This is a genomic window from Enterococcus saigonensis (assembly GCF_011397115.1).
In the GTDB taxonomy this organism is placed as follows: domain Bacteria; phylum Bacillota; class Bacilli; order Lactobacillales; family Enterococcaceae; genus Enterococcus_C; species Enterococcus_C saigonensis.
In genome coordinates this window covers 2068508-2126178 of sequence record NZ_AP022822.1, presented here as the reverse complement: position 1 = coordinate 2126178, position 57671 = coordinate 2068508, and the positions used below count along the sequence as shown (strand labels likewise).

Annotated in this window: 55 protein-coding genes (2 of these 55 running past the window's edge); 40 read left to right on the top strand and 15 right to left on the bottom strand. The window is 35.6% G+C overall.

Features of this window, described 5'->3' with window-relative positions:
* The 5 genes from fdrA to EsVE80_RS10055 form a co-directional block, all read left to right on the top strand.
* Positions 1 to 880: the 3' portion of a bifunctional FdrA/YlbE family protein gene (gene fdrA, locus EsVE80_RS10075; RefSeq protein WP_173103595.1), read on the top strand. The gene continues 2129 nt to the left of window position 1, outside the view; only the last 880 of its 3009 coding nucleotides appear in the window; its start codon lies beyond the left edge, outside the window; its stop codon occupies positions 878 to 880.
* A complete protein-coding gene (locus tag EsVE80_RS10070; RefSeq protein WP_173103594.1) occupies positions 870 to 1685 on the top strand; it encodes a DUF2877 domain-containing protein in 816 nt (271 codons plus the stop codon). Before fdrA ends, EsVE80_RS10070 begins: the two co-directional genes overlap by 11 nt.
* 21 nt (positions 1686 to 1706) lie before the next feature.
* Positions 1707 to 2945 carry an MFS transporter gene (locus EsVE80_RS10065; protein ID WP_173103593.1) on the top strand — a complete coding sequence of 413 codons (1239 nt, stop codon included), beginning with the start codon at positions 1707 to 1709 and terminating at the stop codon, positions 2943 to 2945.
* A 173-nt stretch (positions 2946 to 3118) separates the two neighbouring features.
* Complete coding sequence (locus EsVE80_RS10060) at positions 3119 to 4342, top strand: dicarboxylate/amino acid:cation symporter (RefSeq protein ID WP_173103592.1); 1224 nt, start codon at positions 3119 to 3121, stop codon at positions 4340 to 4342.
* A gap of 163 nt (positions 4343 to 4505) precedes the next feature.
* A complete protein-coding gene (locus EsVE80_RS10055) occupies positions 4506 to 5327 on the top strand; it encodes a protein phosphatase 2C domain-containing protein (RefSeq protein ID WP_173103591.1) in 822 nt (273 codons plus the stop codon).
* A gap of 91 nt (positions 5328 to 5418) precedes the next feature.
* On the opposite strand, the gene EsVE80_RS10050 is transcribed toward EsVE80_RS10055, so the two are convergent.
* On the bottom strand, positions 5419 to 5751 hold the full coding sequence (locus tag EsVE80_RS10050; RefSeq protein ID WP_173103590.1) for a hypothetical protein: 333 nt from the start codon (positions 5749 to 5751) through the stop codon (positions 5419 to 5421).
* Between the two features lie 168 nt (positions 5752 to 5919).
* On the opposite strand from EsVE80_RS10050, the gene EsVE80_RS10045 reads away from it, so the two are divergent.
* A complete protein-coding gene (locus EsVE80_RS10045) occupies positions 5920 to 7320 on the top strand; it encodes a C69 family dipeptidase (RefSeq protein WP_408639860.1) in 1401 nt (466 codons plus the stop codon).
* A gap of 95 nt (positions 7321 to 7415) precedes the next feature.
* Here EsVE80_RS10045 and EsVE80_RS10040 read toward each other — a convergent pair whose 3' ends face one another.
* The 4 genes from EsVE80_RS10040 to EsVE80_RS10025 all read right to left on the bottom strand — a co-directional run bounded on the left by EsVE80_RS10040 (position 7416) and on the right by EsVE80_RS10025 (position 11958).
* Positions 7416 to 7775, bottom strand: coding sequence for a YxeA family protein (locus EsVE80_RS10040; RefSeq protein WP_173103588.1), 360 nt, complete (start codon positions 7773 to 7775; stop codon positions 7416 to 7418).
* 509 nt (positions 7776 to 8284) lie between these two features.
* Complete coding sequence (locus EsVE80_RS10035; RefSeq protein WP_173103587.1) at positions 8285 to 9157, bottom strand: sugar ABC transporter permease; 873 nt, start codon at positions 9155 to 9157, stop codon at positions 8285 to 8287.
* Between the two features lie 3 nt (positions 9158 to 9160).
* Complete coding sequence (locus EsVE80_RS10030; RefSeq protein WP_173103586.1) at positions 9161 to 10510, bottom strand: carbohydrate ABC transporter permease; 1350 nt, start codon at positions 10508 to 10510, stop codon at positions 9161 to 9163.
* 191 nt (positions 10511 to 10701) lie between these two features.
* Entirely contained in the window at positions 10702 to 11958 is a 1257-nt protein-coding gene (locus EsVE80_RS10025; protein WP_173103585.1) for an extracellular solute-binding protein, read from the bottom strand.
* Between the two features lie 358 nt (positions 11959 to 12316).
* On the opposite strand from EsVE80_RS10025, the gene EsVE80_RS10020 reads away from it, so the two are divergent.
* From EsVE80_RS10020 to EsVE80_RS10005, 4 genes are all read left to right on the top strand, one after another.
* A complete protein-coding gene (locus EsVE80_RS10020; protein ID WP_173103584.1) occupies positions 12317 to 14074 on the top strand; it encodes a glycoside hydrolase family 13 protein in 1758 nt (585 codons plus the stop codon).
* 14 nt (positions 14075 to 14088) lie between these two features.
* Positions 14089 to 15714 (top strand): glycoside hydrolase family 13 protein, encoded by a 1626-nt coding sequence (locus EsVE80_RS10015; RefSeq protein WP_173103583.1) that lies wholly within the window; start codon positions 14089 to 14091, stop codon positions 15712 to 15714.
* Positions 15711 to 17336 (top strand): glycoside hydrolase family 13 protein, encoded by a 1626-nt coding sequence (locus EsVE80_RS10010; protein WP_173103582.1) that lies wholly within the window; start codon positions 15711 to 15713, stop codon positions 17334 to 17336. The genes EsVE80_RS10015 and EsVE80_RS10010 overlap by 4 nt, the downstream gene beginning before the upstream one ends.
* A 108-nt stretch (positions 17337 to 17444) precedes the next feature.
* A complete protein-coding gene (locus EsVE80_RS10005) occupies positions 17445 to 18161 on the top strand; it encodes a CPBP family intramembrane glutamic endopeptidase (protein ID WP_173103581.1) in 717 nt (238 codons plus the stop codon).
* 87 nt (positions 18162 to 18248) lie between these two features.
* On the opposite strand, the gene EsVE80_RS10000 is transcribed toward EsVE80_RS10005, so the two are convergent.
* Positions 18249 to 19448, bottom strand: coding sequence for a DUF2075 domain-containing protein (locus EsVE80_RS10000; protein ID WP_408639879.1), 1200 nt, complete (start codon positions 19446 to 19448; stop codon positions 18249 to 18251).
* A gap of 138 nt (positions 19449 to 19586) precedes the next feature.
* Between EsVE80_RS10000 and EsVE80_RS09995 the strand changes: the two genes are divergently transcribed.
* The 4 genes from EsVE80_RS09995 to crcB all read left to right on the top strand — a co-directional run bounded on the left by EsVE80_RS09995 (position 19587) and on the right by crcB (position 22008).
* The gene (locus tag EsVE80_RS09995) at positions 19587 to 20522 is read left to right on the top strand and encodes a cation diffusion facilitator family transporter (RefSeq protein ID WP_173103579.1); all 936 of its coding nucleotides are present in this window, start codon (positions 19587 to 19589) and stop codon (positions 20520 to 20522) included.
* Between the two features lie 97 nt (positions 20523 to 20619).
* Entirely contained in the window at positions 20620 to 21180 is a 561-nt protein-coding gene (gene efp, locus EsVE80_RS09990) for an elongation factor P (protein WP_173103578.1), read from the top strand.
* Positions 21181 to 21274: 94 nt separating this feature from the next.
* The gene (locus tag EsVE80_RS09985; RefSeq protein ID WP_173103577.1) at positions 21275 to 21658 is read left to right on the top strand and encodes a fluoride efflux transporter FluC; all 384 of its coding nucleotides are present in this window, start codon (positions 21275 to 21277) and stop codon (positions 21656 to 21658) included.
* The gene (crcB, locus tag EsVE80_RS09980) at positions 21655 to 22008 is read left to right on the top strand and encodes a fluoride efflux transporter CrcB (RefSeq protein ID WP_173103576.1); all 354 of its coding nucleotides are present in this window, start codon (positions 21655 to 21657) and stop codon (positions 22006 to 22008) included. Before EsVE80_RS09985 ends, crcB begins: the two co-directional genes overlap by 4 nt.
* Before the next feature lie 270 nt (positions 22009 to 22278).
* On the opposite strand, the gene EsVE80_RS09975 is transcribed toward crcB, so the two are convergent.
* Both EsVE80_RS09975 and EsVE80_RS09970 read right to left on the bottom strand, forming a co-directional pair.
* A complete protein-coding gene (locus tag EsVE80_RS09975) occupies positions 22279 to 22569 on the bottom strand; it encodes a GIY-YIG nuclease family protein (protein ID WP_173103575.1) in 291 nt (96 codons plus the stop codon).
* Positions 22559 to 23293, bottom strand: coding sequence for a tRNA1(Val) (adenine(37)-N6)-methyltransferase (locus tag EsVE80_RS09970; protein ID WP_173104188.1), 735 nt, complete (start codon positions 23291 to 23293; stop codon positions 22559 to 22561). Before EsVE80_RS09970 ends, EsVE80_RS09975 begins: the two co-directional genes overlap by 11 nt.
* Before the next feature lie 229 nt (positions 23294 to 23522).
* Between EsVE80_RS09970 and EsVE80_RS09965 the strand changes: the two genes are divergently transcribed.
* The 4 genes from EsVE80_RS09965 to EsVE80_RS09950 all read left to right on the top strand — a co-directional run bounded on the left by EsVE80_RS09965 (position 23523) and on the right by EsVE80_RS09950 (position 31846).
* Positions 23523 to 24140, top strand: a complete 618-nt coding sequence (locus EsVE80_RS09965) for a lysophospholipid acyltransferase family protein (protein ID WP_173103574.1) — start codon at positions 23523 to 23525, stop codon at positions 24138 to 24140.
* A gap of 189 nt (positions 24141 to 24329) precedes the next feature.
* Positions 24330 to 25460 (top strand): exonuclease SbcCD subunit D, encoded by a 1131-nt coding sequence (locus EsVE80_RS09960; RefSeq protein ID WP_173103573.1) that lies wholly within the window; start codon positions 24330 to 24332, stop codon positions 25458 to 25460.
* A 51-nt stretch (positions 25461 to 25511) separates the two neighbouring features.
* The gene (locus tag EsVE80_RS09955) at positions 25512 to 28628 is read left to right on the top strand and encodes an AAA family ATPase (RefSeq protein WP_173103572.1); all 3117 of its coding nucleotides are present in this window, start codon (positions 25512 to 25514) and stop codon (positions 28626 to 28628) included.
* Positions 28629 to 28675: 47 nt separating this feature from the next.
* On the top strand, positions 28676 to 31846 hold the full coding sequence (locus EsVE80_RS09950) for a DEAD/DEAH box helicase (RefSeq protein WP_173103571.1): 3171 nt from the start codon (positions 28676 to 28678) through the stop codon (positions 31844 to 31846).
* A 78-nt stretch (positions 31847 to 31924) separates the two neighbouring features.
* Here the strand turns inward: EsVE80_RS09950 and EsVE80_RS09945 are convergent, their stop codons facing one another.
* The gene (locus EsVE80_RS09945; protein WP_173103570.1) at positions 31925 to 32641 is read right to left on the bottom strand and encodes an HAD family hydrolase; all 717 of its coding nucleotides are present in this window, start codon (positions 32639 to 32641) and stop codon (positions 31925 to 31927) included.
* 866 nt (positions 32642 to 33507) lie between these two features.
* Here EsVE80_RS09945 and spxA point away from each other — a divergent pair.
* From spxA to pepF, 4 genes are all read left to right on the top strand, one after another.
* Positions 33508 to 33906, top strand: coding sequence for a transcriptional regulator SpxA (gene spxA / locus EsVE80_RS09940; protein WP_173103569.1), 399 nt, complete (start codon positions 33508 to 33510; stop codon positions 33904 to 33906).
* Between the two features lie 198 nt (positions 33907 to 34104).
* On the top strand, positions 34105 to 34758 hold the full coding sequence (locus tag EsVE80_RS09935; protein ID WP_173103568.1) for an adaptor protein MecA: 654 nt from the start codon (positions 34105 to 34107) through the stop codon (positions 34756 to 34758).
* Positions 34759 to 34834: 76 nt separating this feature from the next.
* Complete coding sequence (locus EsVE80_RS09930) at positions 34835 to 35782, top strand: competence protein CoiA (protein WP_173103567.1); 948 nt, start codon at positions 34835 to 34837, stop codon at positions 35780 to 35782.
* A 113-nt stretch (positions 35783 to 35895) separates the two neighbouring features.
* On the top strand, positions 35896 to 37704 hold the full coding sequence (gene pepF, locus EsVE80_RS09925; RefSeq protein ID WP_173103566.1) for an oligoendopeptidase F: 1809 nt from the start codon (positions 35896 to 35898) through the stop codon (positions 37702 to 37704).
* 50 nt (positions 37705 to 37754) lie between these two features.
* Here the strand turns inward: pepF and EsVE80_RS09920 are convergent, their stop codons facing one another.
* Both EsVE80_RS09920 and EsVE80_RS09915 read right to left on the bottom strand, forming a co-directional pair.
* Positions 37755 to 38411: a DsbA family protein gene (locus tag EsVE80_RS09920; protein WP_173103565.1), complete on the bottom strand. Its 657-nt coding sequence runs from the start codon at positions 38409 to 38411 to the stop codon at positions 37755 to 37757.
* 81 nt (positions 38412 to 38492) lie between these two features.
* Positions 38493 to 39074 (bottom strand): CYTH domain-containing protein, encoded by a 582-nt coding sequence (locus EsVE80_RS09915; protein WP_173103564.1) that lies wholly within the window; start codon positions 39072 to 39074, stop codon positions 38493 to 38495.
* Positions 39075 to 39439: 365 nt separating this feature from the next.
* Between EsVE80_RS09915 and EsVE80_RS09910 the strand changes: the two genes are divergently transcribed.
* The 4 genes from EsVE80_RS09910 to mgtE are packed head-to-tail and all read left to right on the top strand — an operon-like array spanning position 39440 to position 43196.
* The gene (locus tag EsVE80_RS09910) at positions 39440 to 40108 is read left to right on the top strand and encodes a GTP pyrophosphokinase (RefSeq protein ID WP_173103563.1); all 669 of its coding nucleotides are present in this window, start codon (positions 39440 to 39442) and stop codon (positions 40106 to 40108) included.
* A 6-nt stretch (positions 40109 to 40114) separates the two neighbouring features.
* Positions 40115 to 40912, top strand: a complete 798-nt coding sequence (locus EsVE80_RS09905) for an NAD kinase (protein ID WP_173104187.1) — start codon at positions 40115 to 40117, stop codon at positions 40910 to 40912.
* Between the two features lie 6 nt (positions 40913 to 40918).
* Complete coding sequence (locus tag EsVE80_RS09900; RefSeq protein WP_173103562.1) at positions 40919 to 41812, top strand: RluA family pseudouridine synthase; 894 nt, start codon at positions 40919 to 40921, stop codon at positions 41810 to 41812.
* Positions 41813 to 41831: 19 nt separating this feature from the next.
* Positions 41832 to 43196, top strand: coding sequence for a magnesium transporter (gene mgtE / locus EsVE80_RS09895; protein WP_173103561.1), 1365 nt, complete (start codon positions 41832 to 41834; stop codon positions 43194 to 43196).
* A gap of 92 nt (positions 43197 to 43288) precedes the next feature.
* On the opposite strand, the gene EsVE80_RS09890 is transcribed toward mgtE, so the two are convergent.
* Entirely contained in the window at positions 43289 to 43990 is a 702-nt protein-coding gene (locus EsVE80_RS09890) for an SHOCT domain-containing protein (protein WP_173103560.1), read from the bottom strand.
* A gap of 12 nt (positions 43991 to 44002) precedes the next feature.
* Complete coding sequence (locus tag EsVE80_RS09885; RefSeq protein WP_173103559.1) at positions 44003 to 44644, bottom strand: copper homeostasis protein CutC; 642 nt, start codon at positions 44642 to 44644, stop codon at positions 44003 to 44005.
* Between the two features lie 140 nt (positions 44645 to 44784).
* On the opposite strand from EsVE80_RS09885, the gene EsVE80_RS09880 reads away from it, so the two are divergent.
* From EsVE80_RS09880 to recD2, 4 genes are all read left to right on the top strand, one after another.
* The gene (locus tag EsVE80_RS09880) at positions 44785 to 45627 is read left to right on the top strand and encodes a methyltransferase domain-containing protein (protein WP_173103558.1); all 843 of its coding nucleotides are present in this window, start codon (positions 44785 to 44787) and stop codon (positions 45625 to 45627) included.
* A gap of 284 nt (positions 45628 to 45911) precedes the next feature.
* Positions 45912 to 46421 (top strand): tRNA (uridine(34)/cytosine(34)/5-carboxymethylaminomethyluridine(34)-2'-O)-methyltransferase TrmL, encoded by a 510-nt coding sequence (gene trmL / locus EsVE80_RS09875; RefSeq protein WP_173103557.1) that lies wholly within the window; start codon positions 45912 to 45914, stop codon positions 46419 to 46421.
* A gap of 35 nt (positions 46422 to 46456) precedes the next feature.
* Positions 46457 to 47113, top strand: coding sequence for a histidine phosphatase family protein (locus tag EsVE80_RS09870; protein WP_173103556.1), 657 nt, complete (start codon positions 46457 to 46459; stop codon positions 47111 to 47113).
* Between the two features lie 18 nt (positions 47114 to 47131).
* The gene (gene recD2 / locus EsVE80_RS09865; protein WP_173103555.1) at positions 47132 to 49642 is read left to right on the top strand and encodes an SF1B family DNA helicase RecD2; all 2511 of its coding nucleotides are present in this window, start codon (positions 47132 to 47134) and stop codon (positions 49640 to 49642) included.
* A gap of 71 nt (positions 49643 to 49713) precedes the next feature.
* Here the strand turns inward: recD2 and EsVE80_RS09860 are convergent, their stop codons facing one another.
* The gene (locus tag EsVE80_RS09860) at positions 49714 to 50694 is read right to left on the bottom strand and encodes a diacylglycerol/lipid kinase family protein (RefSeq protein ID WP_173103554.1); all 981 of its coding nucleotides are present in this window, start codon (positions 50692 to 50694) and stop codon (positions 49714 to 49716) included.
* Between the two features lie 745 nt (positions 50695 to 51439).
* Here EsVE80_RS09860 and EsVE80_RS09855 point away from each other — a divergent pair.
* A complete protein-coding gene (locus EsVE80_RS09855) occupies positions 51440 to 51934 on the top strand; it encodes a QueT transporter family protein (protein ID WP_173103553.1) in 495 nt (164 codons plus the stop codon).
* Positions 51935 to 52095: 161 nt separating this feature from the next.
* On the opposite strand, the gene cbpA is transcribed toward EsVE80_RS09855, so the two are convergent.
* A complete protein-coding gene (gene cbpA / locus EsVE80_RS09850) occupies positions 52096 to 52737 on the bottom strand; it encodes a cyclic di-AMP binding protein CbpA (protein WP_173103552.1) in 642 nt (213 codons plus the stop codon).
* Positions 52738 to 52923: 186 nt separating this feature from the next.
* Between cbpA and rpmG the strand changes: the two genes are divergently transcribed.
* The 9 genes from rpmG to EsVE80_RS09805 form a co-directional block, all read left to right on the top strand.
* Entirely contained in the window at positions 52924 to 53076 is a 153-nt protein-coding gene (rpmG, locus tag EsVE80_RS09845; protein ID WP_016171295.1) for a 50S ribosomal protein L33, read from the top strand.
* A 12-nt stretch (positions 53077 to 53088) separates the two neighbouring features.
* A complete protein-coding gene (gene secE / locus EsVE80_RS09840; RefSeq protein WP_173103551.1) occupies positions 53089 to 53259 on the top strand; it encodes a preprotein translocase subunit SecE in 171 nt (56 codons plus the stop codon).
* Between the two features lie 98 nt (positions 53260 to 53357).
* Entirely contained in the window at positions 53358 to 53900 is a 543-nt protein-coding gene (gene nusG / locus EsVE80_RS09835) for a transcription termination/antitermination protein NusG (protein WP_173103550.1), read from the top strand.
* A gap of 423 nt (positions 53901 to 54323) precedes the next feature.
* Positions 54324 to 54758: a PTS sugar transporter subunit IIA gene (locus EsVE80_RS09830; RefSeq protein WP_173103549.1), complete on the top strand. Its 435-nt coding sequence runs from the start codon at positions 54324 to 54326 to the stop codon at positions 54756 to 54758.
* Positions 54759 to 54760: 2 nt separating this feature from the next.
* Positions 54761 to 55048, top strand: a complete 288-nt coding sequence (gene yajC / locus EsVE80_RS09825; protein WP_173103548.1) for a preprotein translocase subunit YajC — start codon at positions 54761 to 54763, stop codon at positions 55046 to 55048.
* A 27-nt stretch (positions 55049 to 55075) separates the two neighbouring features.
* The gene (agaV, locus tag EsVE80_RS09820) at positions 55076 to 55558 is read left to right on the top strand and encodes a PTS N-acetylgalactosamine transporter subunit IIB (RefSeq protein ID WP_173103547.1); all 483 of its coding nucleotides are present in this window, start codon (positions 55076 to 55078) and stop codon (positions 55556 to 55558) included.
* A gap of 27 nt (positions 55559 to 55585) precedes the next feature.
* Positions 55586 to 56392 carry a PTS mannose/fructose/sorbose/N-acetylgalactosamine transporter subunit IIC gene (locus EsVE80_RS09815; RefSeq protein WP_173103546.1) on the top strand — a complete coding sequence of 269 codons (807 nt, stop codon included), beginning with the start codon at positions 55586 to 55588 and terminating at the stop codon, positions 56390 to 56392.
* Positions 56382 to 57422, top strand: a complete 1041-nt coding sequence (locus EsVE80_RS09810) for a PTS system mannose/fructose/sorbose family transporter subunit IID (RefSeq protein WP_173103545.1) — start codon at positions 56382 to 56384, stop codon at positions 57420 to 57422. Before EsVE80_RS09815 ends, EsVE80_RS09810 begins: the two co-directional genes overlap by 11 nt.
* Before the next feature lie 170 nt (positions 57423 to 57592).
* Positions 57593 to 57671, top strand: partial view of a GntR family transcriptional regulator gene (locus tag EsVE80_RS09805; protein WP_173103544.1) — the 5' portion only. It continues 650 nt past the right edge of the window; the window shows 79 of its 729 coding nt (coding positions 1–79); the start codon lies at positions 57593 to 57595; its stop codon lies off the right edge, out of view.

The window sequence follows — 57671 nt, the reverse complement described above, 5'->3', positions numbered from 1 at the left end:
AGGTATCGGAAAAGTGTTGCGGTTTGGCGCTTACTCACAAGAAGTAGTTGATCGCTTACTTTGGATGAAAGATGTTTTGGCACCAACAATTGCTAAGGCTTTAAAACAAACCCAAGAAGGAATTAACCTAAACGTTTTAATTGCGCGTTCCATCACAATGGGGGATGAATTTCATCAACGAAATATTGCAGCATCTGCCAATTTTCTAAAAGAAGTAGCACCGTTAATTGTCAAATTACAAATGAATGAAAAAGAAAAATATGATGTTATCAAATTTTTAGCCGATACAGATCAATTTTTCCTGAATATCATGATGGCTACAGGAAAAGCAATCGTGGATACTGCCCGTAAAGATACTAAAGGAACCATTGTCACAACCATGACACGAAATGGTGTTGATTTTGGTATTCGAATTGCTCAAACCGGTGATGCTTGGTACACAGCGCCAGTGAATACGCCAAAAGGATTATACTTCACAGGCTTTACAGAAGATGATGGTAACCCCGATATCGGCGATAGCGCCATTACTGAAACAGTTGGTGTTGGTGCGATGGCAATGGTGGCTGCACCAGGTGTTACCCGATTTGTTGGCGCCGGTGGTTTCCAAGATGCTTTGGATATTTCTGATGAAATGGAACAAATTTGTCAAACTCATAATCCAACTTGGACCATTCCAACCTGGGACTTTAAAGGGACTTGTTTGGGAATTGATATTCGCAAAGTTGTTGAAACGGGAATTACGCCGATTATTAATACCGGTATTGCGCATAAAAAAGCCGGGGTTGGACAAGTGGGTGCCGGCACAGTTAGAGCGCCTCTAGGTTGTTTTGAAAAAGCTTTAGAGGCTTATGCAAAAGTGTGGGATATTCATGTTGACTAAAATTGTTATTAGTGACTATCTTTTGCCTTTGAAAAAATTTGGCGTAATTGGTTCGGTGCATAGCGTTTTTGAACATTCTTTTAATCTCAAAGTTGGGGAAGAATTAATTAATGTGGCCAACTATTACGAATATCTCTCATGCTTTGGTTTGTTTGTTCCAACGGAAATGTTTGCGGCATTAAAACCTTATGTCAAACAAGGAGATCGCATCAAAATAACTAATGACCGCATTGTTTTTTATAATCAAATGCAAGTTAAAACCTTACCTCTTATAGATTACACAAGTGTTTCTTTAAAAGTGTCTGCTACGCATCTGGAAAAAGAGCCGCTGCAATTTTTGCAGCAGCTCTTAGTGGCAGCCGACTTAGAAGAAAAAATTGGCATCAATAAAGATATGGAATTTACCGCAGTTAAAAAGCAATTATTAAAACCACAACAAGCAAATTGGGCGAGGGTAACTAAATTTCTAGTTGGGCGTGGGCAGGGGCTAACGCCAAGTGGAGATGATATCTTAGTTGCCTATACATTTGTTGCCGGCGCCTTTAAAAAAGATTACGCCACTGGTCTAGTATCAGAATTGGCCAAACAAAAAGGACGCACGACAGATATTAGTTTTGCTTATATTAAGAGTTGTGAGAAAGGTTACGTTAACTCGTTGATTTATCAATTGTATCAAGACTTAAAAAAAAATCGCAAAGAAAATTTAGCTCAAGATATTCAAAATATTATGGCAATTGGACACACCTCAGGAAAAGATATGTGCTATGGCATTTATCTGGGAATCTCCGCAATTTTGAATACTTAAATTTAGAAAAGGAGCAAAACTATGGACTCTTCTAAACAAGCAGTAAAAGTAAGTAATAATTATTGGATTAAAGTTGTTGCCTTATTTTTTGTTGGCTGGATCTTAATGTATGCTACACGAACAATTTTTAATCCAATTATGGGAATCATTGGTGAAAATTTTGGTCTAAGTAATACTCAACTAGGTTTAGCCAATTCTATTTTCTTTTTAACATATGCGATTGCGCAAGTACCATTTGGTGTTATTGGCGATAAAATTGGACGTAAATTAGTGATTACGATTGGCTTTGTAATTATGGGTGTCATGACGTATTTTAGCGGTCTAGCAACGACGTTTGTCATGTTTTTACTTATTCGTGCAATGGCTGGTATTGGTCAAGGTGCTTATTATGGTCCACAGTATGCTTTATCAACAGAATCTATTCCTAAAAATAAATTAACATTGGGCACTGCTATTATTAATAGTGGGATGGCATTTGGTACTTCAGGTGGGTATTTACTTTCAAGTAAATTGGTTTTGGAAAATGGGGAACATTGGAGTAAGCCTTTCTTCATTATGGCAATACCAACAATTATTGTTGCCATTTTATTTTACACATTATTAAAAGAGAAGGTTATTCGTCCAGAAGATGAAGCAAAAGTTGTGGAAGTAAACGCTACTGAAAATAAAGTTTCTTTTAAATCAATTATTTCGAACAAAAATTTACTGGCTGCATTCATTTTATGTTTTACGAGTATTTATGCCAATTTTGTTATTATTACCTGGTTGCCATCTTTTCTAATTGCTGAACGAGGTTTCGCGGGTACGAGTGTTGGTTTTATTTCTTCATTAGTTCCGTGGGCATCTATTCCGGGAGCGTTGATTTTTGCGCGCTTTGCTGATAAATCTGGCAGTACTAAAAAATTAGTATATTTATTGGTACCATTAGCCATTTTGTCTGTTTTTTCCATTGCGTTTGTAACCAATCGGATGCTACTAATTGCTGTACTTATTTTATACGGATTGACCGGTAAATTAGCTCTTGATCCAATCGTTGTAGCCTATGTAACAAAAAATGCGCCGAAAGGTTCATTATCGACAACATTAAGTGCGTATAACTTTATTGGAATGTCTGGTTCCATTTTAGCACCTTATATCACAGGTTTTTTAGCAGACACAGTTGGTTCTATGAAAATTGGCTTTTATCTTGCTTGTATTTTACAAGTGCTTGGCTTACTTGTTTTCGCAGTTTTAGCAAAAGACACGAAAGAAAAAGTATAGTTTTTTTTATAGCTGTAGTCTGGGGAATTTACGATAAGCTTATTATATAAAAAAGTTGTCAAACTATTTCAGCTACCACAGCTAGTTCTTCAATCGCAACGCTATCTGCCTCATGTTAGAAGATTGAAACCAAAGATGGCAAGCGATCATTACACATAATCGAGGTGAGGAAAATGACAAAAAAATTCTCCATGATCACCCAAATATTGATGGCTGTCATTTTAGGTTTGGTATTTGGCTTATTTGTACCAGAAGGAGCTCATTACTTAAAGATTATTGGGGATATATTCTTAAAGTTGATGCAAATGGCAATACCAGTTTTGGTTTTAGGACAAATTATTCAAGCAGTTGGCAGTATTAAGCCCAAAGAGTTAACGAGTTTAGGCATTCGTACGATTGTAGTTTTTAGTGTTTCGTCACTTCTAGCAGCCTGTTGGGGTATTTTCATGGCAGTTTTATTTAACCCGGGTCAAGGGGTTCATATGTCTACCTCCTTGAACCAAGGAATTAAACCGCAAGAGATTTCTTTAAATCAAACAATTAGTGATTTTTTCTCGAAAAATATTTTTACTTCTCTTGCAGAAGGTTCGATTATTCAAATTATTGTATTTGCCCTTTTTTTTGGCTTAGCTCTCAGTAAATTTATGCAAAAAAAGCCAACATCCTTTTTATTTCAAATTATTGTAGATTTTAATGAAGTCATTATTAATATTATTTATTATGTGATGATTTTTGCTCCAATTGGGATTTTTGCACTAATTGCTTCTACAATTAGTGAGTTGGGTATCAAGATTGTCTTACCACTAATGAAGTATTTGCTAGTTTACGGCTTAAGTACATTGCTGTTTTTAAGCTTATGGGCAATTGTAATTGCTCTTTATGGCAAGTTAAATCCTTGGCGATTGATTTTAAATATGAAAAATATGTCGATTATGGCGTTAGCCACCACTTCTTCTGCGATTACATTACCTATTGCAATGGAAGAATCCCGTCATAAATTAGGATTAAGTGACCGCATTACCAATTTAGTTTTACCGCTAGGGATGTCCCTTAACAGTAATGGCTCAGCCATGCACATGGCAATTACGGTTATGACAATTGCGCAAATGTATCAAGTAGATTTTTCAATTGAGAAGATGTTCTACCTAGCGATAACAGCAACTTTTGTTTCTTTAGCCAATGCGGTGGTGCCAGGAGCAGGTCTTGTTTCGCTGGCGATTATTGTACCACAAATGGGTTTACCAATTGAAAGTATTGCAATATTTGCTGGTGTAGAGTGGTTTGTCGGAATGCTTCGAACGATTTTAAATGTAAATTCAGATGTTTATTCGGCTATTGTAGTAGCTAAATCTGTTAATGAAATTGATTATAGTGTTTTCAATCAAACAAAAAAATAAGTTAAGTTGTCTGTCTGTATAAGGATAGACAGCTTTTTTTATATACAGGGATAAACATAATGTCTGAAGCATTTTTAGATCACTGATTTTTTAATCTGCGTATGATACTATAGAAAAATACGTAAAGTAGTTTTTTACTACCATATTGAAGGGAAGAAAAGAAATGACTGTTTTCTTTTATACGGACCGTGGCAACCAACAAAATGAAGACTTTGTCTATGGCAATGATACATTTGGCTTTATTTTAGATGGGGCTAGTGGATTAGGAGCTAATTATTTAGCTGGCATGAGCGATGCACAAGTTTTTAGTCATTTTATTGGCAGTCAACTGGTAACGCTTTTAGCCAATGACAAAATGGCGACAAGTCGTGCTTTGATGCAAGCTGTCACCAGCTTTGCACAAAAATATCGTCAAGAATTAGGAAAATTAACTCCTGATTTGTGGCCGAGTGCTACGTTTAGTTGTTATCGTAAAATTGGTACGGAAATGGAGTTTAGTTGGTTGGGGGATTCACCAATCACCGCATTTTTAAGCCAACAAATGCGTACTTTTTATGATCGAACTGTTCCACAAAATGACCAACGCATTGTTTCAACTTTTCATCAACTTTTAAAAAAAGGAGAAACAATGGAAGCTGCAAAATTGGCTGTTAGAAAAGAATTAGTAAAGAACCGGCAAACAAAAAATACACCAGACGGGTATGCAATTTTAGATCCGTCACCTATTGGTATTGCTCGCCTGTCACAAAAAAGAGTACTTGAAAACCAAGTGGAAAAAATTGTTATAACTAGTGATGGCTTTTACCGTTTAGTAGATACCTTTAATGAATATACTCCCCATCAATTAGGCCAATTTAAAGATTATGGAACTTTGGTGTCAGCCTGCGATCATCTTCGCAAATTAGAAGTTGAAGATGCGCAGCTATTAACTTATCCACGTTTTAAACAAAGTGACGACGCAAGTATTCTTGTTTGGCAAAAATAAAAAGACAGGCCACCTTTAACCAATAGGTATAAGCGTGGTCTGTCTTTTTATATGCATGAGATTATAGGGAAATAACTGCTTAAACTTTAAATTAGGCATTATTTACAATTCTTTTAATGTGATCGTCTAAACTACGAATGACATTGGCAGGATTGGTTTTAAAATCTTCACTAAATCTGTCGCCACTTGGTGTGACAGTACCAACTTCTTTATTCATTATATCGAAGATAATCAAAGATTTATCTTCTTTTAACCATTTTACTTTCCAATAGGGTCCTTCTAATGCGCCATTTAAGATATCTTGCGCGTTGTCTAAAACGGCCTGCAAAATAATGGCCTGTTGCGTAGTTACAATCCCCCGATTTTTTTCATCGGCTAATTTTTCGGTTACTTCTGACATATTCGTGGGTACAAGTAGTGACATGAAAATTCCTCCTTTTTGTTCATTATAGCTTTTTTTAGAAAATGCGGGTAAAAATTACCTTTTCCTCTTTTCAAGGCTTTTATTTCACAAAAATAAAGAGAAGGTCTACACTTTAGTTAACAAATAAGTTACGCGCCCAATCAATTAATTAATGGAAGGATGAAAAAAATGAATAATCATAGTCAATGTACGACAATTTTAGTAGGGAAAAAGGCTTCAATTGATGGTTCTACCATGATTGCTCGAAATGAAGATGGAGAAGCGCCCTTAAATCCTAAGAACTTTATTGTGGTAAAACCAGAAGAACAAGTAAGGGATTATAAAGCAGTTATTAGTGGCGTTGAAATAAAATTGCCTGATAATCCACTGCGTTACACAGCAACGCCTGATGTCTCTTCGAAAATTGGAATTTGGGGAGAATCCGGCATTAACAGTGCAAATGTGGCCATGTCTGCCACTGAAACAATCACGAGCAATTCCCGGATTTTAGGTGTTGATCCTTATGTGACAGGCGGAATTGGCGAAGAAGATATGCTTAGCATTGTATTACCATATATAAAGAGTGCCAAAGAAGGTGTAATTCGTTTGGGAGCATTATTAGAAGAATTTGGAACGTATGAACCAAATGGTATTGCTTTTTCTGATAACGACGAAATTTGGTGGTTGGAAACAATTGGTGGACATCACTGGGCAGCTGTGCGCATTCCAGATGATGCTTATGTGGTCGCACCTAATCGAATGAATATTACCGACTTTGATTTTGATTCACCAGATACTTTATGCTCTAAAGATTTAAAAGAATTGATTCATACTTATCATTTAAATCCAGATTACACAAATTATAATTTACGTCATATTTTTGGTAGTGCAACGGTAAAAGATAATCAATACAATAATCCCCGAGCTTGGTATGTCCAACGCTTTTTCACACCAGAAGTGGAACAATCACCATTCAATCAAGACTTACCTTTTATTTGCAAAGCCAATCGATTAATTAGTGTAGAAGATGTCAAATGGGCATTAAGCTCTCATTATGAAGAAACAATTTACGATTGTTATGGAGATGGTACAGAAGCTCAAAAACGCCAATTGCGTCCCATTGGTATTAACCGTAATCAAGAAGTACACATTTTACAATTACGCAATAACGTACCCAAAGAAATTGCCGGCATCCATTGGCTAGCTTTTGGTCCAAACACTTTTAATACGGTTGTGCCTTTTTATACCAATGTAGTAGATACGCCAGCTTTTTATAAAGAAGTAAAAGAAGAATTTGGTTTGGATAATATGTATTGGCTAAGTGGATTAATCGCAGTGCTAGGGGATACAAATTATAAATTGTATTCAGACGTGCGGGATGATTACGTTCAAGACAGCGTGGCAGCTTTTCGGCATATCCAACATCGTGCCGATCAAAATGTAGTAAACGAGGCGGATATTTCAAATTATCTTGCTTCGATAAATGAAGAATATGCGAAGATTGCTAAGGATTTAACAATAAAGTTATTGGGCCAGATGGTTATGCTAGGAGCGCCTCAAATGAAATTGCGCTTTAATCTAGGCGACTGATAATTTATTTTATGGTCTAGTTTTAATAATATAAAAGAGCCTGAGGTAGACGTTTCACTCCTCAGACTCTTTTTGTATTTTAGTAGAAAATTTGTTTAATTTAGCTTTGTTAAGGCTTTTTGAGGGACATCTTTTTCAGCAACTTCTTCCCATTGGGTTACGTCTTCTTTTTTTGAATTATAAGTGACCTTCAAGTAAGCATTTTTTCGCAGTGGACGTTCCTTATTCGCTCTAAAGCTTAATTCCTTGTTCTTGCCATTTTTATCATAACCTGTCAATTGATATTCATAATCTAGAAATTCTTGACCATTGTCATCTTTTAAAGTAACTTGCTTTCCATCAGTCGTAACCTGAACATAATAAGCATCGCCACCCATTTCTGTAGTTTCAATAAATTTAAACAATCCAAAAGCCGCAGCAATAACTACTACGAAACCGATTAATAGTTTTTTCATGTGTTTCACCATCCAGTTTCTTATATACTTCCATCTTAAACTTTTTTTGGAAAAGTACCATAGCTTTTGCTTGCGAAGGACTTACAGTTTTGCAATAAGATAAAAAAAGCCTTTTAAAAGGCTTTTTTTATCTTATTGCAAAAGTTCACATATGTATCTCGGCTAAAGGTGTCGTCAAGTCGTGCAGCAGAAACTTGGGGAAAACAGTTTCCACCGATTAAAAAAGGTTATTGGGGAATAATCTTGTTCTAATATTTATTTTAAACAGTTTTGCTTAAAATGCATCAATGATTATTCTAATTAGAAAAATTATGTCATTTAAGTTTATCGTTTTCTTTGTTCAAAAGGCGGTACTATCATCTTTTATTGCTAAGTTTTGATTTATTTCTTTTTTTTTGAAATTGAGGAATTTTTTGATAAAAAAGTTATAAAAAATTCCTGCTATGAAGTGCGTTCATGAAAACAAACTTTATAGCAGGAGCTTTTATAAATTTATTTTGGACAATCGACTAACCTTTGACAGAGCCAGAGGTAATTCCTTCTACATAATATTTTTGCATAAAGATAAATAAAATTGTAATTGGAATTGCAATCAGTACACAGCCGGCTGTAAAGGACATAAATAAGGAATTGGCGGTGGTTTTGTTCATCATAGAGAAAAGACCAATGGCAACAGTATAGTTTTTAACATCATCGCCCATGATGATTTTTGCAAAGATAAAGTCCATCCACGGCGCCATAAAAGCCATTAAAGCAGTGTAGACGATAATTGGTTTTGAAAGGGGTAAAGTAATTTGAGTGAAAATCTGCCATTTATTTGCGCCATCAATCATTGCCGATTCATCTAACGCCATTGGAATGGTATCAAAGAATCCTTTGGCGATATAAAAACCTAGTGCTGCCCCAGAAGAATAAATCAAAATTAAAGCGACTAAACTTTGGGTCAAATCCATTGCTTTTAAAATATAGTAGACTGCAATCATGCTCATGAATCCTGGAAACATGTTCAAAACCAAAGCTACTTTTAAAAATGGTTTCCGTAATTTAAAACGTAATCGCGATAACGCGTATGCCATAGCAATCGTGATGAAAGTAGAAAGTAGACAACTGATAACGGCGACAAAAAGTGTATTTAAAAACCAGCGGATAAACGGATAATTCCCCGATGCATCTGTTAATAGGGTTGCGTAATTATCTATAGTAAATTCTTTGGGAATAATATAAGGAACAAAAGCGCCCCCTTCCAAACGAAAACTTGTAAGAACAATCCAAAAAATAGGGAAAAGCCAAAAGACCGCCATAATTGTTAAAATGGCGTATATTAACGTGCGAGAGGCTCTTTGTTTTTTATGATAACTTTTGCTATTTTGTTGTACCGCCATTTTTTACGCCTCCTTAAATGAATTCGTGCGAGTATAAGCCAGTAGACTAAAGACTGCGGATAAAATAAAAATTAAAATACCAATGACAGAAGCCAAATTGTAGTCCAATGTATTTACAGTCAAGTTATAAAGCCAAGTGACTAAAAGGTCAGTGGAACCAGCACCATAAAAGTCAGAGTTTGTCGGACCACCTTGCGTTAAGAGGTAGATAACATTGAAATTATTGATGTTGCCGATAAATTGTTGAATCAAAGCTGGTGTCATTACAAATAAAATTTGTGGGAAAGTGATGTTACGAAATATCTGGAATTTATTAGCACCGTCAATTTCGGCTGCTTCGATTTGATCGGTGGGTAAATTTTGGATAATTCCTGTTGAAACTAACATCGTTACAGGAATCCCAATCCACATATTGACGACAATAACAGTAATTTTTGCTAGAAGTGGGTCTGTCAAAAATGGAATAGAACTTGATATCCAGCCTAAGTTTTGTAAAATTGCATTGATTGGTCCAGCATCATTTAATAAGTTACGCATGACGAGTAAAGAGACAAATTGCGGAACTGCCATTGTAATAACAAAAAGTGTCCGCCACATTTTTTTGTATTTAATTCCTTTGGCATTAATTAATAATGCCAAAATGATACCAAAAAAGAAGTTAGTTACAGTGGCAAAAATCGCCCAAACTAAAGTCCAGCCTAAGACAGGGAAAAAAGTGCCTGCCATGTTACCACTAATAACATTTCCAAAATTTTGTAGCCCCACCCAACTAAAAAGACTCTTTGGTGGTAAATGATTGTGATCATAATTAGTAAAGGCGATAGAAATCATATATAAAAGTGGCAAAACAGTAAAGAACAATACCCCAAGCAAAGGAATCGTCATTAAGGTAACATGAAAGCGTTCGTTTAGTAAGCTGCGCAAATCCTGCATGGTGGAAGGAACTTTAGCATCAGTCTGATTTAATTCAAACAAGTGACGGGCACTTTTCAAATTGATAACGTATAAAATAATTAATAAAACACAGACTAGAATAGCTGCAATTCCGAAAAGTAAAATTAACATGGAATTATCACCTTTTTGTAAAAGTTCAATTCCCAAATCTTCGTTGTAAACCAAGCCTTGTTTTTTTGTTCCTAAAGTTTGAAGCATTGCTAAGGCGTGAGCGCCATTGGTTACAAGCCAATAAATAAAACCAATTTGACTGATTAAAAACAAAAGACCTTTTGGTATTTGCTTATTTGCTAAGTTAGCGGCACCCATGATAAAAAAAGAGAGTTTTGTTGGTAAATCACCTTTTTTGAAAAGTTCGCTAAAGGTGATAGTGGTTTTATAGTTTTTATTTTTGAACATATGGTCTTCACCTAACTTTCGTTTTTCCCACTTTTAAAAAGAGGATTTTGAATGACTAAGAAAAATGGAGTAAGATTTCCATTTATGACAAAAAAACTGTCTGTTTTGCTTAACTAAAAAGGCCGAGCGAAAAATCAGCAAGGATTTTTGATCGGCCTTAAATTTTAAACTTGCCTTAAGTTAATAGGAGATTATTCTGCTGTTTTTGCTGTATCTGCGACGAATTTATCTAATTTAGCTTGATAATCATTAGCTGAAATTTTGCCTTTATAAGTATCATTAATCAAAGCATCCATCGGTGGCCAGAATGAAACCATTTCCGGTAATTTAGGCATAACAACAGAATGGTCAGGATCAGCCATTTCCATTACTGCTTTGGCAACTGCGTCTTCTTTTACTTTACTATCTTCTTGTAATTCTTTATTAGATGGGATAACACCATTGACTTCAAATTCTTTTTGTTGTGTTTCTTTCCCACTTAGATAGTTTGCAAGTGCCATTGCTGCTAATGGTGCCTTTGTTTGTTGGTTGACACCATATACTTTAACCCCTAAGAAAGCTTTCATTTGTTTTGGACCATTGCCAAAGTCGATAGTAGGGTAAGCTGCAACGGCCATGTTATCACCTAATGCTTTTTTTACATCATTTTTAGACCAAGGACCAGAAAGAAAGGCGTCTGTTTTACCAGATTGTAAATTTGATAAAGCAGAAGCGTTGGCTTGAACCACGCCAGCATTATTTTTTTGTTTTGCAATCCAATCTAAAACTTGTACTCCTTGTTCATTATTGAAGTTTGTTCCCTTTAAATCTTCTCCATTTTCACCATATAAAACATTTCCATTACTCATAAATAGTGGACCAAAAATATAGTTAGCGCCTGCTTCGGCAAAGTTCGTACCGATTTTGCCTTTTTCAGTTAATGTTGTCCAGGTTTTTACATCATCTTCAGACAATTTTGCTTTGTTATAGTAGAGAACTTGGGATTCAACACCATAGGGATAACCGTAAATTTTATCTTTCCAAGTAACACCGTTAATGGCTGCTTCTGTATTATTTTCTTTAATTTCTTCTGCTTGTTTTTTACCAACTGGATATAAAAGCCCAGCTTCTGCCATTTGACCAATTTGATCATGGGGCATCATGAAGACATCGGCTGCTTTTTCGGGATCTTTGGAAACATCAGCTTTCGCATCAGCAGATTGACCTGCTTTAATCGTTACTTTTACATCAGGATATTCTTTTTGGAAATCAGCAACAGCTTCTTTAATAGCTGGGATATGTTCTGTATCAATCCAAACTTTTAAATCACCTTTTACTTCTTCGGATTTTGCAGATGAATTAGTTGCGGTATCATCTTTTGAATCATTAGATCCACAAGCGGATAGGGCCATAGCGGATAAGCTTAAGACTACGCCGCCCATCAATAACTTTTTCCAATTTGCTTTCATTTCTTGTTCCTCCCAAAAATTTTTTAAATGATTTCGCTTACAAAATGTATTATGCAACCGATTGCGGAAATAGTCAAGCGGTTTATTCGAAATATTTTCATTTATTTACTTCAAATGAAAAATAAGAAAATAGAATGCTATAAAAAATCTATTTATATAATGAAAAAATCGACTGTTAAGACTAATTGTATTAAAATAAATATAAGAATATAGCTAGATTAATAATAGAAAAAAATAAATGCAATCGTTTGCGGTAATTTCGTTGAAATTCAAATTTTAATATGTCATAATGAAGCCAAAATAAATTTTTTTCTCATGAAATATCGTGAGTAGCTAAAAAAGAGAAGGGTGCGATTTGATGAATACTGCAGCAATTAATCACCGTCCAGATAGTGAATTTGCCTATCTTTATCAAAAAAATCTTATGCATATCCGTTTAAAAACAGCAAAAAATGATGTAAAAAAAGTAGAACTTCTTCATGGCGATACGTATACCTTGGGCGATGAAAAATGGTATCAAACGCCATTGGTAATGGAAAAATATTTAACAACAGAACAGCATGATTATTGGGTGGTAGCAACAAGTGAACCTTATAAGCGCATGGCTTACGGTTTTAAAGTTACCGGTTTAGATGATAGTGAAGTTTTTTATGGCGATCACGGTTGTTTTCCAGCCGATAAACAATATTTAGAGATGCCAAATAACTATTTTAGAATGCCGTATTTCCATGAAGCCGATCGCTTTAAAGCCCCAACATGGGTAAAAAATACAGTGTGGTATCAAATTTTTCCAGAACGATTTGCCAATGGTGATCAAAGTAACGATCCAAAAGGGACATTACCATGGGGTTCAAAAAATCCCGATCGTCAAGATTTTTTTGGAGGCGATTTACAAGGTGTTTTGAATCACTTAGATCATTTAACAGAACTGGGAATTAATGGTTTGTATTTTTGTCCAATTTTTAAAGCGCATTCCAATCATAAATATGACACAATCGATTACTTTGAAATTGATCCAGATTTTGGTGACAAAGTTTTATTCAAGAAGCTAGTGGAAGAATGTCATCAACGAGGGATTAAAGTAATGTTGGATGCTGTATTTAATCATATGGGAGATACCTCGCCTCAATGGCAAGATGTGTTACAAAAAGGTGCAGCATCAAAATTCGCGGATTGGTTTCATATTAACGAGTTTCCAGTTAGCTATAAAGAGGGAGCTAATTTCGAAGATGCTTACGATATTACCTATGATGTTTTCGCCTTTACTCCGCATATGCCCAAACTAAATACAGCAAATCCGGAGGTGAAAAAATATCTATTGGAAATTGCAGAATATTGGATTAAAGAGTTTGATATTGATGCTTGGCGTTTAGACGTCGCCAATGAAGTTGATCACGCATTTTGGCGGGAGTTTCGCCAAGTGTGTGACGCAGCCAAAGATGACTTTTATATTCTAGGTGAAATTTGGCATTCTTCGCAAAGCTGGCTTAACGGAGACGAATTTACTGCAGTCATGAATTACGCATATACAGATGCAATTTCTGGTGCATTTGTCAAAAAAGAAATTACGTTGGCAAAGATGGTATCTGAAATTAATCGACAATTAATGCTTTATCGCGATCAAACTAATCAAGTGCAGTTTAATGTTTTAGATTCTCACGACACACCACGAATTTTGACAGAAGCAAAAAACGACAAAGATTTAATGAAACAGGTAGAAGCGTTTACTTATCTACAACCGGGAGTGCCTTGTATTTATTATGGTGATGAATTTGCTATGACTGGAAAAATGGACCCGGATTGTCGTAAGTGTATGGTATGGGAGAAAAGTGAACAAGATTTAGACATGTTTGATTTTTTCAAAAAATTGGTTAAATTTCGACGTGACTTTGCTGAAATCTTATCAGCAGGGCAAATGGTTTGGGAAAGTGTTGATTTAGCTAAGCAACAAATTGTGCTCGTACGTAAATTGGCTGATAAACAAATTTTTGGCTATTTTAATTTGGCTGAAAATGAGACGACGGTAAACATTAAAGGCGAGATTATCTTGTCAAATGGCTTTAGAGCAGATAAGAAATTAGGCCCTAAAGGTTTTGTTATTACAAAAGAGAACTAGAAAGAGTGAAAAAAATGGAAAAGCACTGGTGGCAAGAAGTAGTTGTTTATCAAATCTATCCGCGCAGTTTTAAAGATAGTAATGGCGATGGAATTGGTGATATTGGCGGTATTATTGAAAAGTTAGATTATTTGAAGACGCTGGGAATTGGAGCGATTTGGTTATCGCCTGTTTATGCTTCTCCCAATGATGATAATGGTTATGATATTTCCGATTATGAAGCAATTATGTCAGAATTTGGCACGATGGAAGAGATGGAGCATTTAATTGCCGAAGCGAAAAAACGGTCAATCAAAATTGTGATGGATTTAGTAGTGAATCATACATCTGATGAGCATCATTGGTTTGTAGAAGCGAAAAAAAGTAAAAAAAATGCTTATCGTGACTATTATATTTGGTCAGACCCAAAAGCAGATGGTAGTGCACCTAATGGATTGGAATCAACATTTTCTGGGAGTGCTTGGGAATTTGATGAAAGTAGTGGTCAGTACTACCTTCATTTATTCTCCAAAAAACAACCAGATTTGAATTGGAGCAATGAAAAAGTGCGGCAATCTGTCTACGACATGATGAATTTTTGGATTGAAAAAGGAATTGGCGGTTTTCGCATGGATGTTATTGACTTGATTGGAAAAGTACCAGAAGAATTGATTACCGGTAATGGTCCGAAACTACATGATTATTTAAAAGAAATGAATCAAGCTACATTTGGCCAACATGATTTGTTAACAGTCGGTGAGACATGGGGTGCAACACCAGAAATTGCAAAACTGTACTCTAATCCTAATCGGAAAGAACTAAGCATGGTTTTTCAATTTGAGCACGTTAGTCTAGATGAACAACCGCAAAAAAGTAAATGGGATTTACGCCCGCTAGAAGTTGAACAGCTAAAGAAAGTATTTGCTAAATGGCAGACAGAGTTAGGCAATGAAGGATGGAATTCGTTGTTTTGGAACAATCATGATCTGCCGCGGATTATTTCTCGTTGGGGAGATGAAAAAAATTATCGCGTCAAAAGCGGTAAACTTTTGGCCATTTTATTGCATTTATTAAAAGGAACTCCTTATATTTATCAAGGTGAAGAAATTGGCATGACGAATCGAGCGGTTTCTACAATTGAGGAAGTTGATGACATTGAAAGTATTAATATGTATCAAGAACGCCTGAATATAGGCTATGAGCCCGCTGAAATCATTCAGGCAATTAATGTCAAAGGCCGGGATAATGCACGAACGCCGATGCAATGGGAGGATAGTGAAAATGCTGGTTTTACCAAGGGGAAACCATGGCTATTTGTAAATGAAAATTATCCGGAAATAAATGTTGCTAAAGCGCTAATGAACAAAGATTCACTTTTTTATACCTACCAAAAACTTATTCAGTTACGAAAAGATAATCCTTTAGTAGTGTGGGGAGATTTTCACTTGTTAAAAACAGCTCCTGAAGTTTTTGCGTATGAACGTCATTATGAAGGGAAAACTTGGTTAGTAGTTGCAAACTTTACGAGTGAAGTGAACATATTTCACTATAATGGGACCATTAAGGAAATGATTATTACAAACGGCCCTGAGCCAGCACAGTTAAAAGAAGTCTCTCTTATGCCGTGGGATGCTTTTGTTGTAGAAGTGGTGAAGTCATGAACAATTGGTGGCAAAATGCAGTAGGTTACCAAATTTATCCACGCAGTTTTTACGATAGCAATGGTGATGGAATTGGAGATATTAAAGGCATTATTACAAAAATCCCGTATTTAAAAAAATTAGGAATTGATTTCATTTGGTTGAATCCCATATATAAATCTCCCAATGTAGATAACGGGTATGATATTTCTGATTACAAAGATATTGCAGCAGAATATGGCAACATGGCGGAATTTCAAGAGCTTTTGGCCACTTGTCATAAAGAAAATCTAAAAGTTATTTTGGATTTGGTAGTGAATCATACAAGTGATCAACATCCATGGTTTGTACAAGCAAGAAAAGGTAAAGATAACCCGTATCGCAATTACTACCATTGGCAAGATGCAACGGAGCAAAATTTGCCCAATAATTGGCAAAGCTTTTTTGGGGGTTCAACTTGGTCACTAGACGAAGCCAGTGGTCAAGCCTATTTTCATGTTTTTGCACCAGAACAGCCAGATTTAAACTGGAAAAATGAGGCTGTACGTAATGAAATTTATCAAATGATTCGTTGGTGGTTAGACTTGGGAATTGATGGATTTCGACTGGATGCTATTAGCCATATTCAAAAGGAACCTTGGAATTTTAAAATTAAAGATAATCCTTGGGCACCATTTATGAATGTAGCAGGAATTGATAGCTATATGAAAGACTTGCAACAAATTTTTAAGGAATACAAGGTGATGACAGTCGGAGAAGCCAGTGGTGTTTCGAGTAAAAAAGCGGTAAATTGGACAGATTCAGATGGTTATTTGGATATGATTTTTGAGTTGGAACATAATGTTCGAAAAGGAATCCCTGGGGAGGAACGTATTGATTTATTAGGTTTCAAAAAAGTAATCGCTCGCTGGCAAAAAGATTTAGGTGAAAAAGGCTGGAATGCGCTTTATATTGAAAATCACGATAATCCGCGTTTCAATAGTATTTTAGGAAATGAAACAAAAAAATCAGCTAAAGCGGTAGCAATGATGTATCTTTTGTTAAGAGGAACACCATTTATTTATCAAGGGCAAGAATTAGGAATGACAAATTATCCTTTTCAAACAATTGCTGAAGTGGACGCCAAAGATACTCTTTCTTTTTATCGGCGTCTTTTGGCGGAGAAAAAAAGCAAGAAAGAAGCATTAAAGCTCGCAACAGCGTGGAGCCGCGATCATGCCCGGACTCCAATGCAATGGGATGATAGTGAACATGCTGGTTTTACTACAGGAAGACCTTGGCTTGAAGTTAATCCCAATTATAAGAAAATAAATGTCATTGCAGAAACTGAAGATACTGACTCTGTCTGGAATTTTTACCGAAAATTGATTCGAATTCGCAAACAGGAGAAAACTTTTGCAACGGGTGCTTTTGAATTAATCGCTCAAAATGATCCTGATATTTTTGCCTACCTTAGAAAAGGAGAAAAGCAATTTTTAATCCTTACTAATATCAGTGAAAAAAAACGAACACTGACCTTGCCTAAAAAAATATGGCAAAGAAATTGGCGGTTATGCCTTGCAAATAATGAAGCCTCCCAACAAGCATTAGACAAAAAAATTTCATTAGCTCCCTACGATGCTTTTCTATTTGTATTGGAATAAAACGTGATAATTACGAGGAAAGATTTTAATTCAGATTTCTTTTTTGGCTAATTGAAATGCTTTTGTTACACTGAATTTACTAAAATCATTAGGAAAAGAGTGAAATAAATGAAAGCAAAGTGGGAAAGAAGAGATTGGTTGGGTTTGATTATTTTGCCTTTGGAGTTGTTAATTGGTAATAATCTGACACGAATTCCTTTTTTTAAAGAAAATCCGTTTTATTTTTTAATTGGTGTAATTGTGATTAATGTGTTGGCATTTCTCACGTTAATAACCTTGTATAAATCAGATTTAAAAACACAATGGAAAGAATACCGGCAGCATTTATGGCGAAATTTATTATTGGCTATTGTTCTCGTAGTTGCTAGTCATTTATTGATTCAATTTGTTAGAGACGCTTTGCCAGCCAATTTAATGAAAATTCCAGCGGATACTTCTGGAGAGACGGTATCCCAAAATGATTTTCAAGGGAACTTACAGTTAGTAGCCTTATTTTTAGCCGCGCTGCCTTCGTTTATTGCCCCATTTTCTGAAGAGTTAGTATTTCGCTATTTATTGGTAGGGAAATCACCTAATACTTTAATTCGAATCATGATGCTTTTTGTTCAAGCTGTTTTATTTGGTTTGATTCATTATGCTAATTTTAATGGTAATCTTTATGCAACGATTCCGTATATGGCAGTAGGCTTTTTCTTCGGGTTAATCTATTTGGTGTATCGCAATATTTGGGGTTCACTGATTGTCCACTGGATTTTCAATTCTATTAATCAAATGATTCCAACATTATTTATTATTATTTTGACCTTATTAGGAATTGCAAAATAAATTAGAAAAATAAGAAGTAAGGATAATTATCCTTACTTCTTATTTTTTTTATAACCAGCAACAATAGAATAAAACTACTATTAATTTTTAGTTTAGAGCAAGTAAATGTTGCCTTAATACTGGATCAGTGGCATAAATATATAAACCATATTTTCCTCGTTTTAATAAAATATTGATAGAGTTCATGACAATCTCGTTTTTTGCTTTTGCTAATGAAGATGGGGGTAAATCGTTTCTTTTTTTGAACGCTTCATGATCTTCGTAAAGGCTACTATCAATATAAACTTCTTGCTTTTCTTCATTGTATTTTACACTGGGTCCTAAAATAACGCCGGCATAATTTAAGTCAAATCCTTGGATAGTATAAATTGATCCAACTTCATTAATCGTTTCGGGTCGCTCCGCCCAAGGGCGATCGGTAAAATTTATTTTATCCCACGGTAGCTTTAATTTTCCCGCGCTAACAAACCACATCTTATCATCGAAAACAGTGAAAGGAAAATCAGTTGTTGCTAGCAGGCGCGATAGGCCAAACTCCTGATTTTTTGCTTTGATTTTTTCGTAAAGAGGGATACCATCAGCGAAAAATTCAAGTTCAAAGTTTTTGGTTGCCGGCTTTGGTTTTAATTGACCTTGAAGAAATGCATTAATCCAAGTGTTGATTTGAGGATTTTGTAGTCGATACTGTTGGTTTAAATGACAGTACTGCGTAGGATAATCTTGTAGTAGTGTTTTTAGCCAATCTTGTTGCCAATAACTTTTTAATTTTATTATCTGAGCGAAGTCGAAAACTAAAATTACGACTCTTGCTAACTTCAAAATCTCTATCAATTGATTTTGCTGTTGGAATTTATTAAAAGGATCAGATTTAGTTAAAAGTAAGTGGGCCTCGTCAATCATGACAATATCAGCTTTCTTATTCTTTTTTTGATACAGGTTAATAAAAGGTGTTGGTTTCGTGAAATCTTTTTTGTATAAATAACGAGATTTTGTCGCAAACTCTTGATAAATTTTTAACATTTCGTTGTGGTTTACGAGTAATTTATTATCAAAAGTAGAAAATGCTGTACCGTCTTGTCTACTTAATTTTTGTATTTTCTCAAAAGCGCTCGCTAAAACAATGCTTTTTCCCACACCTGCTTCACCACTTAAAACGAAGACAGTTGTTTGAGATTGCCTACTATTTTTGATACTGAAATCTACAATTTTTGTTATTATCTTTTGTTGATTTTGGTCTAATTGAGCGTACGAGGGCAGTAAAAAACTGCTAGTAAATGTCTCCATAATGTCACTTCCTATGGCTATTGTAGGAAAAAAGCTGATTTTTGTAGAATATTTTGTTTTAAAAGCACTAATATTTTTGCTAAATTGCTAGTTTCTTTATAATAAAGGAGAGATTTCATTTAATTGAAAGAGGCGAGAAGAATGGAAAAAGAACAAGGTCAGGGAATGATGGCTGTGATTGCGGCTTTAATTGCCAATATTTTAGTAGCAATCAGCAAATTTGTCGGCTATTTATTAAGTGGTAGTGCCGCAATGTTAAACGAGAGTATTCATAGTGTTGTGGATTGTAGCAATCAGGCATTACTTTTAATTGGTGATAAGAGAGCCGCGCGTCCAGTTAGCCAATTGCATCAATTTGGTGAAGGACGTGCAAAATATTTTTTTAGTACTATTGTTGCGATGATGCTTTTCTTTGGTGGCGGAGCTTTGGGTGTAATGGAAGCGATGGAAAAAATTTTTCATCCTGCCCATGAAGTTGGCAATCAATGGCTTGTCATTGGTATTTTAATTTTTGGGATGATCGTAGAGGGCAGTTCACTAAGAATAGCATTTAAAGAAATTAAAGAATTAAATGAAGAGAAGTTGCCATTGTTTCACTTTTTGAGAGAAAGTCGCCATAGTGAAATTTTAATTATCTTTACTGAAGATTTTTGTGCAGTTATTGGTTTATTGTTAGCGTTAGGCGGAACTATTTTGACCATGTTAACAGGCAATGCGTTATTTGATGCGTTGAGTGGGTTGTTAATTGGGCTGTTGTTAATGTTTGCCGCTGTCTTTTTAGCCCGTGAATTTTATAGTTTGATTATCGGTGAAAGTGTTACTGCTAATGATTTGAAAAAAATTAAAGCAGCATTTTCTCGTTCGGAAGTAAAACGTCTGATTGATATTAAGACTGTTCACTTGGGGCCAACAGAAATTATGATTGCAGCTAAAATTGATATTATTGATGAAGAAGAAGCTCATAGCTATACTGTGGTAAATATGATTGAAGAAGAAATTCGACGAAATTTACCTGATAAAAAAGTCTACATTTATATTGAAACGGATGAATATGATCCCAACTACATTCGAAAATAAAAGTCAATAAAAGAGAATTTTGACTAAAACTAGCATAAACGCTTCTTGTTTGCTACAATGAAAAAGAATTTTATAACAAGAAAGAAGGATTTATACAATGATTGCAGCAAGTGATTTACGGGCAGGGATGACATTTGTCCAAGACGGAAAATTGATTAAAGTTTTAGATGCGAGTCATCATAAACCGGGTAAAGGTAATACAGTAATGCGAATGAAACTTCGTGATGTTAGAACAGGTGCGACGTATGATACAACTTTACGACCTGATGAAAAATTTGAAAAAGCTCACATCGACACAAAACCTGTCCAATATTTATATACGATGGATGATACCGCATTTTTCATGGATTTAGAAACTTATGAACAATATGAAATTCCAGTTGAAACCATCGAAGAAGAAATGAAATATTTATTAGAAAATATGGAAGTTAAAATCCAATTCTTCGGCTCAGAGGTAATTGGAGTACAATTACCAACGACTGTTGTTTTAGTTGTTGCAGAAACACAACCTTCAATTAAAGGTGCCACTGTAACAGGATCTGGTAAACCCGCTACGATGGAAACAGGACTAGTTGTTAACGTGCCAGATTTTATTGAAGCTGGTGAAAGTTTAGAAATTAATACAGCAGAAGGTACTTACCTTAAACGTGCTAAATAAATAAGCTTAAAAGCCAAGGGTTGCAACTGTTACTCTTGGTTTTTTTGTGCTACTTTTTTAAGTAGGAAAACTTTTTTGAAAAGGGGGCATTTGAGTGGATTACTTAATTGTTGCTTTCTTTGCTTTTTTTGGAGGCAATGCGCGCTATTTATTGGGTTTAAGTTTACCCGCAGTCAGTGGGTTTCCTTTAGGAACTCTAGTCGCCAATTTATTGGGTTGTTTTTTATTTAGTTGGCTAGTAAAGCATATTATGGCCGATCAAAATCTTAATGGACGGTTAATTCTAGGCGTTGGGACTGGTTTTTTTGGTGCTTTTACAACATTTTCTTCCTTTGCTTTAGATACGATAAAACTTTTTGAAACAAATATTTTATTGGCGTTTTTGTATTTAGTTTTATCTGTTTTCGGAGGGATTTTAATGGCCTATCTGGGAGAAAAAGTATGGCGACCAAAGCCACATAAGGAGGACTTGGCATGAGGATGCTGCTAGTTGGTTTTGGTGCTGCGCTAGGAGCAATGGCACGTTTTGCTATCAATCGTTTTTTTGAAAAAAGACCACATCCTTATCCGTGGGCAACGCAAATTATTAATTTGACAGGTGCTTTTATCTTAGGGATATTTTCTGGTCTTCATTTAAACGATTCCCTTTATTTATTTTTAGGAACGGGCATGATGGGCGGATATACAACGTTTTCTACTTTTAATTTTGAGTTGTTAACTTTGTGGCAGGCAAAGCCCAAACTTTTTTATCGTTATTTTGCAGTTTCTTATGGTGGAGGCTTATTTTTAAGCTTTCTTGGTGTTTTAGTAGGGAGTTTTGGACAATAAACTACCCAAAGGAGGAGTAGTGGTAAAAGGCATCATTTTGTCTTTGCTAGTGGTCCTTTTGGGTAGTTTTTATTTCATGATTTGGTAGACATCTCTTGAAATAAAGAGATAAGCTCATAGCCAGAACCTTGTACCATCACCGTGATGGTACAAGGTTCTTTTGAATAGATAATGTTGCAATCATAGTCATAACCAACAGCAACCTATTCATCTTCCTTTTTTTGTTTTAATGGTACTATAAAAGGATCCTCTAGCAATAAGAGAATCCTCTTATAGACGATTTAATTCAAGTTGGTTTTGTTCTTTATGCGCTTTTAAATAAGTTTCTTTTTGAAGACGACTTAATTTTTTAAAGGCAGCTTCAGCTTTAGTTGCACTACTGCGATCAGGAAAAACTTCTGCGTGGACCATTTGTAGCGGGCGTCTTTTTTTTAACCGAGTATATTTGGCTCCTACGCCGTCGTTGTGCTCTTTTAACCGGCGGGATAAATCTGTCGTATAGCCAGCATAAAAAGTATTATCATGGCATAAGAGGACGTAAAAATAATGCTTACTGGCCATAAAGCATCGCCTTAATAGCTGGTGTATATTCATTTGTGTTTGAATAGACAGTTAGGGGTGGTAAAATTTTAAATCCATCTTTTTTACCATCCTTAATTCCTTCCACCAAAACAATATTGGCATCTTTATTTTCTTTTGGATAGACAAATTGAACGCGTTTTGGTGCAATACGATAATCCTGCATTAATTCTAAAATTTCTAAAAAACGATCTGGTCGATGAACTAAAGCTAAACGTCCATTCATTTTTAGCATTTGGCTAGAGACGTCAATGACATCTTCTAGTGTCGCATGAATTTCGTGGCGGGCAATAGCTAAATGAGGATTCGGATTTTTTTCATTAGTAGGAAGATTTTTAAAATAAGGTGGATTACATAAGACCAGTTCCACCGAATCTTTTTTGATGACAGATAGGCTATCTTTTAAATTCAGTTCATAAACTTTCAACTGTTCTTCCAAATGATTTAAAGCAATACTGCGCTGTGCCATATCAGCTAAACGCGGTTGAATTTCGATTTGATCAATTTGGGCATTTGTTTTATGACTGACAAAAAGTCCGACGGCGCCATTTCCGGCACACAAATCAACGATTTTCCCTCGTTTTGGGATATTGGGAAAGTTGGCAAGTAAGACAGCATCAATAGAAAAGGAAAAGACATCTTTACTTTGAATAATCTTAATTCCTTCTGCATATAATGCGTCAATACGTTCATTTTTATTTAACACCATTTACACCTGCATTTTTCTTAATTGGAAATCTCTACTCGTATTATACCCGACTGGCAAAGTGGTGCAACTATTGAGAAAAAAAGCTTGTCAAAAGAATTTTTTTTTTGCATACTTAGACCGTGTTGCATTTGAAATAGTAGTATAAGTGTGAAATAATTGTATGTTACGGTACAGATCCATTAAGATTTCACTTGCAGATACCAAGATGAATAGAGAGGGAGATCAGATGTTTTTTACCATGATGCGGGGAATTGTCCGCTTTTTATTATTTGTACTAAACGGTAATTCTGAATTTCAAAATAAGGCTGCGTTACCCCAGAATGAAAATTATATTTTAGTTGCACCTCATCGGACTTGGTGGGACCCTTTGTACATGGCAGTAGGCGCTAGACCGAAAAAGTTCAGCTTTATGGCCAAGGAAGAATTATTCAAAAATCCTATTTTGCGTTTTATTCTCCTTCATGCTAATGCTTTTCCAGTTGACCGCAAGAAACCTGGTCCCTCAGCGATTAAAACACCAGTGAAGCTATTAAAAAATTCAGATTTGAGTTTAATTATGTTTCCCAGCGGCACCCGACACGCAACGGAGTTAAAGGGTGGAATGGCTTTAATTGCTAAAATGGCTAAAGTTAAAATTGTTCCGTGTGTTTATCAAGGGCCACTGACCTTTAAAGATTTATTAAAACGAAAAAAAGTTACGATGCGATTTGGTGAGCCTATTGATATTAGCGATGTGAAAAAAATTGATAAAGAAGGCATGGCCGTAGTAGAAAAACGTATTCAAACAGCTTTTGATCAGCTGGATCACGCAATTGATCCAAATTTTAAATATATTATTAAGTAAATTTTTTGCCAGCGTATGTTACGCTGGCATTTTTGTTATAGAGCAAAATTTTAATGATTTGCTAAAGAAAGCAAAAGCTGATAATCGCTGATCTATCTATTTTTATCTGGCGTAGACACGACTTTTTGAAAAAGGGAGGAAAGTGTTATAATGGTCTGAAGATGCTTTTTAGAAAGGTTGGAGAATCTCTTGCGTTTTTTACACACTGCAGATTGGCACATCGGAAAAAAATTAAATGGTTTTGATCTCTTAACGGAGCAAAATGCAGCTATTGATCAAATTTTATTGTTAGCTTTGTCAGAAAAAGTCGATGCAGTTGTAATTGCCGGCGACTTATACGATCGTGCAGTGCCAGCAGTGGATGCCGTTAATCTATTCAATAAAAAAATTGTTGCTTTTAACCTAAAAAATAAATTACCATTATTAGCAATTTCGGGTAATCATGATAGCTGTGAGCGTTTAAATTTTGGTACACCGTGGTTTAAGCAGACCAATTTTTATTTACACACAGAATTGTCAGAAGCGTTTCAACCGGTGGAATTAGCAGATACACAGTTTTTTCTCTTACCGTATTTTGAACCTTTTAGTGCACGGTTATATTTTGAAGATGACAGTATTAAGACGTTAGATGTCGCTATGAAAAAAGTAATCGCAGAAATGCAAAGCCATTTTAAACCGGATAAAAAGCACGTTTTAGTGGGACATTTTTTTGCAGCGGGTAGTAGTACAAGCGAGTCTGAAACAAAGATTACCGTGGGCGGTTTAGACAGCGTACCGACCGATTTGTTAGCGGCTTTTGATTATGTTGCTTTGGGACATTTGCATAATCATCAAGCTTTGAATCATCCGACAGTCCAATATAGTGGGGCTCCGTTAAAATACGCCATTTCAGAAGAAAAACAAACAAAAGGCGTTTATATTATAGATACGAGTGACTTTTCGCGTGCTTTTTATCCTTTACAACCGTTACATGATGTGCACACGTTAACAGCCAGTTATGAGGATTTATTAGCGCCAGCTTTTTATCAAAAGATTGTACGAGAAGATTTTTTACACATCCAGTTAACCGATCGTAGTGTTATTCCCAATTTGATGAACCAACTACGTGCCATCTATCCTCGCCTTTTAGGTATTGAGCGTTTAAATCAACTTGAAAGGGAAAACCAATTGACAAAGCTGCAAGAAAGAGCAGAAACGCCAGCTGAAATTGTTACAGATTTTTTTGCTGAGATGACGCATGAAAAGTTGACTGATCGGCAGGAAAAATGGTTAAAAAGGGGATTTCAGGCAGTAGAAAAATTAACCGAAAATGAAGATTAATTTTTTAGATAGCAGCAATGAAGGGGATTTAACAAGGAGGAGACAGCAGCCATGCAACCACGTACTTTGCGCATGAAAAATTTTGGACCCTATCTGGATGAAACAGTAGAATTTGGTGTTTTTTTAGATCAAGGACTGTTTTTAGTCAGTGGGAAAACTGGCGCAGGTAAAACAACGATTTTTGACGGGATGACTTTTGCTTTATTTGGGCAAACTTCTGGTAAACTTCGTAGTGGTAAAGAAATGCGTTCACTTTTTGCAAAAGATACAGAAGAAACAGAAGTCACTTTTTCGTTTAGTCACGGCGGACTTCTTTACGAAGTAATTCGGCGTCCTGAACAAGAAGTTGCCAAAAAGCGAGGCAATGGTACGACAAAAAGAGCTGGTAAAACGATTTTAACTGTCTATGATGAGGCTGGAAATGAAAAAAGACAGTATACCAAGAATGTCGACCAAGAATTGTATCAACTGCTACATTTAACTGCCGAGCAATTTTTTAAAATTATTATGCTACCACAAGGAGAATTCCGTAATTTTCTAATTGCTTCTAGTACCGATAAGGAACAAGTTTTACGGCGTTTATTTGATACAGAAATTTATCAGAATCTGCAAATTTGGTTAAAAGAGCAGGCAAGGAGTAAAAGCGAAAACATTCAAGCAAAGCAAAATCAAGCGGATGCTTTAATTGATAATTTTAAGTGGTTTAAAGAAGCCGCAGTATTTCCAAGCTTGACGGAAGCGAAGTCTGCTTGGGAACAAGATTTAACAGCTTTAACAGCAACAATCACTCGTCAAACAGAAATTGTTTCTGAATTAGTCGTAGCGAAAAATAAAGCCGAAAAACAATATTATCAAGCAGAAGAGGTAAAACGCAGCTTTGACGAATTAGATAAACTCTTATTGCAAGAAATTGAGCTAGATGCCAAAAAAATAGCTATAAGTAAAAAAGAAACTGAAAAAAAGTGGCTCTTATGGCTACAAGAACAAATGCCATTGGTGAATTCTATCAAGTTGGCAACAGCCAAAGTTGATCTTCAAGCAGATAAGCTTGCTATTGCAAAAAAAGAGGCAGGAAAAAATGCTCAGATGCTTGAAAGTTGGCAAGAGCAAAGAGAAATTATACAAACGGCAACGACAAATTTAGAAGAAACAAAGAAAAAACTCCATAGTTTAGAAGTGAAGTTACCCCAAGCGGAGCTGTTGGAGGAACAAACAGAAAAGCTTTTGGCTCAAAAGAAGACAAGTGATAAGACACAAGAAAAACTAGTAAGCATTAATCAGGATATTGCTGCTTTGCAGTTGTCTATTTTTCAAAAAGAGCAGTTAACTAAAAAGAGCGATCAATGGCAAACCACGATGACTGCACTAGCAAAAATCTTACAAAGTGTCAGTGATTATGAAAAACTAGACAAAACACAAACTTCTATATTAGAGCAATTGCGCCTAACAAGGAAAGAATTTATTAAAATACAAGCAATAAAAAGTAAACTAGAAACAGAAGTAGCAGAGGCAAAAGAAAATTATCTCCTCCAAAAAAGTAACTATGCCAAAGCAATGATTGCCAGATTAAGTTTAGATTTGGTTGCTGGCGAAGCTTGTCCAGTTTGTGGAGCAACAGAACACCCGAATATTATGCATCAGAATATGGACTTAGCTACAGTCAAAGAAAGTGAAGCCGCTTTAAACGCTGCTGAAGAAGAAAAAACAAATTTGACAAAGGAGCTTACGCGTACTGTTGCCAAACAAGAACAGCTGACAGAAGAACAGCAAAAAATAGAAAAGAGTCTCAGCGAAATAAACGTAGAAATGGCAGCTTTAAAAGAAAAAATTAAGCTCGATTTTTCCACTTGGCAAACAATTGAAGAAAAAGAAGATATATTTCCAGTAATTGCATCCTTTTATGAGCAACAAGAGCGTTTAGGTGAGGAAATTCAAAAAGCTAGGGAAGAACAGACTGAGTTAAAACAAAAACTAGACGAGCAAAATAATAAACTAACTCACTGGACAGAGCGCTATCACGAGCAAATTAACGGCTTAGAAAGATTTAAAGGGGAAGTCGAAAGCTTGCAGACCCAAGTGGGTAAAAGTAACGCTGCTGTTTTACGGCAGAAAATTAAAACTTATACAGATTTGATTGCAGCATTAAACCATCAATTGCAAGAAGATCGGATTGCTGGTGAAACACTGAAAGCTACAGCCAAAAGTTATAGTGCTCAAATTAAAGAAATAAGTGGTTATCATAATGAAGCAATAGAAGAAGTAATGCGCTTAACACAACAATTGGAAGTTAATCTCACACGTGCACCTCGAGAATTTTCTAAAGAACAAGTAATGAAACTAGTTGTCGATGAAAAGAGATTAGATGAACTAACGGCAGAAATTCAAACATACGAAAACAAGGTATTCGTTTTAACAGAGCAAAAACAAAAATTGCAAGCAAAGTTAAAAGGAAAAGAAATGCCGCAACTGGCGGAACTTGCAACCGTTTATAAAAAAGTTCAAGTGCAACTAAGTGAGAGTCAAAATCGTCTTTTGCTTTTAAAAGAGCAACAAAAGGATAACCAGGAATTGTTAGAAAAATTGAATACGCTCGTAAGTTTCCATGAAAAAGCATTATCAGAGTTAGCTGAAATAGAACAGTTAAGTCAAGTACTGAGTGGTAAAAATATGTATAAAACTAGTTTGGAACGCTATGTTTTACAAGCCTATTTAGCCGAAATTTTGACATTAGCTAACGTCCGTCTACAGCAGTTGACTAACGGGCGTTATCAATTTAGTTTAGCAGAAAAGTCAGATGGCGGTCGTGGGCAAAAAGGCTTGGATATTGATATTTATGATGACAACGCAGGACAAGCGAGACGAGTACAAACATTATCTGGTGGGGAAAGTTTTATCGCAGCGTTAGCATTAGCCTTGTCATTAGCAGATGTAATTCAAAATCGGACAGGCGGTATTGCTCTTGATGCACTATTCATTGATGAAGGTTTTGGCTCTTTAGATGAAGAGGCACTAGAAATGGCTTTAGAAGCTTTGAGTACGTTGGAAACAGAGGGACGACTCATTGGGATAATTAGTCACGTACCAGCTCTAAAAGAAAAAATTGGTCGACAGATAAATGTTAAAACAAATGGCGCTGGTCAAAGTAAAATTACATTGAATTTAGCTTGAAAATAGCAGCTTAAGCTGTTTGCAAATAGTAGATGGGAGAGATTTGGGTGAAGTGGAGTATTCCTGAAAAAGTGATTGAACGAGGGCGAACATACCTCAATGAAGGAAGAGTACTATCAGTAACGCCGGATCCGGCCAATAAAGTCTGGCATGCTGTTGTATTAGGTAGTGAAGAATATCTAGTGGATTTGGATGCTACGGCTAAAGAAGAAGATTATTGCCAATGTCCATATTGGGAAGAACACCATTATTGTAAACATACGGTGGCAGTGGAACTCTTTTTGCGACAACAAGGGAAAACACGGTTTATGAGCAGCATGGAAATGCCTGTCAAAAGTAAATTTTCAACAGCAGAAATGTTTACAAATGGATTTGCTAAATTAAAATTACCCGTCGTAGAAACTGCAGTCGTTCCACTACGACTACAGTTTAATATTGAAGCAATTGAAACGAATCCTTACCATAAAGAGTTAGCAGTTTTTGGTGTTAGTTTAAAAGTTGGCCAGCGTGGTGTTGCGCGAAATTATATCGTTAAAAACGTTTATAAGTTTCTTCAAGCTTACTCTGAGCATAAAAAGATTTTAATTAATAAACAACATAGTTTTTTAATTGAACCAAGAGCTTTTACAAATGATGTAAATGAAGCCTTGGATGTTTTATGGGGAATGGCTCAAACACAGCAATTAATGGGACAGACCGGAATTTTAGTCAATGGAAAATTAGATAAAAAGTATTTGCTGGTTCCGATTGGATGGGGACAAAGATTATTGGAAATGCTGGGGAATTTGGGTGGTACATTCACTTACAACGAAAAGAAAATAAGTCCGATTACATTTTCTGAGAACAAATTACCCCTTGCTTTTGCAGTTAAGAAAACAGCAGATCAATTTATCTTATCTATTGAAAAAAATTATGATCAAGTGTTTAACTACTATCACTGGGGAGTGATGGATGAGAAAATTCACCCGCTGTCTAGTTCACAACAAGAAATCTATCTTACGTTGGACCAGTTGTTAAAACGGATTGAAAAAAAAGAGATAGTCTATGCAAAAAAAGAATTATCAATTTTATTTAAACAAGTCTTACCTTTATTGCGGCAAATTGGGAAAGTTACAATAGCTAAAGAAGTCTATGAATATATTAGTGATGAAGATTTAACGATTAGCTTTATTTTACGAAAGAAAAAAGGCCAAATCGCTGTTGAATTGCAATTTGCCTATGGCTCTGCAATTTTTTCAAGCGATCCTGCCCATAATGTCAGCCACGAAAACCAACCTGAAGTGTTACGAGATTATCAAAAAGAAGATCGAGCACGTCACTTGTTGCAACAACAAGGTTATGAGGAAAATAATAATGGTTTTAGTAAAGAATTGCCAACAGCAAGTGCATTGTATTATTTCTTCACTCGTGAACTACCTACTTTACAACAACTCGGTACAGTTAAATTGGGTAAAAAACTGCGGGAACTTTATTTAGACGCTCACAAAATTGAACCAGAAGTCAAAGTTGATAGTGATGGTTCTTGGCTGGATGTTCATTTTGATATATCTGGCATTGGAGAAAAAGAAATTGATAATATTTTACAAAGCCTGCTTAATCAAGATGCTTTTTATACATTGAGCAATGGCCAAATTCTTTCACTAGAAACACCAGAATTTCAAGAAACCAGTGCTGTTTTGCAAAAACTACGCCAAACAAATAGTCAAGACGGCATAATAAAAATGCCATTAAACCAAGGACTAGTCCTACAAGAACAACTAAAAGCTGCGAAAGTATCTTTTAGCGATACCTTTACTCAAATGGCAAAAGATTTGACACATCCAGAAAATTATCCAGCTGAATTGCCCCAAGGTCTGCATGCTGATTTACGACCATATCAAGTAACGGGATTTCGTTGGTTAAAAATGCTATCGCATTATCAATTTGGCGGTATTTTAGCTGATGAAATGGGTCTAGGAAAAACACTACAGACGATAGCTTATCTTTTATCTGAAAAACAAGCAGATACTGACAAAACCACGCTGATTGTCGCGCCAGCTAGTTTAACTTTTAACTGGTTAGCAGAATTGAAAAAGTTTGCCCCAGGCTTAAATGCGGTAGTTGTGGGAGGAAATAAACAAGAGCGGATGCACTGTTTAAGTCAACCGATGGATATTTACATCACTTCGTATGCCAGCTTGCGTCAAGATATCGCACTTTATCAAGAACTAACTTTAGATCAACTGATCTTAGACGAAGCACAAATGGTAAAAAATGCGGCTACGAAAACCGCAAAAGCGTTGCGTTCGCTGATTATTCCACATCGTTTCGCATTAAGTGGTACTCCGATTGAAAATAATTTAGAAGAATTGTGGTCTTTATTTGAAATGATTATGCCAGGTTTTTTCCCAAGTCAGCAACGCTATCGGCAGCTATCAGCAGAACAAATTGCTCAAATGATCAAGCCATTTGTTTTGCGTCGTGATAAAGCGACAGTATTAAAAGATCTACCAGAAAAACTGGAAACCAATTATTACAGTGCTTTGACAGAAGATCAAAAGAAGATTTACTTAGCTTATTTGCGTCAAATGCGTGAGGAAATCAGTCAAATGGATGCAGCTGCATTCAAAAAAAATCGTATCAGTATTTTGGCCGGCTTAACCCGGTTGCGTCAAATTTGTTGTGATCCAAAACTTTTCATTGATGACTATGAAGGTACTTCTGGTAAATTAGAGCAAGTAAAAGATTTAATACAAGCTGCACAAGAGAACGGCCGACGGGTTTTATTATTTTCTCAATTTACCGGTATGCTATCCATTATTGAAGAAGAACTGGCCAAACTGGGCTATAATAGCTTTTATTTGCGTGGAAGCACACCACCAAAAGAGCGTATTAAAATGGTGGATGCTTTTAATCAAGGAGAAAAAGATGTCTTTTTAATTTCGTTAAAGGCTGGGGGAACCGGTTTGAATTTGACAGGTGCAGATACAGTTATCCTCTATGATTTATGGTGGAATCCTGCTGTAGAAGAACAAGCAGCTGGTCGAGCTCATCGTATTGGCCAAGAAAAAGTTGTTGAAGTATGGCGTATGATTGCCGAAGGAACTATTGAAGAACGGATGAATGCCTTGCAACAAGACAAGCGTGAACTCTTTCAAAAAGTCATCCAAGGTAATGAAACTCAATTACAGCAATTGACAGAAGCAGATATTCGCATGATTTTAAGTGCAGGAGAATAAAATTAATGTTAGCGCTAGTAAAAAGCAGAGGACTCTTTAAAAGAGAATCCATCTGCTTTTTATCTATTATAAAGAATGCTATTTAGCAAAAATTGCTTTAATTGTTGGTGCTAATTGGTCAAATGAAGTTAGCTCGATATCGTGAATGGCTTGTTTGCCTTTTGGAATTTTTCGATTGCGGTGATTAAACCAAAGTGATTTCCAACCAGCACTTTTAGATCCGATAACGTCATTTTCAAAGCTATCACCGACGTATAATGTTTTTTCTGCCGTAAGATTGAATTCTTTTTCAGCAAGCTGAAAAATTCTACGATCGGGTTTTTCAAATCCTGTCGCTTGCGAAATAATAACATTATTATCTTTGACCCAGTTATTGAGATTGAGTTGCACCACCTTTTTATACTGATGGTCAGTGGGTCCGTTTGTGATAATACTGATAGGAATATCCTGCGACTTTAAAAAATTTAAAGTTTCTAAAACGGTAGCGTGCATGACGATATTATCGAGTTCTTCTTCATAAATTTTTTGAAATTCCAATGCAGTGTCTTCAGTGATTTGGGGATAATCTAAATCTTTTAAAGATTCCATAATGCGATAGTTGCGCATATAGGTTAATGTCCATTCTCCGTTTGTAACTTTACAAAACGTTTCATCACTATGGAAACGAAAACGGATATAAAGGTCGTACATATCATCATCTTCTACCAAAGGAATAATACGGTGGACAGCGTTGCGAAAAGGTTGTTGCTGATCATAAATTGTATCATCGACGTCAAAAACAATTGCGTTAATCAAAAAAGGCCATTCCTTTCAAATTTTCTGCAAATTTCATAATATCCTGATTCATTCTAACGAAAAGAATAGCTGTTTAAAAGAGCAAAATGTTGATTTATAAAGGTTTTCTTTACCTAATTAAGAACCAACCTTTGTTTAATAAGCTTAAGACTATTACAGTTCTTTTTACTTAAAATTATTGGTGGTAATTTAAAAAAATAAATTGCACAAACGTATTAATAATTTTTCGGGAGAATTTATCAAAAATTAAGTTAATTTAAAGAAAAAAAGACAAAAAACACTAGGAAGGGTTTTTATGTTTTAATCTTTTTTATAAAATAGCGTTTTTCAACAAAAATTAAAAAAAATAGTTTTTCAAATGATATTTTCACAATCTTACTACTGATTTTTTGTTAGTAATTTATTACAGATAGTTCTATAAATTTCAAAAGAAAATAACGCATTTTTTTTTGAAATTGGCCCTCTTTTTGATTATTTGCAAAAAATAGTCTTTGAAAGTGCGATAAAGGCTAATAAATTTGTCTAGACAAATTTATTAGTGTAAATACAACAAATTTTAAAAAACGAAATGACATAATTATATAACGGATTTTCTCTATGTGTTACACTGATTTTTTCATTTTTTGAACGTGCTATATATAAGCAAATAAATGGCATTTAAATTTGATAATTCTAATCTTTTTAACGTGAAAACGAATGAAAACGTAAGTAATTTAGGAATGTGTCATTAAGATAACTTTAATTTTTTAAAACTTTTTTTGAGAAAAGGGTAGTATTTTTTTTTTTTATTGGGTATAATGAACTCAGATGAAATTATAAGTGATGCACAAAGAAGTTACTTATATAATAAAAAGGAGTGATACACGTTGTTGACACTTTATACTTCCCCTAGCTGTACATCGTGCAGAAAAGCTCGCGCGTGGTTGCAAGAGCACGAGATTCCCTTTGTAGAACGCAACATTTTTTCAGAACCTTTGAATATCACTGAATTAAAGGCGATTTTGCAAATGACAGAAGACGGAACCGAAGAAATTATTTCGACACGGTCAAAGGTCTTCCAAAAATTGAATATTGATTTAGATGAATTACCATTAAAAGAATTGTTGGATTTAGTACAAAATAATCCTGGTTTGTTACGTCGGCCTATTATGATTGATGAAAAGCGTCTACAAGTTGGTTTTAACGAAGACGAAATTAGACGTTTCTTACCAAGAGAAGTACGCCAATTAGAATTACGACATGCACAATTAATGGCTGGATTATAAAATTTAGGGCTGCTACGCTAAAGCGTGGCAGTTTTTTTGTATATTTTTTATGCATTCTTTTTTTTAGTAAATCGATATTTTTGAAGCCATATTATGCGGACTCTTTTAAGATTTAGTAAATCACGAGGTTTTTCTTTACATTTGATAAGGTTCCGTTACAATGTAGCTATAATGTTAGAAAAGCGAGGTGTAGCTAAGATGGAAATGGAACATATTAACGAAAATACAATTCGTGTTCTCATTAAAAGCGAAGATTTAGCTGCCCGGGGAATTACCTTTTTGGATTTATTAGGTAACCACAATGAAATTGAAAGCTTCTTTTATAGTATTTTAGAAGAAGTGGACGTTAACGAGGAATTCAAAGGCAGTGAAGCTGTTACTTTCCAAGTTTTACCAAAGGGTGATGGATTGGAGTTATTTATCAGTAAAAATATTCCCAACGAAGAATTTACTAACTTGGAACAAATTGCTGATGGCAGCCCTGAAGAGGTGAGTGATTTCTTGAAAAAACATATTGCCGAACAATTACAAGAAGTCGAAGAAACAGAAGAAGAAACAACAGATATTAAACGCGAATATGTCTTTGAAATGATAGATTTTGAACAGATGATTCAACTAGCTCATGAATTTGATAGTGAAAATATTGTAAGTAATCTTTATGAGTTAAATCATTTTTATTTCTTGGAAGTCCGTTTTACAGATGAATACCTGTTGAAAAATCAAATTGATGATTACTTAGCTTGTCTAAGTGAGTTTGCTCGTCTGAGCCAAGTAACACCAGAAGTATTAGCTGAACACGGCAAACTCTTAATGGAACAAGATGCTTTAGAAATCACTCGTCGTTATTTCTAAAAAAGATCTGGAATTTTTCCAGGTCTTTTTTTGTTATCGTGAAATTATTGCGTAAATTATTTTTGGGGGATAAAAAATGTTAATCGCCAGAAATAAAAAAGGAGAGTTTGTCGTTGCTTTAGCTGCAATAAAAGATGAGGAGTATCATTGTCCAGTTTGTAAGAGACCGGTTTGCTTAAAACAAGGAAAAAAGCAATGCGCACATTTTGCGCATTATCAAAAAGAATCCTGTAAAACATTGTCAGAAGGTGAAACCAAAGAGCATATTACTGGCAAAGAGTGGCTCCACAAACGATTAAAGAATAGTCAATTGGAAGTCTATTTGCCGCAATTAAAGCAACGACCAGATTTGCTTTTTATGAAAACAGCTGTTGAATTTCAATGTTCACCATTGGAATTGGAACGTCTGAAAAAAAGGACACTAAACTATCAATCTTTTCATTATCAGCCTTGGTGGATTGTGGGGAGAAATTTTATCCCTAAACAGCAGCTGAGTCAGTTGCAAAAAGCTTTTTGTTATTGGGATAAGACAGTGTATTTATGGCATTTGGATACTCAAGCAAAACAGCTCAGGGTCTATTATCTTACGAGCTGGAATTTTAAACACGGGTATAATTGGCAGTGCCAAAATATAACTGAAAATAATGCAGTTCCAGCATTACAATCTGATTTATTCGGGTTGACACTTAGCAAAACTCATTGGCCTAGCATGTCCTATAAACATTTTTTACGCCAACGTCTATTTCAACAGCAGCCACGTTTTTTGCGATTGCAACAATTTTTTTATTTGAATAGCGGTAACTTGTTGGACTTGCCCTTTTGGTGTTACACCAAAAGTCGTTATCATTTTTTCTTTGAGCATGAACTATTATTTCTCCGTTTTTTGTATTTACGTACGAAAACTTGTCAGCAATGGTTGCAAGGTTTAGCCCAACTCAATTGGCAGTGGAATTTTCCATTAATCTCACAAAAGTTAATTTTAAAAGAAATCTACTTAGAATGTCAGTGCTTAGCAAACCAGTGAAATACCCCAAGTAAAAGAAGTTTTTTGCCGCCAAAAAAAGCTAATTATGATAGTATAGAGAGTAATCGAGGATATGGAATTCTCGTTTAAGTAACTATCAGGAGGTTTCAATTATGGCGACAACACAATTACCGAGCAGAGAGAGCTTGCCAGAAGAAATGACATGGGATTTAACACCAATTTTTGCTAATGATCAAGCTTTTGACACAGCCTTTGCTGAGTTGAAGGAAGAATTAAAACAAGCAGATAAATACAAAGGAACCTTAGCGAATGGTTCGACAGCATTTTTACAAGCTTTGGAATTTTGTTTGACTGTTTATCGTAAAATAGAAACGTTATATGTTTATAGTCACTTGAAAAATGACCAAGATACAGGTAATACCACATATCAAGGGCTATATGCAAGAGCTAGTAGTTTATTAGCAGAAAGTAGTGCAGCAATTTCTTGGTTTGAGCCAGAAGTTTTAACATTGTCTGATAGTCAGATTTGGTCTTATTTTGAAGAAGAGCCAAAACTAGCAATTTATCGTCATTATGTTGCACAAATGGTCGATAACCGCGCCCATATTTTACCAGCAGACCAAGAAGAATTATTAGCCGGTGCAAGTGAGATTTTTAATGCGCCAGATGATATTTTTTCTGTGTTAAATAACGCTGATCTTGTTTTTCCGGTAATTGAAGGCAGTGACGGTGAGAAAATTCAATTATCCCATGGTGTCTATGGTCAATTAATGGAGGCAACTGATCGTAATGTACGAGAAGCTGCTTTTAAGGGATTGTATCGTATTTATGGTCAGTTTCGTAATACGTTTGCGCAAACATTAAGCTCACACGTCAAAGGACACAATTTTAAAGCAAAAGTAAGAAAGTATTCCTCAGCTAGAGAAGCATCTTTAAGTAATAATCATATTCCTGAAAGTGTCTATGATACATTAGTAACAGTTGTTAATAAACATTTGCCGTTATTGCATCGCTATGTTGCTTTACGGAAAAAATTACTTGCGACGGATAAATTGCATATGTACGATATGTATACGCCTGTTCTTGGTGAGGCACCGATTAGTTATACTTATGAACAAGCTGTAAAAAAAGCCAAAGAAGCGCTACAGATTATGGGACCGGAATACAATGAGATTGTCAAAGAAGCTTTTTCAAGCCGATGGATTGATGTGATTGAAAATAAAGGCAAGCGCAGTGGGGCATATTCTTCTGGTGCTTACGATACAGCCCCATACATTTTAATGAATTGGCATGACACTCTTGATCAATTGTTTACTTTAGTCCATGAAATGGGACACAGTGTTCATAGCTATTTTACGCGTAGTAATCAACCATTTGTTTACGGAGATTATTCCATCTTTTTAGCGGAAATTGCTTCTACAACGAATGAAAATATTTTAACAGAATATTTATTAGAAACAGAAAAAGATTCTAAAGTACGGGCTTACGTCTTGAATCACTATTTAGATGGTTTCAAAGGAACAATTTTCCGTCAAACTCAATTTGCCGAGTTTGAGCATTTTATTCATACAGCAGATGCAAAAGGAACGCCTTTAACTAGTGAGTATTTGAGTGATTACTATGGAGATTTGAATACCAAGTATTATGGACCAGATGTAGAAAATGATGAAGAGATTAAATTGGAATGGGCGCGAATTCCGCATTTTTACTACAATTATTATGTTTATCAGTACGCGACTGGTTTTTCAGCAGCCTCAGCTTTAGCTAAAAAAATACTGGCAAAAGAAGATGGTGCTCTAGATCACTATTTGAATTATTTAAAAGCTGGAAATAGTGATTATCCAATTGAAGTAATGAAAAAAGCTGGCGTGGACATGACTAAAGCAGATTATATCGAAGATGCTATGAAGATGTTTGAACAACGACTAAGCGAATTAGAAACGTTAGTAACGACATTATAAAAATAAAATCTGGGATAAAAGTCAGTTTGACGGTTATCTCAGATTTTTTATTACATTAATTTTAGATGTTTGGTATCATGTGTAACTCGACGCTCATTTTTCCGTTGTAGGTAACCATCGATATGAAAAATTTGATAATTTTCTTGGTCGATTTGACAAAGTCGAGGAATGTCTGCTAATGCTTGTGCGCCTTCTAATAACACACCATAATCTCGTTCACAGGCATAGTTGTAAACAACGGCAGAAGGGTGAGTAGTAATTCCCATTTCTCTGGCGATATTTTGATCTTCTTGGAATAACGTTTTTACTAAATCACTACGGCGATCTTCTTTAAACATCTCTACATCACCACCGACAGCTTCGACTAATGAAATCACCAAAGTTTGACTATATTTTTGCTTCTTACATGCAACTGCTTCTTGTATGTGCATTAAAAATTCACGGGCTTTCTTTTTGCCTTGCAGTTGGAGCGCTTTGGCATCTAAAGCAGCAGAATAAGTATTTTCAAAAAGTTGATTTCTAGCAGCAATATCATGTTTGGCTGTTCCTTGGCGTGTTAAGATCGCATCGATTGTTTGCATATTCACTAAAGGCATTAACCTAAATTGGATTTTTTGTTCTGATGTTTGCACAAAATTCCACAGATGCTGCTCTGAACCTAAACAGATAGCGCCTAGAGGATTGACAAACAAATAAATTTCAATCACTTAAATCTCCTCCAACAAATTGAGTTGTTTCCCGCTAATTCAACTTAGCAGAAACGTAGAAAAAATGAAAATAAATAGTTTTTAACTTTGAACTTTTTTAAGACTCCGACTAATTTTGTTCTCTGCCGGAGCATAGGTAACTGCTAATGTTTTTAACAGTTGTTTAAAATCATCATGACCAGTTGCGGCATCTTTAACTTCCAGTTCTAATTCATAATCATGGCATTCTGGTGGATAAAAACTTTCATCCAATGCCAACAAACCGACGTCAATTACAAACTCAGCTCGTCTAGTGGTTAGTTGACTAATTAAGTGTAGTTCACTTAAGGCAACATTTAAAGTTGCAAGCTTTTTTTCAATTGGCCCATTTGCGGGAATTTGTTGGGAGGTTAAGTATTTTTTTGCCTCTGCTAAGGTTAACTGTTCTGTCGTTTCCAGTAATCCTTCTTGTTGTGGTGTTTTTAACGTCACTTCAGCAAAAGTTGGTAATAACCGAATTCTTAAGCCAGCTTTGGACTTTTTTAGTTTATGACTTTTTGTATCGAAGTAATAATTAGTCTGTTCGACAATGGTATCTTCTGTAACGTGATAGTACGTCATAATACGCTTGAAATCAGAAGCACTTAACATCGTTTTAAATTCAATCTCAGTTGATTGACTCATAATAATCCCTCACTAGTTTACGTGTTCAGGTGTGAAACTGCAAGTTAAAGCATGGTAAAAATGACAAACCTCTAAGAAAGTAAAAGTAAGAAGGTAATTTTCAAATAGTCAAAATACTAAAAAAAATGACACTATGAAGTTAATTTTGATTCAAAAGGGAATCATTCCGAACTTTTTATGCCGATGTATCTTGCTTTGTTCACATCTATAATTTTATTGATTTCCTATTCTTACATAAAATGAGAAGATAAGCAATTGATACGATTGAATTGTGTGAATATTTTTTCAATTTGAAGGGATAAAGATTTTAAGCGGTTTGTGGTAAAATGTTACTTGAATGCAATAAAGAAAATTGAGGGATAATTATGGATCGAGATTGGGATAAATTTTTAGCACCATATGAACAAACCGTATCAGAATTAAAGGTAAAATTGCGGGGGATTCGCAAACAATTTCGCGAACAAAATCAACATGTGCCGATTGAATTTGTCACTGGTCGTGTTAAACCTGTGGAAAGCATTATCACTAAAAGTCAGATTCGCCATATTCCCATGGAACGACTGGAAGAAGAAATGTCAGATATTGCCGGCCTTAGAATTATGTGCCAGTTTGTGGAAGACATTCATCAAGTAGTGCAATTATTGCGCAACCGTAAAGATATGAAAGTTATTATTGAAAGAGATTATATTACTAATAAAAAAGCTAGTGGCTATCGCTCGTATCACTTGGTGATTGAGTATCCTGTTCAATTGGTAAATGGGGAAAAAATTATTTTAGCAGAAATTCAAATTCGAACATTGGCGATGAATTTTTGGGCAACGATTGAGCATTCTTTGAATTATAAATATCAGGGAGCCTTCCCAGAAGAAATGAAAATTCGTCTGCAAAGGGCAGCAGAAGCAGCTTATCAATTAGACGAGGAGATGTCGACGATTCGTGAAGAAATTCAAGAAGCGCAACGTTTATTTTCTCATGGGCGAGGTAAATCAGATGATAGTTATTACCAGTCCTCGATTGATCAGGAGGAAAGATAAATGACGTTGAAAGTGGCGATTGTTTCAAATCATGGGCTCCAATCAGAAAAGACTGAGCGACAATTGCGAAAACTCTTAGCAGAAAATGAAATTGTAATTGATCAACAACGGCCAGAAATTGTCATTTCCGTAGGAGGAGACGGTACTTTGCTTTCAGCATTTCACCGTTACAATCATCTTTTAGATAAAGTCAGTTTTCTTGGTGTTCACACTGGCCATTTAGGATTTTATACGGATTGGCGTGACTATGAAATACCAGAGTTGGTAACGAGTTTAAAAAGAAATCGTGGGGAAAGTATTAGTTACCCACTTTTAGATATTCGAATTGAATATCAAAATGATAAAGCAGCAAAACATTTTTTGGCCTTAAATGAATCGACTATTAAACGAGGGAATCGAACAATGGTCGCAGACGTTTATTTAAAAGGAGAACTTTTTGAACGTTTTCGCGGAGATGGCCTATCTATTTCAACTCCTACAGGTTCGACGGCATATAATAAAAGCGTAGGAGGAGCAGTCTTGCATCCGAGTATCAATGCGATTCAATTAGCAGAGATTGCCTCTTTAAACAACAGAGTATTCAGAACGCTTGGCTCACCTTTAGTTATTGCAGCAGATGAATGGCTAGAAATTCGTTTGCAAGATAGTAATGACTATATGATTACGGTAGATCAATTGGACATTCAAAAAGACCATATTGCGGCAGTTTATTACAAAATCGCTAAAGAGCGAATTCATTTTGCTTCTTTTCGGCATATGGATTTTTGGCACCGTGTTAAAGATGCTTTTATTGGAGAAGATTAAGTAGTTATGAAATTTACCTATCATTATCAAAAAGAAACAACACAGCAGTTGAAATATTTTTTAAAAGAACAAGGCATTTCCAAAAGTTTATTGGCAAAAATTAAATTCCAAGGGGGCTTGATTTTAGTCAATGATAAACGTGAAAATGTCTTGTATTCTTTGCGCCCAGATGATAGGGTTACTATTGTCGTGCCAGATGAAAAAGAACATGAAACAATGCTTGTAGACGAGACTCCAATTACAGTTATTTATGAAGATGAACATCTGTTAATTGTCAATAAGCCAGCAGGAGTTGCTTCAATTCCAGCACAGTATCATCCCAATGGTACCATGGCAAATCGCGTGAAACATTACTATAAGTCGCAAGATTATAAAAATCAGGTGATTCATGTGGTTACCCGTTTGGATCGGGATACTACCGGCTTAATGTTATTTGCTAAACATGGTTTTGCTCATGCGCAGCTGGATCGTCAGTTACGAAACAAACAAGTAGAAAAAAAATACCAAGCGTTAGTTGCTGGCAATATTCAAAATTTAAAAGCGCATGCGATGATCGATTTGCCTATTGCTCGTGACTTAAGCTCATTGTTAAAACGCAAAATAGATTGCACTGGGCAAAATGCGCAAACGGAATACTGGTTACAAAAGCATAATGATAAAATTGCGCTTGTGGATATTAAGCTTCATACTGGGCGTACGCACCAAATTAGGGTCCATTTTAGTGGGATTGGTTGTCCTTTGTTAGGAGACGATTTATATGGGGGAACAATGGAAGCTGGTATTAAGCGCCAAGCACTCCATTGTTACAAGCTATCTTTTAATCATCCTTTTAGTGAGGAAAGATTGACTTTTACATTGTCTTTACCAAATGATATGGCACAAATTGTTCAAAATATATAAGATCGCGTGGTGAGTGTGAGTGGATGAAAATTTAGAACTTGAAGAACGTTTTGCAGCGTTAAAACAAGCTTTACTTGAAGACGACATGCAAAGCTTTAGAGAACCTTTCTTAGAAATGCACATATACGAACAGGGGCAGTTCTATCAGTCTCTCACTAGCCAAGAGCGCCATCGAATGTATGGATATTTGTCACCTAAAGAGTTAGCAGATATGTTTGACGTAATCGAAGAAGATGATGAACACATGACTGATTATCTTTCTGAAATGCGTCCAGGATATGCGGCAGCTATGTTAGCAGAAATGTATACAGATAACGCTGTTGACTTATTAAATACGCTTAATAAAAAAGCTGTCAATAAGTATTTGAGTTTAATGGATAAAGAAGACGCCAGCGAGATTAAAGAACTACTGCATTATGAAGATGATACTGCTGGGTCCATTATGACTACTGAATTTGTCTCCATTGTTGCTAATCAAACAGTTCGCTCGGCGATGTATGTTTTAAAAAATGAAGCTGATGTAGCAGAAACAATCTATTATATTTATGTAGTGGATCAAGAAAATCATTTAGTGGGTGTTATTTCCTTAAGAGATTTAATTGTCAATGAAGATGATACGATGATTCAAGATATTATGAGCGAACGGGTTATTTCTGTTCATGTGGGAGACGATCAAGAAGACGTAGCGCAGACTTTCCGGGATTACGACTTTTTGGCGTTGCCGGTTACAGATTATGATGATCATTTACTGGGAATTGTTACAGTTGATGATATCATCGATGTTATCGACGATGAAGCAGCTAGTGATTACTCTGGTTTAGCAGGGGTTAACGTTGAAGAGGTATCAGAAAATCCTGTCAAAGCAGCGAGTAGGCGTTTGCCTTGGTTGATTACCTTATTATTTTTGGGAATGGCAACAGCCACTTTAATTTCCCATTATGAAGAGTTAGTAAGTGAGGCCAGTATTTTAGCTGTTTTCATTTCTTTAATTACCGGAACTGCAGGTAATGCAGGTACCCAATCGCTAGCGGTAGCAGTTCGACGACTTGCAATTAATGATGACAAAGAAAATAATTTTGTTAAAACAGTGATAAGTGAAATTTTAACAGGATTAGTTACGGGTTTCATTACAGGTTTAACTATTTTTATCATTGTCGCGATATGGAAACATAATCCAATTTTAGGTTTTGTCATTGGTATGGCCATGATGTGTGCGATTACTGTTGCGAATTTGGCGGGGAGTTTTATTCCAATGTTAATGGATAAGCTGGGATTTGATCCAGCTGTTGCTAGTGGACCATTCATTACAACATTAAGTGATTTAACGAGTGTTTTAATCTATTTCAATATTGCCAGTCTTTTTATGCAATATTTTATTTCCTAACAAAAAAACAAACGACACGTGTGCTGCTTTTGTAATCCTCTAATTTGGATAGCCCTTCGCTAGACGAGTCGTTTGTTTTTTTGTTGGTTGATTTACTGCAAGAAGCGCTGTTTGTATTCTTCATACTCCTCTTGTGTAATGAGTCCGGCATCTAATGCTTTTTTTCGTTCTCGCAATTTTTCAAAATTTGTTTCTGTTGTCAGTTGAGGTTTAGATGACGTCGCTTCTTGCTTTGCTTGTTGTGCACGATTGGCTGAGGTAATACCATCCATTACACCGTCTTGCATGTCACTTTTACTATCTTCTAGTAAATTGGCAATTGCAAAGACGGTTCTTTTCGTCCAAAAAATACTAAAAACTTCCCGGAAACTCTCAATACGTAAAGAACCCCAAAAAATTCGAGTATTAGGATTAATAGTATTGATATTATTTAAAGGGATACTTTTATAATCGTGGTTAAAGGGAACCCACCGGGCAAAAATCAAGCGACCAGCATCCGTCACGGCATAAGCATGGAATCCCTTGCAATCAAAATAGCGTACCTTACCTGTTTGTGTTACGTGTACACGTTTTTCAAAATCGGCGCGACTTTCATCTTCAAAAGGTGTGAAATTCTCATTATCTTCAGGGTGATGGCGACCAATGAAACTTGCAACGACTTCTTCGTCTTTTCCTAGAGCAGCTTCAATTAAACTAAAGTGTTTTCTTTGTAGCCATCCACCTACAAAAGGTGTAATATTTTGTCCTAATTTATGGTTGCGGGCATAGGCGTACATCGCATCTGCTTTTTTCATGGGTTCTCCTTTTTATTTAGCTATACTGACAATTTTGGTTCCATGTGCTTCATTAACTCCTAATACAGACACAATGTCGGTGACATTTTCAGCATTAATACCAGCACCAGGTAAAATAGTCAAACGATTATCAGCATGCGTAATTAATTCTTTTAACCAAGGTAGATTTTCCAAAATAGACGTGCCACTTGGACCACCGTGGGTTAAAATTCGTGTAACGCCGTGATCTGCTAACCAGTCAATGGCTTCAAACTGGCGCGTTTGTGGAATAGCATCAAACGCCATATGGAAAGTAATTTGTAGTCCCTCTGCTGTTTCAATTAAAAGTTCCAACGCTTCTTCATCGAGCCAGCCACTAGGTGTTAAGCATCCAAAAACGACCCCGTCTGTTCCTATCTTTTTGGCTTCAATTAAATCAGTATGCATAATTTTTAGTTCGGTATCGTTGTAGATAAAATCACCACCACGCGGTCGAATCATCGTCATAACGGGAATTCCTTTTTCACCTGCGTAACTTAACGTTTCTTCAATTACGCCTGTACTTGGAGTTGTTCCGCCTACAGCTAAGTTATCACACAATTCAATTCGTTTAGCACCAGCGTGAATGGCTGCGGGGACGTCGGTAAAATTTTCAGCACAAAATTCTTTAATCATAATAAATTCCTTTCAAGTAGTTAATTTAAACGGTTCGAAAGCCTACTTTCATGTAGTATTTTATCACAGCATTGTGTTAAAGTAGAGTAACTAAAAGTGACGTTAATTTTGCAGTATTTAAGAGTAAGTGAGGAAATAAAATGTTAAAAAAAATTGATTGGGGCAAGCAATTTGTGACTGAGAATTCCCCGTTGTTTTTATGTCCGTTGTGTCAAAATCCAATGGGAGCTTCTGCTAACGGATTGAAGTGCGAAAATAATCATCATTTTGATGTCTCAAAAAAAGGGACGCTATATTTTTTACAAAAAAATATTACCAGCGGCTATGATCGACGCTTATTTACCGCAAGACGCCAATTAATTCAAGCAGGAATGTACGATGGCTTGCTGGATAAGCTACGAGAATATATTCCGCAAAATACAACAGTTCTAGATGTAGGCTGTGGTGAAGGTAGTTTTTTTAACAAAATAGCAACTGATAAAAACATTACGGGAGTGGGTTTTGATATTGCAAAAGATGGTGTCTACATGGCAACAGAACAAACTGAACCATTATTTTGGTGTATCGCTGATTTGACACGGTTGCCTTTTTCTCATCAAGTTTTTGATATTGTATTAAACTTATTCACCCCGTCAAATTATAAAGAATTTAAACGTGTTTTAAAGCCGAGCGGTACCTTAGTGAAAGTTGTCCCAAGAAGCGGCTATTTGCAAGAATTGCGGCAAGCTTTTTATCCAACGAACCAAAAGAAACAACATTATGAAAATTATGAAGTAATCCAACATTTTGAAGAACAATTTAAATTAGTAAATCATCATGAAATAACGTATACATTTGATATTTTGCCAAAAAATCAAGCAGCATTATTGGAAATGTCTCCACTAGAATGGGGTGTTTCTGCTGAGCAAAAAGAAATTGTAGCCAAAAATCCGTTAAATAAAATTACAATCGATTTAGATGTCCTAATTGGAAAAGAAAAATGAAATTTTTGTGACTTTTTTCGGTTAAAACTGTTGCATTATTTAAGTAAGAGTGATATATTACAAACAAGTCATTTTTCATTGGTTTTTATCAGGTTCCTGTTCTGATAAAAGTTAGTGAAAAGAACTTCACTAACGTAGCGACTCGCAGTGATTAACACCGAGCCGATACGTTCTTTTTTTTGCATTTTTTTTAAAAAAGTAGTCCTGAAGTGATATAGTAAGAGAGAATATTTACTGTTAATTGCAATGAATAAAAATGAAAGAACGTTTCATAAAAAGGAGTAATGAAATTGAACCATATCGTTTTATTTGAACCTCAAATTCCAGCCAATACTGGAAATATTGCCCGTACGTGTGCGGCAACGAATACACCTTTGCATTTAATTGAACCACTGGGTTTTTCAACAGATGATAAACATTTAAAAAGAGCGGGTTTGGATTATTGGCATGATGTGAATATTACGTATCATAAAGATTTAACAGCATTTTTAGCATATTTGGGAGAGCGTCGTCTTTACTTGATTACAAAATTTGCCAATCACGTCTATAGTGAAGTTGATTACACCGCAGATGATGAAATATTTTTGATGTTTGGAAAAGAAACAACCGGATTACCAGAAGAGTTCATGCGGGAAAATCCAGAAAAGTGTTTACGTATTCCGATGAATGACGAACATGTTCGTTCGTTGAATTTATCAAATACCGCTGCGCTTGTCATATACGAAGCACTGCGACAACAAGGATTTCCTAATTTGGAATTACGACATCACTATGAAAATGATAAATTAGATTAACTTTCATCTACATCAAAACTAAAGGAGTCTTTGTAATGGAGTTATATTTTACCCGCCATGGTAAGACAGAATGGAATAATGAACGACGATTTCAAGGAGCAAAAGGCGATTCTCCGCTACTTGCAGAAAGTTTAGCAGAAATTAAACTGCTGGGAGGACATCTAAAAGATATTCCTTTTGAAAAAATTTATGCCAGTACAGCCCCTCGTGCAATGAAAACAGCACAAGGAATTGCAGCAGAACTAAACTATCAACCAGAGATTATTTATAATGATGGCTTAAAGGAATTGGGTCTGGGTGATTTAGAAGGTCAATTAATTGATGAAATGGCTATTCGTTATCCTCGTGAATTGCATAATCTCCGTTATCATTTGGATCATTATGATCCAAGCATTTTTAAAGGAGAAAAAATTGAAGATGCTTTAGCCCGAATTGAAACGGTTGTTTGTGATGCGGTGATACAAAATAAAGGGCCACTATTATTTGTTGGTCACGGGGCATCGTTAACTGCTGCTATTCAATGGTTAGCTGGAAAACAACTCGGACAATTACGAGAAATGGGCGGCTTAGTGAACAATAGCTTGAGTATTATGACAACAAAAGAACCTAAAAACCTAATGCCATTCAAATTAACAAAATGGAATGATGCCAGCTTTTTAGGCAATCAAAGCAGCTTGGACGCCTTATTATAGAAAGGAGCCGGATTCTTAATGGAAGAACGAAATTTTGTCAGCGGAACAGTTGCGGCAATATTTTTTGAAAACCCCGGCAATTTTTATAAGGTGATGCTGATTGATATCGCGGAAACTAATACGAATTATCGGGAGCCACAAATCGTAGTAACCGGCTCTTTTGGTGACATTAGTGACGATACTCTTTATCAATTCTATGGTGAATTGATAGAACATGCGCGATATGGGCTGCAGTTTCAAGTAGAAAGCTATGCTCAAGATCAACCCACTTCTGAAAATGGCTTGATTAATTACTTTGCTAGTGAAAAGTTTCCTGGTATAGGTCCAAAGACAGCTGAAAAAATTGTCCACACATTAGGTGTTGATGCGATAAAAAAAATTGTGGAAGATGCCACGGTATTAGAAAAAATTACAGGTCTAAATGAAAAAAAACGACAACAGATTGCAGAAATTGTTCGGGCAAACCAAGGAATGGATGAAATTGTTGTTGGTTTATCCCAGTATGGTTTTGGGAGTCAATTATCTTTTGCCATTTATCAAATGTATCACGGGCAGGCGTTGAGTATTATTGAAGAAAATCCTTATCAATTAGTAGAAGATATTGAAGGAATTGGCTTTAAAAAAGCCGATCAATTAGCAGAGCAGTTAGGAATTGCGGCAACAAGTGACAAGCGCTTGCGAGCAGCAGTCTTACATCAAGTTTTTCAAAGTGCATTGCAAAGTGGAGATACGTACATCGAGGCAAATCGCTTGTTAGAAGATACTTTGGTACTACTGGAGAAAAGTCGTCCGGTAGAAATCAATCCCGAACAGTTGGCTGATGTGATTATTTCTTTAACAGAAGAAGATAAAATCAAACAAGAGGCTACGCGTATTTACGAAAATAGTCTTTATTTTGCTGAAATTGGGATAGCAGGATCTATTCAAAAAATGTTGCAGCGAAAAAAAGAAATTAAGTATCCTGAAAAGACAATTGAAAAAAAATTAGCCAGCTTAGAAAAACGGTTGGGTATTCAATACGGAACATCACAAGCAGAAGCGATTAAAGCGGCGCTAGCATCACCGCTCTTTATTTTAACTGGTGGCCCTGGTACAGGTAAGACAACCGTTATTAATGGTATTGTCCAGTTGTTTGCAGAATTAAATGATTTAAGTTTGGAACCATTAGATTATACTCAGGAAGTTTTTCCCATTCTTTTAGCTGCCCCTACAGGTCGCGCTGCAAAACGGATGAATGAGACAACCGGATTACCCAGTGGTACGATTCATCGTTTATTGGGATTAACGGGTAGAGAAAAAGTCGGCGAAATAGAAATCAATGAATTATCAGGAGGTCTGTTGATTGTTGATGAAATGTCAATGTTAGACACGTGGCTTGCTAATTCATTATTGAAGGCTATTCCAACGAATATGCAAGTTATTTTTGTTGGTGATAAAGAGCAGTTACCTTCTGTCGGACCAGGCCAAGTACTACATGATTTACTTTTAATAAAAGAAATTCCTCAGCGGGAGTTAACAGATATTTATCGTCAAGAAGACGGATCGACAATTATTTCATTAGCCCATGAGATTAAAAATGGTCGTTTACCCGCAGACTTTACAAAAAATCAAGCCGATCGTTCTTTTTTTCCGTGTCATGCGCAACAAATTGAACCACTAATTGCTCAAATCGTAAAAAAAGCAAAAGCAAAAGGATTTAGCGCACAAGATATACAACTGTTGGCGCCAATGTATCGTGGTCCAGCAGGGATTGATGCACTGAATAAAATGATGCAAGAAATTTTTAATCCAAATGATGGAACAAAAAAAGAAGTGTCTTTTCACGATCATGTTTATCGAATTGGCGATAAAGTTTTACAGTTGGTTAATTCACCAGAAGAGAATGTTTTTAATGGTGACATGGGACAAATTGTCGGTATTATTTATGCAAAAGATAGTGAAGATAAAGTAGATGAGTTGGTTATTCAATTTGATACTAATGAAGTAACCTACAAAAGAAATGATTGGCAAAAAATCACATTATCTTATTGTTGTTCGATCCACAAATCCCAAGGTAGTGAATTTGAAATGGTAATTTTACCGATGGTTTCCCAATACCAACGAATGTTGCAGAGAAACTTATTGTATACGGCAGTCACCCGAAGTAAAGATAAATTAATTTTATTAGGGGAGACACAAGCTTTTCAAACTTGCGTTACTAATCAATCTGCCAATCGTCTAACAACATTGACACAACGAATTCAGGTATTTATTGGCTCTAAGATTGAGAGCGTAGAACGAAGTGAAGCAGCTGAATTATCAGTAACGACAAAAAATGAGTCGAGAAAACAAGCCGCTGTTGTCTATGAAGAAGACAAATTAGTCTCCCCCCAAAAAGAAGCAGGCGATTTTTGTGAGACAGGTAGTACAATAGATGAAGCAACTGACAAAGTAGCACTTGGGTTTGTTTTGACACAAAAATTAATACGGGAAAATAGCGTAGATCCTTTAATTGGTATGGCTGGAATAACACCAATGGATTTTATGTAGAGATAAGTAAAAAGACTTAAACGATTACTTTAGCCTTCACAGAGGCGAATAGTTTAAGTCTTTTTTAGTATTTAATCAGAATAATACCAGATTAATTGTGGGTAGGTAGAAAATGTAATATCAAAGGGCCGGATTCCCATTACTTCTCCATCGGCTTGACCATATTCTGGCACAGTAGAGACAATACGGAGTTTGTGGCCAGTAAAATGATGATAATGTTTTGATGTGGTTAACTTATTCGTAATTAAGCGAATAATCAACCCAAAGATTTTAATCATGGAAATTCTCTCTACTACAACTAAATCCAAATCTGAAGCTGTTGCTTTTGCCATTGGTGCGATAGCCACGCCGCCACCAAAATAAGGATGATTTGTTGTAGTACATAAAAATGCTTTTTTAAAAGAACGTTGTTCGCCATTTACTTCTAGTAAAATTGGAAACCCCTTTTGTGTGAATAGAACTTTGACAATAGAAGCCATATACGCAAAAGAGCCAAGATTATACTTGTTTAAAGTTTTCTTTGTTTTAGAGTCGTTGGTGGCAGCTACAATAGCAGCATCTAAACCAATACCGATATTATTAATTGCAAGTCCGGTTTCATTTTGGATTTTTTCCTCATAAGTTAATGTATTGACTATTTTGGGCTCTTTTGCCCGCTGAATCGCCCAAAATGCTTTTTGGGGATCTCTAGGTAGTTTAATTCCTCTAGCAAAATCATTTCCTGAGCCACCAGGAATGTAACTAACTGGAATTTTTTTATCCATTCGGTAAAGTTGATTTAAAACTTGGTGTAAAGTTCCATCACCGCCAATTACTACCAATAAGGGATAAAGTTTATCTGCATAATCGGCTTTTATTTTTGTGTTCCAGCCTACTAGCTTAGTCGCAACGAGCTCTTTGGTTAAATTGGCTTCGTGGCCAGCATATTCAGTATAATAACTTTCATAGCTCATTTTTTGTTCCTCTAATAAGTTTTGGATAATGGTCCCGACTTTTTGGCCATTGCCATTGCCAGAAACTTGATTAATCAAAAGTATGTAATGAAATTTCACAATTTTTGCTCCTCTTTTACACTTAATGCTCCATATTTTAACAGAAAAAACGGAGGAGTGAAAAGAAAAAAGGCATAAAAAAAGATCTAGTGAGTTTTTTTTATGCCTTTTTTTCTAGTCGTTCATTAAGGTTCTGATGTCCACTTAATAAATGACAAACTCACTAGATCCTATTCAGTTAGTAAGGAGTAACTCAAATTCCCACATCCTTTACTTGTTTTTAAGTTTCATAACAATTCTTCGCTTTTGTAGAACCTACATCGTCTACGTTACTGGGAATTCCTATGACCCCTTACACCTATTTTATACCATATATTACTAGTTTTTGCAAACGTTTACACTTCTTGTTTGGCATCGTTTTTTGCTATCGGAATAACTTTTATTTTCTTTCAATAGTAATTTTGCTATACTTCACAGGGGAGGAAAACTATGGAAGCTTATCCACTGTTTTTTAGCTATCTTATTTTTGTTTCTGTGAGGTTGTGAGAATGTATTAAATATGACCTAAACTAAAGAACAAAATTGAGTTTTGTCAGCTGTTTAATTTATTGCATGCAGTAATGATAGTTTTTTTGTGAGGCGTATTTATTTGCTGGTCAAAAAACACAAGGTAAAGGTATTAGTAAAAAAGTGACAGATGAAATAAACTCGGTTAAGAAAAGACTAAAAAAGTTAATTAACCTCTCGCGGTTCATCAACCATCCCGCGTCATCAAAACTCGGAGAAAGAAGGAATAATTGTACAAATGAATAAAAATAAAGGTAATGTCAAAGTCTTGGCAATCAATGCCATTGTTGCGGCCTTATATGTCGCTTTATCGCTTATCACTCCTTTTTCTGCAGGACCGATTCAATTTCGAATTTCAGAAAGTTTGAATCATCTTGTTGTCTTTAATCGTAAATATTTGTGGGGCGTATTTTTAGGAGTGGTCATTTACAATGCTTTGTTTGGTTATGGCATAATGGATGTGCTGTTTGGTGGTGGTCAAACATTGTTAGCCTTGACTCTTACAAGTTTTTTACAAAATAAAGTTAAAGATGAAAAAGTATTATTAGGATTAAATATTGTCTTTTTCACGTTTAGTATGTTTCTAATTGCCGTTATGCTTATGTTTACAGCAGATTTACCATTTTGGCCGACATACTTTACGACGGGGTTGAGTGAATTGATCATTATGAGTATTTCTGCACCACTCATGTATTGGCTAAATCGTAATGTGAATTTTTCTAAACAATTTTAAATAAGCAGATAAGTAAAATAAAATGGACGGGGTACGTTCACCCCGTCCATTTTATTTTGTATTTAATTTCATTAAAAGTAAGCATTCAATAAACAAAATACATTAAAAAAATGAATTATCCTAATTTTGAAAACTAGTTAATAAAAGTTTTTTGGCAATCTTTATTCAGAAAGAGTGAGGTCTTCTACTTCGACTACTTTAAAGTTTTTGCTTTCTAAGTGGCTGATAATTTTATCGCATAATGCTTTGTCTGTTTTGGCTGGTAGCGTAATTAAAGTACGGCGAATAAATTCATCCTTACCGATATCTAATGTAATACAGCTAGCAATGCTGCTGTACTTTGCAATGATTTTACTAATAGCAGCCAAGTCACCTTGTTTACCAGTTGAAGCGATTGTTAAAACGTAACTGCCTTGATCGATACTCCAAGATTGAGATAACATATTTAGTAATGAACTATGGGTCAAAATACCATAAAACTCATTGTTTTCATTTAAAACGGCAATATAAGGAAGTTCTTTAATAGTGAAGAAGACCTTAAAGAAAGAAGAATTGACGTAAATGAATTTTGTCGCATTTTTTAACAAGTGAGTAACAGGTAAATTCATATCACCGCCATTAGCTTTGTGACGGTAAATGTGCATTTTATAAATGTTCCCACGGAAAATTTTTTCACTTTCGTCTAAAATAGGCACACAACGAAAACCAGAATTTTCCAAAATTTCCAATGCTTCAGCCAATGTTGCAGTTTCTTTGACCGTAGTCAAATCTCTTTTCTTATACACCATGGTTTTTAGTAACATAACAAACCCTCCATTGTCTCCAATTTAACAGATTAATCATATCATATTCTTCTTAAAAAGACATAACCGACTACCTTAATTGACAGTGCGAAAAAAACATGATAAGTTAAAGTGTACTTTTGTGAAGAATTTAAGTTGTGACAGGATACTTTTAAAAGTGTGATAAAGTTGAAGGAGGGCATAAAGATGGGTGCGAAAAAAGCCGCTTTAGCCTGCTCCGTTTGCGGATCTCGTAACTACACAAAATCAGTGAGTGAAGGGAAAAAAGGCGAACGTTTGGAGATTAATAAATTTTGTAAATATTGCAATCAATATACGTTGCATCGAGAAACCAAATAGGAGGCAGCAGGTATGAAATTCTTACGTAGTGTAATTGCTGAAATGAAAAATGTAACATGGCCCACTAAAGCGCAACTGCGCAAAGATACGTTGGTTGTTATTGAAACATCTTTGATTTTTGCTGCGATGTTTTTTGTAATGGATACTGTAGTAAAGAGTGTCTTTGGTTGGATTTTAAAATAATTTAACTGGCTGAATATTGCAAAGAATGCTATAATAGTCAAGAAGAAAAACTTCGGGCAACTGAGGTTTTTTTATTTTAGACAAAAGGAGCCAAACAAATGGAATCATTTGAAAGAAACTGGTATGTGCTGCACACATATTCTGGGTATGAAAACAAAGTAAAAGCAAACATCGAATCGCGGGCACAAAGTATGGGTATGGGCGATTTTATTTTTCGCGTTGTTGTTCCAGAAGAAACTGAGAAAGAATTAAAGAACGGTAAAGAAAAAGAAGTCGTTCATAAAACTTTTCCAGGGTATGTCTTAGTCGAGATGGTCATGACAGATGAATCGTGGTATGTAGTACGTAATACGCCTGGTGTTACTGGTTTTGTCGGCTCTCATGGTGCTGGTAGTAAACCTGCGCCTTTATTACAAGAAGAAATTAATCACATCTTACGCTCAATCGGAATGAGTACAAGAACAAGTGATTTAGAAGTCAATGTAGGAGACACTGTGAAAATTATTGAAGGTGCTTTTGCAGGATTAGAAGGACAAGTAGCTGAAATTGACGAAGAAAAACAAAAATTGAAAGTTAATATTGATATGTTCGGCCGTGAAACAAGTACAGAATTAGACTTCGAACAAGTTGATAGTTTATAGATTTTGTTGAAATAATTGAATTGTGTTTTATCTAGGATACCTATTGAAGAAATGTAGAGGCAAAACAGCCTGTTACGCTATTATTTTTTATTGTAGCGTTCATTTTGGATTTAGGTATTTTTTACGTAAATTTATATAGCTGGAGACAAAATGTAATCTTGAAAGAAAAAGTAGATTTTTAGGTACAGTGCATTAATAAATAAAAATTTATGAGGTTATAACCAGTTGGAGTTCCCCATTATTTTCTTGTACTACTAAATCTATTAGTTCTTTTTAAGTTTGATTTACTTTGAACAAACTGTGTTTTGTAAACAATAAGTGCTATTTTATTTAGTAAAGTTTCTCTTGACAGATAATGTTAGCGCTTTTATAATTGGTCTGTGGTTACTACCAGATAACAAAATGAGTTAAGGAGGGGATAAGATGATTGGTTGTGTATTGACTGGTCATGGATCATTTGCACCAGGGCTTTATGGTGCATTAACAATGATTGCCGGTGAACAAGATTTTTTTAACGTAATTGCCTTTGAGGATGGACAAAACGTTGATGATTTTGAAGAAAAAATGAAACAAGCGGTGAAACAATTAACTGAAACTTGTGAAGGTGTTTTAATTTTCAGTGATTTATTAGGCGGATCGCCCTTTAAAACTGCGATGATTGCAGCACAAGATTTTGAGACAGTAGAAGTGATTGCGGGGGCAAATTTACCAATGTTAATTGAAACAATTGGATTACGTTATGCCAGCACAGATTTGGAGCAATTGACACAACAGGCAATAACAGCAGGACAATCAGGTGTTGTTCATCCCAAACTGGTTATTAAAGAAGACGAGGAATTCGGGGAAGAAGGAATTTAATCATGAGCATTTGGAACAGTATTCTAGGTGCTTCAATTGTAGTCTTAGTTTTTGTAATCGCTTTTGCTATTATTTATTATTTTGTGGGGGCTAAAGGGATGAAGTCCCAAAAAGAGCATTTCAAAAAATTGCATCAATCCCTTGCGCCTGGACAGCAAGTGAAATTTTCTAATGGGCTTTATGGCACTGTGAAAGTTATCAATCAAAAGAAAGATACAGTGGATATTGAAGTTAAATCAGGGACTGTAATTGAAGTTTCACGCTATGCAATCTCAGAAATCATTAAATAGTAAACATTTACTTTAGGAGGAATTATTATGTCAGAACCAAATATTTTATTAACACGTATCGATAACCGGTTAATTCACGGCCAAGTTGCAACGCAGTGGAATGGCACTTTAGGGGCTAATTTAATTTTAGTGGCCAACGATAAAGTAGCCGGCGATAAAGTTCGCCAAGGATTAATGGATATGGCGGCACCAAGCGGGGTTCAAACACGGTATTTCACGATCCAAAAGACGATCGATATCATCCACAAAGCATCACCAAAACAAAAAATCTTCATTATTGCAGAAAATCCTGAAGATGTTTTGAAATTAGTTGAAGGAGGAGTGCCAATTAAAAAATTAAATATTGGAAACATGCATATGGCAGAAGGTAAACGCCAAGTAGCGACAACTGTTGCTGTGGATGATGCAGACGTTGCAGCCTTTAAAAAGCTACAAGATTTAGGGGTGGAGCTTGAAATACGACGCGTGCCAACTACAGCAGTAGAAGACAGCAGCAAACTATTCAACTAAGCGAGTGCTTAAGGAGGGAGTTTAAGAATGGATTATAATTTCATTCAGATTTTATTGGTCTTTATCGTAACGTTTATTGCGGCGATTGACCAATTCAGTTTCTTGGAATCATTATATCAACCGATTGTTACGGGGATGGTAATTGGTCTTATTTTAGGAGATTTACAAACAGGTTTAATTGTTGGTGGTACGTATCAATTAATGACTATCGGGAACATGCCAGTTGGTGGAGCACAGCCGCCTAATGCCGTTATCGGCGGGATTATGGCCGCAATTTTATCCATTACATTGAAATTAGAACCAACTGCGGCCGTAGCAACTGCAATTCCATTTTCATTGTTAGGACAATATGCGGTTACGCTAATTTTCTCTGCAATGTCACCAGTAATGTCTGTAGCAGATAATTACGCACACGATGCTAATACAAAAGGAATTGATCGGATTAACTATCTGGCGATGGCAGCAATTGGTGCTATCTTTGGTTTAATTGTTGTTTTATTCTTTATCGGTGGCGCAACATTTGGGGAACAAGTCGTTAGTGCTATTCCTGAATGGTTAATGAAAGGATTATCTGCAGCTGGCGGTATGATGCGTTATGTCGGTTTTGCAATTTTATTAAAAGTTATGGTTTCTCGTGATATGTGGGGCTTTTATTTCATGGGCTTTGGCCTTGCAACAATCGTAATGGCAGCACCAAGCTTGTCAGGTCCAGCCTTGATTATCTTGGCATTTATCGGCTTTGCGTTAGCCTTCTGGGATTACCAAATCCAATCTAAATTTAAAACAGCAACAGCCAATGCAAATGACTTCGGAGGTGACGAAGATGGCATATAATATTCCAGATACGTATCAAGATCAATCAGTCGGAGAAACACTAGATAAGAAAACGTTAAATAAGATGGTTTGGCGTTCATTATTCCTGCAGGCATCTTTTAACTATGAACGGATGCAAGCTGGTGGCTGGTTATATGGGATTTTACCCGGTTTGAAAAAAATTCATAAAAATAAAGATGACTTAGCTGCTTCAATGAGTCATAACCTTGAATTTTTTAACACTCATCCATTCTTAGTAACTTTTGTAATGGGGATTGTTTTATCACTAGAACAAAATAAAGCAGATATTCCAACAATTCGTGCTGTTCGTGTCGCTGCGATGGGTCCTTTAGGTGGGATTGGGGATGCTTTATTCTGGTTTACGTTAGTACCAATTACTGCCGGTATTACTTCAAATATGGCTATTAGTGGTAATATTGCAGCGCCATTTATTTTCTTGCTAGTTTTCAACATTGCGCAATTTGCGCTACGTTTCTTCTTAATGAATTGGTCCTACAAATTAGGAACAGACGCAATTGGTGTTTTAACAGAAAATGCCAAAGAGTTTACACGTGCAGCAAGTATTTTAGGTATCTTCGTCGTGGGTTCTTTAACTTGTGTTTATGGTGCAACAAAAGTTAATGTCCAAGTTCCTAATGGGGAAACAAATACTGTTCATTCTGTAACAACAGTTGTCCCTGCTGGAGAAGAGCACAAATACGATGAATATATTTACAAAAAAGATGATACTGGTAAATTAACAGAAGAAGTACAAGCAGCAGCTGAAGGAGAAAAAGCGTTAGGTGTAGTTGAATTACCTTCTGGGGATTTTGAAGTAACATTTAACCGCAACGAAACAACTCCTGTTACCATTGATATTCAAAAAATATTAGATGGTATTTTACCACAAATGATTCCATTAGCAATGACGTTACTTTTATACTTCTTATTATCAAAACGTGGCTGGACACCTTTAAAATGTATCCTGTTGCTATTGGTAATTGGTTTAGTAGGTTCTGGTTTTGGCATCTGGCCGAATATTTGGCCATAAAAATCTTTGACAGATTATACCACTTATCTTTCGTTGATAAGTGGTATTTTTTTAATAGTGGTCTAGATCAAACAAAAAAATAAAGCGTTTTATTTGTTATTTCTATTGACTTTAGTGCTTATAAAAGATAAACTCATATCGTGGTAGTAACCAGTTAAAGGAGGTGTCATATGACCCGAGCAAAAAAACAACCCTTGTATGATCAGTTAGTCGAATTATTAAAAGAAAAAATTGAAAATGAATATGAAG

What these genes read in the sequence shown, in the direction of transcription:
- EsVE80_RS10070 (WP_173103594.1), top strand. Translation starts at nt 870, where the DNA reads ATGTTGACTAAAATTGTTATTAGTGACTATCTTTTGCCTTTGAAAAAA.
- EsVE80_RS10065 (WP_173103593.1), top strand. Translation starts at nt 1,707, where the DNA reads ATGGACTCTTCTAAACAAGCAGTAAAAGTAAGTAATAATTATTGGATT.
- EsVE80_RS10060 (WP_173103592.1), top strand. Translation starts at nt 3,119, where the DNA reads ATGACAAAAAAATTCTCCATGATCACCCAAATATTGATGGCTGTCATT.
- EsVE80_RS10055 (WP_173103591.1), top strand. Translation starts at nt 4,506, where the DNA reads ATGACTGTTTTCTTTTATACGGACCGTGGCAACCAACAAAATGAAGAC.
- EsVE80_RS10050 (WP_173103590.1), bottom strand. Translation starts at nt 5,751, where the DNA reads ATGTCACTACTTGTACCCACGAATATGTCAGAAGTAACCGAAAAATTA.
- EsVE80_RS10045 (WP_408639860.1), top strand. Translation starts at nt 5,920, where the DNA reads ATGAATAATCATAGTCAATGTACGACAATTTTAGTAGGGAAAAAGGCT.
- EsVE80_RS10040 (WP_173103588.1), bottom strand. Translation starts at nt 7,775, where the DNA reads ATGAAAAAACTATTAATCGGTTTCGTAGTAGTTATTGCTGCGGCTTTT.
- EsVE80_RS10035 (WP_173103587.1), bottom strand. Translation starts at nt 9,157, where the DNA reads ATGGCGGTACAACAAAATAGCAAAAGTTATCATAAAAAACAAAGAGCC.
- EsVE80_RS10030 (WP_173103586.1), bottom strand. Translation starts at nt 10,510, where the DNA reads ATGTTCAAAAATAAAAACTATAAAACCACTATCACCTTTAGCGAACTT.
- EsVE80_RS10025 (WP_173103585.1), bottom strand. Translation starts at nt 11,958, where the DNA reads ATGAAAGCAAATTGGAAAAAGTTATTGATGGGCGGCGTAGTCTTAAGC.
- EsVE80_RS10020 (WP_173103584.1), top strand. Translation starts at nt 12,317, where the DNA reads ATGAATACTGCAGCAATTAATCACCGTCCAGATAGTGAATTTGCCTAT.
- EsVE80_RS10015 (WP_173103583.1), top strand. Translation starts at nt 14,089, where the DNA reads ATGGAAAAGCACTGGTGGCAAGAAGTAGTTGTTTATCAAATCTATCCG.
- EsVE80_RS10010 (WP_173103582.1), top strand. Translation starts at nt 15,711, where the DNA reads ATGAACAATTGGTGGCAAAATGCAGTAGGTTACCAAATTTATCCACGC.
- EsVE80_RS10005 (WP_173103581.1), top strand. Translation starts at nt 17,445, where the DNA reads ATGAAAGCAAAGTGGGAAAGAAGAGATTGGTTGGGTTTGATTATTTTG.
- EsVE80_RS09995 (WP_173103579.1), top strand. Translation starts at nt 19,587, where the DNA reads ATGGAAAAAGAACAAGGTCAGGGAATGATGGCTGTGATTGCGGCTTTA.
- efp (WP_173103578.1), top strand. Translation starts at nt 20,620, where the DNA reads ATGATTGCAGCAAGTGATTTACGGGCAGGGATGACATTTGTCCAAGAC.
- crcB (WP_173103576.1), top strand. Translation starts at nt 21,655, where the DNA reads ATGAGGATGCTGCTAGTTGGTTTTGGTGCTGCGCTAGGAGCAATGGCA.
- EsVE80_RS09975 (WP_173103575.1), bottom strand. Translation starts at nt 22,569, where the DNA reads ATGGCCAGTAAGCATTATTTTTACGTCCTCTTATGCCATGATAATACT.
- EsVE80_RS09965 (WP_173103574.1), top strand. Translation starts at nt 23,523, where the DNA reads ATGTTTTTTACCATGATGCGGGGAATTGTCCGCTTTTTATTATTTGTA.
- EsVE80_RS09955 (WP_173103572.1), top strand. Translation starts at nt 25,512, where the DNA reads ATGCAACCACGTACTTTGCGCATGAAAAATTTTGGACCCTATCTGGAT.
- EsVE80_RS09935 (WP_173103568.1), top strand. Translation starts at nt 34,105, where the DNA reads ATGGAAATGGAACATATTAACGAAAATACAATTCGTGTTCTCATTAAA.
- EsVE80_RS09930 (WP_173103567.1), top strand. Translation starts at nt 34,835, where the DNA reads ATGTTAATCGCCAGAAATAAAAAAGGAGAGTTTGTCGTTGCTTTAGCT.
- pepF (WP_173103566.1), top strand. Translation starts at nt 35,896, where the DNA reads ATGGCGACAACACAATTACCGAGCAGAGAGAGCTTGCCAGAAGAAATG.
- EsVE80_RS09915 (WP_173103564.1), bottom strand. Translation starts at nt 39,074, where the DNA reads ATGAGTCAATCAACTGAGATTGAATTTAAAACGATGTTAAGTGCTTCT.
- EsVE80_RS09910 (WP_173103563.1), top strand. Translation starts at nt 39,440, where the DNA reads ATGGATCGAGATTGGGATAAATTTTTAGCACCATATGAACAAACCGTA.
- EsVE80_RS09900 (WP_173103562.1), top strand. Translation starts at nt 40,919, where the DNA reads ATGAAATTTACCTATCATTATCAAAAAGAAACAACACAGCAGTTGAAA.
- EsVE80_RS09890 (WP_173103560.1), bottom strand. Translation starts at nt 43,990, where the DNA reads ATGAAAAAAGCAGATGCGATGTACGCCTATGCCCGCAACCATAAATTA.
- EsVE80_RS09885 (WP_173103559.1), bottom strand. Translation starts at nt 44,644, where the DNA reads ATGATTAAAGAATTTTGTGCTGAAAATTTTACCGACGTCCCCGCAGCC.
- EsVE80_RS09880 (WP_173103558.1), top strand. Translation starts at nt 44,785, where the DNA reads ATGTTAAAAAAAATTGATTGGGGCAAGCAATTTGTGACTGAGAATTCC.
- trmL (WP_173103557.1), top strand. Translation starts at nt 45,912, where the DNA reads ATGAAATTGAACCATATCGTTTTATTTGAACCTCAAATTCCAGCCAAT.
- EsVE80_RS09870 (WP_173103556.1), top strand. Translation starts at nt 46,457, where the DNA reads ATGGAGTTATATTTTACCCGCCATGGTAAGACAGAATGGAATAATGAA.
- recD2 (WP_173103555.1), top strand. Translation starts at nt 47,132, where the DNA reads ATGGAAGAACGAAATTTTGTCAGCGGAACAGTTGCGGCAATATTTTTT.
- EsVE80_RS09855 (WP_173103553.1), top strand. Translation starts at nt 51,440, where the DNA reads ATGAATAAAAATAAAGGTAATGTCAAAGTCTTGGCAATCAATGCCATT.
- cbpA (WP_173103552.1), bottom strand. Translation starts at nt 52,737, where the DNA reads ATGTTACTAAAAACCATGGTGTATAAGAAAAGAGATTTGACTACGGTC.
- rpmG (WP_016171295.1), top strand. Translation starts at nt 52,924, where the DNA reads ATGGGTGCGAAAAAAGCCGCTTTAGCCTGCTCCGTTTGCGGATCTCGT.
- secE (WP_173103551.1), top strand. Translation starts at nt 53,089, where the DNA reads ATGAAATTCTTACGTAGTGTAATTGCTGAAATGAAAAATGTAACATGG.
- nusG (WP_173103550.1), top strand. Translation starts at nt 53,358, where the DNA reads ATGGAATCATTTGAAAGAAACTGGTATGTGCTGCACACATATTCTGGG.
- EsVE80_RS09830 (WP_173103549.1), top strand. Translation starts at nt 54,324, where the DNA reads ATGATTGGTTGTGTATTGACTGGTCATGGATCATTTGCACCAGGGCTT.
- yajC (WP_173103548.1), top strand. Translation starts at nt 54,761, where the DNA reads ATGAGCATTTGGAACAGTATTCTAGGTGCTTCAATTGTAGTCTTAGTT.
- agaV (WP_173103547.1), top strand. Translation starts at nt 55,076, where the DNA reads ATGTCAGAACCAAATATTTTATTAACACGTATCGATAACCGGTTAATT.
- EsVE80_RS09815 (WP_173103546.1), top strand. Translation starts at nt 55,586, where the DNA reads ATGGATTATAATTTCATTCAGATTTTATTGGTCTTTATCGTAACGTTT.
- EsVE80_RS09810 (WP_173103545.1), top strand. Translation starts at nt 56,382, where the DNA reads ATGGCATATAATATTCCAGATACGTATCAAGATCAATCAGTCGGAGAA.